General features: G+C 58.9%; 35 protein-coding genes and 2 pseudogenes. 19 read left to right on the top strand and 18 right to left on the bottom strand.

Going from position 1 to position 57671, the window contains the following annotated elements:
- Positions 1 to 71 precede the first annotated feature (71 nt).
- The 4 genes from BMY54_RS06780 to BMY54_RS06765 form a co-directional block, all read right to left on the bottom strand.
- Positions 72 to 2708 carry an RHS repeat-associated core domain-containing protein gene (locus tag BMY54_RS06780; protein WP_093430523.1) on the bottom strand — a complete coding sequence of 879 codons (2637 nt, stop codon included), beginning with the start codon at positions 2706 to 2708 and terminating at the stop codon, positions 72 to 74.
- 4 nt (positions 2709 to 2712) lie between these two features.
- Positions 2713 to 5502, bottom strand: a complete 2790-nt coding sequence (locus BMY54_RS06775; protein WP_175559561.1) for an RHS repeat-associated core domain-containing protein — start codon at positions 5500 to 5502, stop codon at positions 2713 to 2715.
- Positions 5499 to 10016, bottom strand: a complete 4518-nt coding sequence (locus tag BMY54_RS06770; protein WP_093430522.1) for a SpvB/TcaC N-terminal domain-containing protein — start codon at positions 10014 to 10016, stop codon at positions 5499 to 5501. Before BMY54_RS06770 ends, BMY54_RS06775 begins: the two co-directional genes overlap by 4 nt.
- 202 nt (positions 10017 to 10218) lie before the next feature.
- Positions 10219 to 11742 (bottom strand): fumarate hydratase, encoded by a 1524-nt coding sequence (locus tag BMY54_RS06765; protein WP_007916251.1) that lies wholly within the window; start codon positions 11740 to 11742, stop codon positions 10219 to 10221.
- Positions 11743 to 12366: 624 nt separating this feature from the next.
- Here BMY54_RS06765 and BMY54_RS06755 point away from each other — a divergent pair.
- The 3 genes from BMY54_RS06755 to BMY54_RS06745 are packed head-to-tail and all read left to right on the top strand — an operon-like array spanning position 12367 to position 15180.
- Positions 12367 to 13473 carry a GGDEF domain-containing protein gene (locus BMY54_RS06755; RefSeq protein ID WP_093430520.1) on the top strand — a complete coding sequence of 369 codons (1107 nt, stop codon included), beginning with the start codon at positions 12367 to 12369 and terminating at the stop codon, positions 13471 to 13473.
- Positions 13466 to 14401 carry an iron-sulfur-binding ferredoxin reductase gene (locus BMY54_RS06750; RefSeq protein ID WP_093430519.1) on the top strand — a complete coding sequence of 312 codons (936 nt, stop codon included), beginning with the start codon at positions 13466 to 13468 and terminating at the stop codon, positions 14399 to 14401. Before BMY54_RS06755 ends, BMY54_RS06750 begins: the two co-directional genes overlap by 8 nt.
- Before the next feature lie 29 nt (positions 14402 to 14430).
- A complete protein-coding gene (locus BMY54_RS06745) occupies positions 14431 to 15180 on the top strand; it encodes an enoyl-CoA hydratase-related protein (protein ID WP_093430518.1) in 750 nt (249 codons plus the stop codon).
- A 177-nt stretch (positions 15181 to 15357) separates the two neighbouring features.
- Here the strand turns inward: BMY54_RS06745 and pyk are convergent, their stop codons facing one another.
- Complete coding sequence (gene pyk / locus BMY54_RS06740; RefSeq protein WP_093430517.1) at positions 15358 to 16809, bottom strand: pyruvate kinase; 1452 nt, start codon at positions 16807 to 16809, stop codon at positions 15358 to 15360.
- 90 nt (positions 16810 to 16899) lie between these two features.
- On the opposite strand from pyk, the gene BMY54_RS29870 reads away from it, so the two are divergent.
- The 7 genes from BMY54_RS29870 to BMY54_RS06710 all read left to right on the top strand — a co-directional run bounded on the left by BMY54_RS29870 (position 16900) and on the right by BMY54_RS06710 (position 33877).
- Complete coding sequence (locus tag BMY54_RS29870; protein WP_139213384.1) at positions 16900 to 17379, top strand: hypothetical protein; 480 nt, start codon at positions 16900 to 16902, stop codon at positions 17377 to 17379.
- A gap of 84 nt (positions 17380 to 17463) precedes the next feature.
- Positions 17464 to 17850: a tetratricopeptide repeat protein gene (locus tag BMY54_RS06735; protein ID WP_093430516.1), complete on the top strand. Its 387-nt coding sequence runs from the start codon at positions 17464 to 17466 to the stop codon at positions 17848 to 17850.
- Between the two features lie 228 nt (positions 17851 to 18078).
- On the top strand, positions 18079 to 18435 hold the full coding sequence (locus BMY54_RS06730; RefSeq protein WP_093430706.1) for a PilZ domain-containing protein: 357 nt from the start codon (positions 18079 to 18081) through the stop codon (positions 18433 to 18435).
- 394 nt (positions 18436 to 18829) lie between these two features.
- Complete coding sequence (locus BMY54_RS06725) at positions 18830 to 21853, top strand: hypothetical protein (protein WP_256573822.1); 3024 nt, start codon at positions 18830 to 18832, stop codon at positions 21851 to 21853.
- 144 nt (positions 21854 to 21997) lie between these two features.
- On the top strand, positions 21998 to 25738 hold the full coding sequence (locus BMY54_RS06720) for a Tc toxin subunit A (protein ID WP_093430515.1): 3741 nt from the start codon (positions 21998 to 22000) through the stop codon (positions 25736 to 25738).
- Positions 25735 to 29841, top strand: coding sequence for a Tc toxin subunit A-related protein (locus tag BMY54_RS06715; protein ID WP_093430514.1), 4107 nt, complete (start codon positions 25735 to 25737; stop codon positions 29839 to 29841). Before BMY54_RS06720 ends, BMY54_RS06715 begins: the two co-directional genes overlap by 4 nt.
- On the top strand, positions 29834 to 33877 hold the full coding sequence (locus BMY54_RS06710) for a hypothetical protein (RefSeq protein ID WP_256573821.1): 4044 nt from the start codon (positions 29834 to 29836) through the stop codon (positions 33875 to 33877). Before BMY54_RS06715 ends, BMY54_RS06710 begins: the two co-directional genes overlap by 8 nt.
- Here BMY54_RS06710 and BMY54_RS06705 read toward each other — a convergent pair whose 3' ends face one another.
- The 6 genes from BMY54_RS06705 to BMY54_RS06680 are packed head-to-tail and all read right to left on the bottom strand — an operon-like array spanning position 33878 to position 40597.
- Positions 33878 to 35209, bottom strand: coding sequence for a DUF58 domain-containing protein (locus BMY54_RS06705; protein ID WP_093430512.1), 1332 nt, complete (start codon positions 35207 to 35209; stop codon positions 33878 to 33880).
- Positions 35206 to 36207, bottom strand: coding sequence for an AAA family ATPase (locus BMY54_RS06700; protein WP_093430511.1), 1002 nt, complete (start codon positions 36205 to 36207; stop codon positions 35206 to 35208). The genes BMY54_RS06705 and BMY54_RS06700 overlap by 4 nt, the downstream gene beginning before the upstream one ends.
- Positions 36204 to 37367: a DUF4350 domain-containing protein gene (locus tag BMY54_RS06695; protein WP_093430510.1), complete on the bottom strand. Its 1164-nt coding sequence runs from the start codon at positions 37365 to 37367 to the stop codon at positions 36204 to 36206. The genes BMY54_RS06700 and BMY54_RS06695 overlap by 4 nt, the downstream gene beginning before the upstream one ends.
- Positions 37364 to 38911 carry a DUF4129 domain-containing protein gene (locus BMY54_RS06690; RefSeq protein WP_093430509.1) on the bottom strand — a complete coding sequence of 516 codons (1548 nt, stop codon included), beginning with the start codon at positions 38909 to 38911 and terminating at the stop codon, positions 37364 to 37366. The genes BMY54_RS06695 and BMY54_RS06690 overlap by 4 nt, the downstream gene beginning before the upstream one ends.
- A complete protein-coding gene (locus BMY54_RS06685) occupies positions 38898 to 39875 on the bottom strand; it encodes a stage II sporulation protein M (RefSeq protein WP_093430705.1) in 978 nt (325 codons plus the stop codon). Before BMY54_RS06685 ends, BMY54_RS06690 begins: the two co-directional genes overlap by 14 nt.
- On the bottom strand, positions 39872 to 40597 hold the full coding sequence (locus BMY54_RS06680; RefSeq protein ID WP_093430508.1) for an RDD family protein: 726 nt from the start codon (positions 40595 to 40597) through the stop codon (positions 39872 to 39874). The genes BMY54_RS06685 and BMY54_RS06680 overlap by 4 nt, the downstream gene beginning before the upstream one ends.
- A 181-nt stretch (positions 40598 to 40778) precedes the next feature.
- On the opposite strand from BMY54_RS06680, the gene sbcB reads away from it, so the two are divergent.
- The gene (sbcB, locus tag BMY54_RS06675; RefSeq protein WP_093430507.1) at positions 40779 to 42209 is read left to right on the top strand and encodes an exodeoxyribonuclease I; all 1431 of its coding nucleotides are present in this window, start codon (positions 40779 to 40781) and stop codon (positions 42207 to 42209) included.
- Between the two features lie 96 nt (positions 42210 to 42305).
- Here sbcB and mvaT read toward each other — a convergent pair whose 3' ends face one another.
- A complete protein-coding gene (gene mvaT, locus BMY54_RS06670; RefSeq protein WP_007912775.1) occupies positions 42306 to 42683 on the bottom strand; it encodes a histone-like nucleoid-structuring protein MvaT in 378 nt (125 codons plus the stop codon).
- Between the two features lie 336 nt (positions 42684 to 43019).
- On the opposite strand from mvaT, the gene purU reads away from it, so the two are divergent.
- Both purU and BMY54_RS30555 read left to right on the top strand, forming a co-directional pair.
- Positions 43020 to 43868, top strand: coding sequence for a formyltetrahydrofolate deformylase (gene purU / locus BMY54_RS06665; RefSeq protein WP_007912774.1), 849 nt, complete (start codon positions 43020 to 43022; stop codon positions 43866 to 43868).
- Between the two features lie 84 nt (positions 43869 to 43952).
- Positions 43953 to 44129 (top strand): hypothetical protein, encoded by a 177-nt coding sequence (locus BMY54_RS30555; RefSeq protein WP_175559560.1) that lies wholly within the window; start codon positions 43953 to 43955, stop codon positions 44127 to 44129.
- 48 nt (positions 44130 to 44177) lie between these two features.
- Here the strand turns inward: BMY54_RS30555 and BMY54_RS06660 are convergent, their stop codons facing one another.
- The 5 genes and pseudogenes from BMY54_RS06660 to BMY54_RS31260 all read right to left on the bottom strand — a co-directional run.
- A complete protein-coding gene (locus tag BMY54_RS06660) occupies positions 44178 to 45173 on the bottom strand; it encodes a glucosaminyl phosphatidylglycerol flippase (RefSeq protein WP_093430506.1) in 996 nt (331 codons plus the stop codon).
- Positions 45170 to 45946, bottom strand: coding sequence for an N-acetylglucosaminyl phosphatidylglycerol deacetylase (locus tag BMY54_RS06655; RefSeq protein WP_093430505.1), 777 nt, complete (start codon positions 45944 to 45946; stop codon positions 45170 to 45172). Before BMY54_RS06655 ends, BMY54_RS06660 begins: the two co-directional genes overlap by 4 nt.
- Complete coding sequence (locus tag BMY54_RS06650) at positions 45939 to 47051, bottom strand: N-acetylglucosaminyl phosphatidylglycerol synthase (RefSeq protein WP_093430704.1); 1113 nt, start codon at positions 47049 to 47051, stop codon at positions 45939 to 45941. Before BMY54_RS06650 ends, BMY54_RS06655 begins: the two co-directional genes overlap by 8 nt.
- Positions 47052 to 47317: 266 nt before the next feature.
- Positions 47318 to 48082, bottom strand: coding sequence for a methyl-accepting chemotaxis protein (locus BMY54_RS31265; RefSeq protein ID WP_371043227.1), 765 nt, complete (start codon positions 48080 to 48082; stop codon positions 47318 to 47320).
- A 93-nt stretch (positions 48083 to 48175) separates the two neighbouring features.
- Positions 48176 to 49207 (bottom strand): annotated as a pseudogene (locus BMY54_RS31260) (cache domain-containing protein); the annotation flags it as partial.
- A 189-nt stretch (positions 49208 to 49396) separates the two neighbouring features.
- Between BMY54_RS31260 and BMY54_RS06640 the strand changes: the two are divergent.
- Together BMY54_RS06640 and BMY54_RS30830 are read left to right on the top strand one after the other, a co-directional pair.
- Positions 49397 to 50875, top strand: a complete 1479-nt coding sequence (locus BMY54_RS06640) for a helicase HerA-like domain-containing protein (RefSeq protein WP_093430703.1) — start codon at positions 49397 to 49399, stop codon at positions 50873 to 50875.
- A pseudogene (locus tag BMY54_RS30830) lies at positions 50872 to 50970 on the top strand (metal ABC transporter ATP-binding protein); the annotation flags it as partial. The gene BMY54_RS06640 and the pseudogene BMY54_RS30830, both read left to right, overlap by 4 nt.
- Positions 50971 to 50978: 8 nt before the next feature.
- On the opposite strand, the gene BMY54_RS06630 reads toward BMY54_RS30830, so the two are convergent.
- Positions 50979 to 51434, bottom strand: coding sequence for a DUF721 domain-containing protein (locus BMY54_RS06630; RefSeq protein ID WP_038366691.1), 456 nt, complete (start codon positions 51432 to 51434; stop codon positions 50979 to 50981).
- 308 nt (positions 51435 to 51742) lie between these two features.
- Here BMY54_RS06630 and secA point away from each other — a divergent pair, with 308 nt between their 5' ends.
- From secA to BMY54_RS06610, 4 genes are all read left to right on the top strand, one after another.
- Complete coding sequence (gene secA, locus BMY54_RS06625; RefSeq protein WP_093430502.1) at positions 51743 to 54478, top strand: preprotein translocase subunit SecA; 2736 nt, start codon at positions 51743 to 51745, stop codon at positions 54476 to 54478.
- Between the two features lie 122 nt (positions 54479 to 54600).
- A complete protein-coding gene (argJ, locus tag BMY54_RS06620; RefSeq protein ID WP_093430501.1) occupies positions 54601 to 55818 on the top strand; it encodes a bifunctional glutamate N-acetyltransferase/amino-acid acetyltransferase ArgJ in 1218 nt (405 codons plus the stop codon).
- A 179-nt stretch (positions 55819 to 55997) separates the two neighbouring features.
- Entirely contained in the window at positions 55998 to 56630 is a 633-nt protein-coding gene (locus BMY54_RS06615) for a glutathione S-transferase family protein (protein WP_093430500.1), read from the top strand.
- A complete protein-coding gene (locus BMY54_RS06610; RefSeq protein WP_093430499.1) occupies positions 56627 to 57574 on the top strand; it encodes a Nudix family hydrolase in 948 nt (315 codons plus the stop codon). Before BMY54_RS06615 ends, BMY54_RS06610 begins: the two co-directional genes overlap by 4 nt.
- Positions 57575 to 57671 lie beyond the last annotated feature (97 nt).

The following is a 57671-nucleotide window of genomic DNA, read 5'->3' as shown; positions in this document are numbered from 1 at the left end:
TCGACAGGACGGGCGGGCACGATAGCATGCGCCCACGTGGCGAAGCGCGATGTTCGCGCGAACCACGTCGCTCAGACAGCGGTTTCTCGCGCCTGGCGTCGAAGCTGGAGATTCAACCTCGGTTTGGCAACGGGTCTGGGTCTCGGTTCTTCAGCGATTGATTGTTCCAGTTGCTGCAGACGTTCGGTAACCTCTTCGGCTTCGCTACGCGCGTCGAGTACTGTCTGAGCTGTTTCCTTTATCCTGTCGATGGCATCGAACGGGTCGACTCCGGTCCTCGCCAGCTTCATGACTTGACGTTGTTTTTCGTCATCCAGTGAGTCCAGCTGTTTGTAGAACCTTTGCTGAATATCCTCAGAGTAGGCGTTGAGGTTATTGGTGAAGGTTTTGATGCCGTCGATCAGGGCGGCGCCGCCATTGACCAGATCCTTTACTGTTTCGACCCCGTTTGAAACAGTCTCGCCGAGTGTATTAAGGCCATCCTTGAGTTCTTGAGTGTGTAGCGTTTGCGCCAACTTCAGACCTTTCTTGAAGAAGTGGTAGCGTAACAAAGGCATCGCCACGGCTCCGACAACCGCACCGACTGCCAGGCCGATGGCATTCCCGGCACCCGGTACGACGCTGCCCAGGAGCCCGACTACCGTACCTCCCGCAGCTACCCCCTTGAGGACCGATTTTATGCCGTGTTTTGACTTGAGGAAGGTGCCGAAAGTCATGCTTGCACGCAGTTCGTTGATGTCGGCGTTTTCCGGAACAAGCCCGTCGAATTCAGTCGCCAGATTATGTATCTGGTTCGCCGCTGTCTGAGCCTTGTCCAGCATCCCGAGAAAGTCGCCAAGCAATTCGAATACGGCTTTTTTACCGCCGGTCCTGTCGACGTAAAGGAGTGGATTGTTGCCAACCATGGCGTACAGGTTCAGGCCATCGACATCGCCATTCGGGTCGGCGCTTATCCAGCGCTGTAACCACGGCGAGTAGTAGCGCTCGCCGTAGTAGTACAAGCCACTGACATCCATTTCCTTTCCTGAGTAACGGGTGAATTTATAGCCCACTTCGACGGCGTGGCGTGCGGCCATCCACGCTGTGGCACCGAACGGGTAGTAACCCTCCTGGCTGATCAGGTCGCCCTGTTGATCAAGCTCCATCACGCAGGAGCCGAGATGATCTTCGAGGTTGTAACGTACTTGGTCATTGGCGATTTCATCGGGTGGTTTTTTCGCCCAATGCAGGCAACGCGCACTGCCTACCGAGATGATGTGCAGTTCTTCGCAGTTGTCCTTGTTGCGGATTTCCAGGCCCGGCAGGTAGCGCACCTGATGAAAGTGCACAGTCCTGTCGGTGTACGTTTCATGGCGTTTGAACACCCGCACGCCCTGGCTGTAACGGTAGTGTTCGGCGTCGTCATCAGTGCCGTCTCGGGCAATCAGCGTCACGCGTTGCAGTTCATCCCGTGCATTCCATTGCATGGCCTGTCCCGGTTGCAGGTTCTGCTGGTTGCCATGGCGGTCGAACAGTGTCTCGAAGTCAGGCTCCGGATCATCCGGTTTCCAGCGCACGCCGCGATTGCTGACTGAATCAATGCGCATCTGCACGGTGCGGTTGGCGCCGGCCCGTACATGCACCAGTTTCACCAGATTGCCGCCGGTGTCGTAAGTGTAGGTCTGGGTGTAGTTGAGGCGGTTGTTAGGGTCGGTGGGCGTTGGCAGGCCGGGAATGTCCGAGAGCGGGCCGTCGTCGTAACCGCTGGCGCTGACCAGTCGGTACAACGAGTCGTAGCTGAAATCACGGTGACCGTCGACCAGTTGGTTGGCGAAATAGACCGGCTGGAAGGCGTGGTCTTCGATGCGGGTAATGTTGCCGACGGGGTCGTAGAAATATTCGAGGTCTTGCAGCACTGCGCCGGTGTCTTTGCGACTGGACTGAGTGTGCAGACGACTGTCTGCAGGGTCGTACGTCCAGCGACTGAGGACAAGATTACCGGCCTGCTGCTCGATGATCTGGTCGGCGGCGTTGTACTGCGCATCAAGCAACACGGGCTGCCATTGGCTCTGGCCGCTGATCAACAGTTGTACCTGCCGAAGGTGCCCGGCCAGGCCGTAGCGCGATCGTCGCCGATGGCCGCCGGCGTCGGTCTGCTCGAGCAGCGCGCCGAGCGGGCTGAACGCATGGTGAGTGGTGAACGGCTCGCCGTCGTGGAACGTGCGGGTTTCGCTCAGCGGCTGGCCGGTCAGGGAAAAACTGTCCGTGAGCAGCGAACCGGAACGGTCTTTCTGTTCCTGCAATTGGCCGCGACGGTTGTATCCGGCTTCGGCCGAGGCGTCGGAATAGGTGAACACATCGACATCGACCTCGCCATTTTCCTCGACGGCCACGAGCCGCAGTTGTTCATCGAAGCACGTGCGCCAATGGCTGCCGCGCTGATCCCACCTGCGCAAAGGTTCACCGGCCAGCCCTGGCAGCACCACACGCCAGCCGCTATCCACGCTGTCGATAAGCACCGCATTGCCATTCAACGAATAAACAGTTGCCGTGTTCGCCATGGACAAGCGCGGGTCGCGTTGCGTGATCAGACGCCCGGCTAAATCGTGTTCCTGGCAGATCACCAGGGTGCTTGACGTGTTGCCTGCCATGCTTCGCAGGTAGGCGACCTTGCGAACTGGCAGGCCTCGTCCGTCAATCACTGTCAGGGAGGGCGTGCGTGAATGCATGGTTTCAGTGACCGTTTTTAAACTTGGTGAGCAAGTTGTTCCCCGGCTTTTTTGATGCCAGATGCCGTTGTCTTGCTATGTACAGATTGTCAGTGGTCCCCATCTCTTTGTATCGCGCAAGTCCGGCCTGAGCCTGTGCGATGTTGGCGAGTACGGCTCGGTTTTTCTGTTGCAAGCCAGAACGCGTAATGACGGCCAGCGTTTCGCTGGAAGTATTGCCATTGACATTCGGGAGCACATTGGCAGGCGAAACACTGTTAACGCCCAATGCGTCAAAAGCGTTTTCCGCCCATGCAGACCGTTGTTCGATGGCCGCTTTCCAGTCGCTGAGCATTTTTTCGATCTTTTCAATTTTTACCGGGTCAAGCCGGTTCTTGATGTCTTGTGCTTCCTGCGCCCGACTTCCCATATTAAGCGCGCCGGGAATAATCCCCACCACTGACCCGAATACTCTGTTCATTATAAATAATGGGTTGACTAACGAATTGAGTGCCGGATGCAGCACTTCGCTCTTGAAGTCGTTCCATGAGTTGATTTCCTTGACGGGGGCCTCGATCCCCAGGCTTTGATCAATCGCGCTGACGGACATTTGCGAGGTCTGCGGGATCAAAGGCCCGACTTGCAGTCTGACATGGTTTGCCACTGGCTCAAGAATGGCCCCGGCGACATCACCCCCGATGTTGCCACCGACCAACGATGAAGGTTTCAACACGTTCGGTTGCACCTCGAGCGCTGGAAACATGGTGTCAAATTGGGCGCCGCCCAAAGATCCACCTTCATAACCGATAATACCTCTGACGGTTTCTCCCACCAGATTCACCGCCATGTTTAGTGCGACATTTTGATTAATGATGTTGTGTAGTTGCCATAGTAATTCCTCGGAGTGCCCCTCTACGGCAGAAGCAAACGCCGAATCCAGCATGATCACGCTTTCTGCCCGCGTGTTACCGTCCGGATCGATAAAACGGATCGGGTTATTCCCCACGAATGCATATAAATTCAGACCATCCGCCTGTTCTGCGTCGGTGCTGATCCAGCGTTGCAGCCACGGCGCGTAATACCGCGCGCCGTAGTAATACAAGCCACTGACGTCCATTTCCTTGCCCGAATAGCGGATGAAGCGGTACGTGGTTTCCGAGTTCGGTGCCATCCACGCGGTTTCGCCAAAGGGGTAATAGCCTTCCTGGCTGATCATGACGGCGTCTTGATCCAGTTCCATCACGCTGGAACCGAGATGATCTTCGAGGTTGTAACGCATTTGGTCATTGGCGATTTCATCGATTTTTTTCGCTGCCCAATGCAGGCAGCGGGCGTTGCCGAGCGTGATGACGTGCAGTTCTTCACCGTTGTCGCGGGTGCGGATTTCAAGCCCGGGCAGATAGCGCACCTGGTGGAAATGTTCGGCGTTGGCAGCGAAGGTTTCGTGACGTTTGAACACGCGCATACCCTGGCTGTAACGGTAGTACTCGGCATCATTGGAACCGCCATCGCGCTGGACCAGGATCACGCTTTCCAGCTCATCGCGGGCATTCCAGAGCAGCGGTTGGCCCGGTTGCACGGTCAGTTGATTGCCATGGCGATCGAACAAAGTGTCGAAATCCGGCGGCTCGTCGCCGGTTTTCCAGCGTACCCCGCGATTGCTCTCCAGATCGATGAACATTTGCCGGGTCGAGTTGTTGCCGGCGCGTACGTGACACAGTTCGATCAGGTTGCCACCGTTGTCGTACCGATAGGTCTGGGTGTAGTTGAGGCGATTGTTCGGGTCGCCCGGTTGCGGCAGGCCGGGAATGTCCGGCGGCGGGGCGTCGTCGTAGCCGGTGGCGCTTGTCAACCGATAGAGCGAGTCGTAGGTAAAGTCGCGGTGGCCATCGATCAACTGATTGGCGAAGTAACGTGGTTGAAAGGCGTGGTCTTCGATGCGGGTGATATTGCCGACGGGATCGTAGAAATATTCGAGGTTCTGTAGCACAGCTCCGGTGTCTTTGCGACTGGACTGAGTGTGCAGACGACTGTCTGCAGGGTCGTACGTCCAGCGACAGAGGACAAGATTACCGGCCTGCTGCTCGATGATCTGGTCGGCGGCGTTGTACTGCGCATCAAGCAACACGGGCTGCCATTGGCTCTGGCCGCTGATCAACAGTTGTACCTGCCGAAGGTGCCCGGCCAGGCCGTAGCGCGAGCGTCGCCGATGGCCGCCGGCGTCGGTCTGCTCGAGCAGCGCGCCGAGCGGGCTGAACTCATGGTGAGTGGTGAACGGCTCGCCGTCGTGGAACGTGCGGGTTTCGCTCAGCGGCTGGCTGGTCAGGGAAAAGCTGTCCGTGAGCAACGAACCGGAACGGTCTTTCTGTTCCTGCAACTGGCCGCGACGGTTGTACCCGGCTTCGGCCGAGGCATCGGCGTAAATGAAAACATCGACATCGGGTTGGCCATTTTCCTCGACCGCGACCACCCGCAGCTGCTCATCGAAGCTCGTGCGCCAATGGTTGTCGCGCTGATCCCAGCGTTGCAATGGCTCGCCGGCCAGACCCGGCAGAGTCAGGCGCCAGCCGGCGTCGACGCTGTCGGATTTCAATACCGTGCCGTCCAGCCTGTAAACCGTGGTCAGGCAGGGTGCCGACAAGCGCGAATCCCATTGCTCGTTCAGACGGCCGGCGTAGTCATGCTGCTGACGGGTTACCAGCGCTACGGGGCTGTCGGCCGTCACACTGCGCAAGTACCCGACCTGCCGCACTGGCAAACCACGCGCATCGCTTACCGCCAGCGCAGGTGTACGGCGATGCACGTTGGCAATCATGGCTGCGATGCCTTGGTTGGCGATGACGGCTCGGCGGTGTCGTTGAAGTCTTCGCTGGTGTGATACCAAGGGTGGTACGTCTCTCGGGAAAAGTCGCCCTTGGCATTGACCATTCCGACCTGCCGGCTCTTGACGTCATAGCTAAGCTGATCGTGATGACTCAGTGTGCGCAGGGACTGATCGTTGACGTAGGTATAGGTGTTGGCGAAAAACGCGCGGTACTGACGAACGGGCAAGCCTTTGTTGTTGTATTCGACCCGCTCGCTGATGCGCCAGCGCGGGTTGGCATCGACCACTTTGATCTGACCATCCTCGATAATCAGCGAGCCGTCGTCGTCCACGGCATACGCCTTGCCCGGGTCGACCAATTGCTGAGTTTGCAGAGCCCGGCCAAAACCGTCGACGCAGGCTTTGGTGATCTGGATCTGCGCCAGCGGATCGTCGGGGTAACGGTCGGCACTGAGGATCACGCTGTGCACCGGTTCGCGATGCACTGTTGCGATGGCGTCTTGCAGCGCCTGTTCATCAGGCGTCAAGGCACCGCTGCGCCGGGTCAGTTGGCGGCGTGTACTGGCCCTGATGTGGCCGCTGGGCAGCAGATAACCCTGAGCGATCCATGCCAGGGCGGCGCGGGTGTCGTTGGCCATCTGCCCCATCCAGCTGAACAGATCCTTGCGCAGGGTACTCGCGGCTTTTTGCACGGCATCGGTCGGGTTGGCAATTGCCGTAGCCGGGCTCCGGTCCTCCGGAAGTCTGTATTCGCTCAGTGGCCTGAAACCCGCTTCCCTGTTGTTCTCGGAGCCAAAAAAACTGGTGGCCAAGGGCTGATTGGAGGGTTCATACAACGCCTGATGAGTGTTCAGGTTGGCATCGATAATTTTCAGCGGTTGCAGCGCGTGGTAGTCGTAGTCGATGCTGGTGGTACAGCCATCCGGCAGTTCCACGAGGGTGACAGCCAGCGCATACGCGTCGTATACGGCGTGAGTGAAGCCATGGCTGAGGGTTTCGCGATAGCGGCGCACCTTGTAGAAACCGTCGAGGCCGGCGTATTCGGCGCAGTTGTAATTTGCCGACCACAGATTGTGCTCGGCGCTGCCCGAGGAGTCCTCCCAGAACAGAAAAGGCATCGGCAGGTAACCGATCTTTTCCAGTTCGCCGCGTACGTCAAAATCCGCTAAAACGCTGTAAGCGTCCAGCGCGGTCTTGTCCAGTTGGGCCACTTCCATGGGGCCGGTCAATGCCTCGAATCCGGCAATGCCATCGTCCAGCAGCTTGCCATCGGTACTCACGTAACGCTGCACGGACTGTGTGGTCAGCACCCGTTCGGTATTCCAGTACGCCGAATCCTCATGTTCCATCAGGCATTCATAGGACACCTGCGCAGGTGTAAGCCCGGTGGGAAGTGTGCCATTGGACGACAAGACCAATGCATTGCCACGCTGTTGATAGGGCAAACCAAGACGCCAATGCTGCGGATCCTTGTCCAGATCGATGAACACAGAACGGCTTTCATTGAGGTAGAACGACCGTTGTGCCGGGTCATGGGCGTCGCACCACCACTGCCGTTGATCAAGATCGTCGAACGGTGGCGTATCGGTTTCGGTGAGCCGCCGGGCGTAGCTCACTGAGATTGAATGCGTCGGTTGGCCGTAAGTGTTGTAGCGCAGGACCACATCGTTGCGACACATGGGGTCATCGACGAAACCGTCGTACTGGTAGCTGATCCTTTCCACCACCAGCGGCAGCAAGACTGCGGCGGCATAGGCGCCTTGCTCGCGCACTAGACGCACCCGATAACGCATTTCTTCGACCGTATAAGGCGTGGTGATCCGCGGAACATCCTCACCAGTATCGGCATAGGTCTCGATGCGCGTGACCGAGCCGACCAGTGCTCGGCAGATCTGGTAGCGAGTGTCGGCGTCAGAAGAATCCAGCTGTTCCTCGCAATCGTCCGCCTCGTGATATCGACTGAACAGCGTATCGCCCAGTGGCACCGAATGTGCGTCGTGATTGAAATAGTCGTCACGCGACCGGTCCATCGATTGCCCGGTATGAAACCAGGTGAAGACCCGCATCGGCTCGCTGAAGCCTTCTCCCTCATCGTTGCTGGCGCTCTCACTGTCGGTTTGCTGCAGCAAGCCGAAACCGCGGAACTCGCGCTCAACGCGGTCGTAAAAACCCTCGCACCAGGTGAAGCGCTGCGTCAGGCAGTTGCCGGTGATTTCATCCAGTTGCTGCTGTTTTTTGACCACCGCCACCGGGAACGGCAGATGGCAAGCCGGAAAGCGTCTAAGGCTTGGCAAGCGGCGTTTTTCATCCAGCCATTCCTGCGCCGAGCTGCGGTAGACCACGCTGGCACTGCAACCCATGTTGTTGTTACTGCTGGTCAACAGATACGGCTTGGCCGAAACGAAATCGTAGCGCCAATGCTGCGGCTGCATGTGCGTCACCGTCAGGATCAGACTGGCGCAGCCCAGGCCTTGCAGATCGGCGAAACTCACCTGACAGAGGCGATCGTAGCGCACGCCTTCGGGCCACGGCACGCTGATCGGTATTTGCTCCAGACCATTGCCGCCGCGATTCAGGTAGATCTCGAAGGACTCTGACATCAGATAAATCAGCGATGCGGCACCGGAACCGTCGAGATCGGCCAGACGTACGCGGGATGAATCGAATTGCTCGTAGCTGAAAGGCAACTCGCTGATCTTGCGACCCTTGCCAAACCGGCCGTGGCCCAGGTTCGGCCAGCAGCGGATTTCGTCATGGCGTATCCGGCACAACTCGGGCATATCGCTGCCCAGCAGGTTGCCCAACAGCACCAGTTCTGTGCGCGAATTGCTGAACAGTGGCAAGCGGTCGTCGTCGGGTTGGTGAAGCACCTCTTCAGGCGCGGCGAAGCCTTGTTCGCGCTCGTTGGCATACAACCGCACGGAGCTGGGCCCGATCAACGCCAGGCTACTCAAGCCGTCACCGCTCAAGTCGCCAAGTGTCGAGAGAGTGTTGAAAAACTCTGGTGGGAATTTGCCGAAGGGGACGAAGTCGGCAAACTCGCGTTGTTCTGTCAGGGTGCGAAAACCACTGATACCCGGTTGCGCGGTGACCCAGTCGAGCCGACCGTCACCGGTCAGATCGGTCAGCAGTTGCTGTACCGGACGGTTGCGATCGGCGAGCGGAATCTTTTCCAGTGCGGTCCATGGCCCATAGCCGATTTCATCGGTGCCCTTGGTCGCACGCAATGGTTCGCGGTAGTACCAGGCCTGGTCATAACGGCAGAGGAAACCCGGCACACCTTCGCCATAAAGATCCACACACTGGTAAAAACCACCGTCCTCGATATTCGGCTGGACATCGGGTTCGAAGAAGCGCGCCGGGGTTTTATTGATGTCGAAGGGGGCATAGTCGAACTCGACCGGCGGCGTGTTTTCGACAATGCCGCTCGCATCGAATGCCTGATAGTGCGCCGCGCTGATCTGGCTGTAGGCCCACTGCGCGATATTTTGCGGTTGGTGATATTCCAACAGCAGGCGGCGTACCAGTTTCGGTTGGTCAGTCGATTGCTCGGGAAAATGATGAAACAGCAATGCCTGCTGGCAGAGTCTGCGAGTGCCCAGTTCAAAACCCTGACCGTGGGTTGAAAAGCTGTCTGGGCGAACGGTCCAGGGTTTGAGGGAGGCACCGTCATATGCCGGAATATCGGTCAGTGACGTGCTGCGTTCGCCGTAATCGAACAGCAGATGAAAGTGCCAGTCCAGTTCGGTCGGATTGTCCGTGGTCCAGCTGTACAGGTTGCTGCTGGCCGTGAAGTTGCCGTAGCACACGCGGCGCAGATAGCGCTGGGCGCGGTAGTCATGCAGCGGGTCGGGATCCTGATCATCGGCCTTATATTCGAAACAGATGTGTTCGCCGCGCGCGTTCATGCTTTCGCACAGCAGCCAGGTGGCGATGCGTCCGGGAGCCTCGGGATCGGCGACGCGTGTCGCTTCGGTCTTGCCGTAAAGATGCAGCGAACCGTCGGCGCCATGGATCAGCCAGAACACCGCTGGATTGGCTTCCCGGGTCTGCCGCTGCCAGCACTCGCGCAAGGCAAAGTCGCTTTCGATATGCGGCCAGTAACGCACCACTCTGTGCGGGCCGATGGCGACGCCGTTGTAGGTGTTTTCTTCACGGAATTTGATTTCACCGTTTTCATCCAGTTCCGGCATCCACACTTCGCCATCGGCGCCGACGATCTCGTCGTGATCGGCATAACGTGGCACGCCTTTGTTGGTTCTGCGATTGATCTGACCCACGCCGGCCAGGTGCCAGGAAAGGCCGAATGGACCGTTGCCACTCTGACTGCTGTAACTCAGCGAGAACTGAGGATCCCAGCCCCGCCCGGCAGACGTCGGAATCGGCAACTCGAACGAGGCGGCTCCGGTCGGGCCCACAGCGCCCCAACTTTTGCCGATGGTGGCGATCGATGCGCTTTTGGCGATGGAGGGGGTGGTGATGCTCAATTCTTGCTGATCAGGCATGGTCGAATCCATTGCGCACGGGGAGGGCGTGAATGGGCTGACGCTAACAAGAAAGGCATTGAAATGAACCTGTCAGATCTGACAGGTGCGCAAGATCATTTTGTATGTATTGACGGAGTTTTTATCGCGTTCGGTTTGCACAAACAAAAAACGGCCGGTTCATCCATGGGATGAACCGGCCGTTTTCATGGAGGCGAAGCGCTTACTGCACTTCTACCGCCAGGCTTTCGCTGATCTTCTGTTGCCAGATCGCAGGGCCGGTGATGTGCACCGACTCACCTTTGCTGTCCACCGCAACGGTGACCGGCATGTCCTTGACCTCGAACTCGTAGATCGCTTCCATGCCCAGTTCGGCAAACGCCAGCACTTTCGACTTCTTGATCGCCTGAGCCACCAGGTAAGCAGCGCCGCCAACGGCCATCAGGTACACGGCTTTGTTGTCCTTGATCGCTTCGATGGCGGTCGGGCCGCGCTCGGATTTACCGATCATGCCCAACAGGCCGGTCTGCTCGAGGATCTGCCGGGTGAACTTGTCCATCCGCGTCGCGGTGGTCGGACCCGCCGGACCAACCACTTCGTCACCGACCGGATCAACCGGGCCGACGTAGTAGATGAAGCGACCTTTCAGATCGACCGGCAGGGTTTCACCCTTGTTGAGCATCTCGACCATGCGCTTGTGCGCGGCGTCGCGACCGGTAAGCATTTTGCCGTTGAGCAGGACGGTTTCGCCCGGCTTCCAGCTCTGCACGTCTTCCGGGGTCAGGGTGTCGAGGTTGACACGGCGAGCCGACGGGCCGGCTTCCCAGACGATTTCCGGGTAGGCGTCCAGCGGTGGCGCTTCCAGCGATGCCGGGCCGGAGCCGTCGAGCACGAAGTGTGCGTGACGGGTGGCGGCGCAGTTGGGGATCATGCACACCGGCAGCGAGGCGGCGTGGGTCGGGTAGTCCATGATCTTCACGTCGAGCACGGTGGTCAGGCCACCGAGGCCCTGGGCGCCGATGCCCAACTGGTTAACCTTCTCGAACAGCTCCAGGCGCATTTCTTCAATGCGGTTCTGCGGGCCACGGGCCTTCAGTTCGTGGATGTCGATGGATTCCATCAACACTTCCTTGGCCATGACCGCAGCTTTCTCGGCGGTGCCGCCGATGCCGATGCCGAGCATGCCCGGTGGGCACCAGCCGGCGCCCATGGTCGGAACGGTCTTCAATACCCAGTCAACGATCGAGTCGGACGGGTTGAGCATGGCCATTTTCGACTTGTTCTCGGAACCGCCGCCCTTGGCCGCCACGTCCACTTCCACGGTGTTGCCCGGGACGATGGAGTAGTGAATCACGGCCGGGGTGTTGTCCTTGGTGTTTTTCCGAGCGCCCGCCGGGTCGGCGAGGATCGAGGCACGCAGGACGTTTTCCGGCAGGTTGTAGGCGCGACGTACGCCTTCGTTGATCATGTCGTCCAGGCCCATGGTGGCGCCATCCCAACGTACGTCCATGCCGACGCGCACGAACACGGTGACGATACCGGTGTCCTGGCAGATCGGGCGATGGCCGGTGGCGCACATGCGCGAGTTGATCAGGATCTGCGCCATCGAGTCACGGGCCGCTGGCGATTCTTCGCGCAGGTAGGCTTCGTGCATCGCCTGGATGAAATCCACGGGGTGGTAATAGGAAATGAACTGCAGGGCGTCGGCAACGCTCTGAATCAGGTCGTCTTGCTTGATCACGGTCATGAGTCGCGCTCCTCTAAAAGACGGGAACATTCAATAAGGTGCCTGCGGCTTGGGTGCATCGGTCGGTCGCAAGCACCTTTCAAGGCACGCCGGGGCTGCTGGCGCGACGCTAAAAAGGCGCGGCAGTATAACGCGCCTCGGTGGGGCGTACACGCGCCGGCAGTCATTCGTTGGTCGCATGGGTGGGCGAATATCGGACAGCGGGTTTGCACTTCAAGAGCTACCCCCTCACCCCAGCCCTCTCCCCCAGGGGGGCGAGGGGGAAAGGGAGCCGATCTTCATGCTGTTCAAACCTGTGCTCGACTCAAGAAAGGGAGCTGATCTTCATGCTGTTTAAACCTGAGTTCGACTCGGGAAAGGGGGGGCGATGTTAATGCTGTTCAAATCTGAGTCCGGCTCGGTATTTCAGGTCGGCGTATCGCCAACAATCGACTTGGTCAGTCCCCTCTCCCTCTGGGAGAGGGCTAGGGTGAGGGGCTTTTGGCGGTATACGCAGGCCACACTTTTGACGTCAAATTTCGAGCCCGAAAATCGGTGGTCATTTATCGACTACGCCTCTAAAGTGGCAGCCGGTCTGTAGAGTAGGACACTCGGTCAGCCTCTTATCGCACGGTGAGTCAACGATTGACCCATAACGCCATTCAACGCCTTTTACTCAAACGCTTTGCCCTCGCTGCGGCCACCTATGGATTGGCTTTGCTGCTGCTGTGGCTGGCGTTTTTCACGGGGCATTACGAGCAATCCCTGACTTCTGTGGCCGTCGGCAGTGCGCTGGTGGTGATCAGCCAGTCGGTGCTGTTCGCACTGTTCTGGAGTGGGCGCAACCTGCGCTTTGCCGATCCCAGCCTGACCGAAGCGCAGGTGTTGATCGGTCTCGGCTGGCAGACCTGGCTGATCGCCCATCTGGATGAAGCCCGCGGCGCCTTTCTGGTGTTCTACGTGCTGATCCTGCTGTTCGGCCTGTTCCATCTCAGTCGACGGGCGTTCATCCGCTGCGCATTGCTGGTGTTCTTCAGTTTCTGTGCCATCACGCTGTGGGACGGTTACAACTTCCGCTTGCGCGAGCCGGCGCTTGCCGCTTTGCAGGTGTGCATTCTGGCAATGGTGCTGGCGTGGCTGGTGCTTTACGCGCGCTTCGTCCAGGTTTCGCGGCAACGCCAGCGCCAGCGCCGGTTTGCCTTGCAGGCGCATCAGGACACTCTGCGCGGGATGATGCGCCAACTGGAAGATCTGGTCGCCACTGATGAATTGACCGGGTTGTTCAATCGTCGACATTTCCTGCGTCTGGCCACGCGAGAGCTGAATGAAATGGACGACGATGTCGTGCACGGTCTGGCGCTGATCGACCTCGATCATTTCAAACGCATCAACGACCTGCACGGCCATGCCGCCGGCGATCAGGTGTTGCAGGCCTTCGCCGGCGTTGCCCAGGCGTGTCTGCGCGACGGCGATGTGCTGGCGCGTTATGGTGGTGAGGAATTCGTTGTGTTGTTGCCCGATTGCGACGCCGAACGGCTGACTGCTTGCTGTGAACGTCTGCGTATTGCCTTTACTGACGTTGAACTGGTCGGCCTGAATGTGCGCAACCTCAGCCTGTCGGCCGGCATGACGCTGTTGGCGTTGGGCGATGATCTGGACGACGCCTTGCAGCGCGCCGATCAGGCCTTGTATCGGGCCAAGCGTGATGGGCGCAATCGTTGTGCGGCCGCGTGGGAGAACGTCGATGCCTGAACTTCGCGTCGGTGAACGACAATGGTCAGTGGCCGCGGGCTGCAATCTGCTCGATGCCCTCAATCAGAATGGCGTCGCCGTGCCTTACAGCTGCCGCGCCGGCAGTTGCCATGCCTGTCTGGTGCAATGCGTGCAAGGCCTGCCCGCCGACAATCGGCCGGACGCCTTGAGCGCCGAACAGCGTCAGCAAGGCTGGCGCCTGGCGTGTCAGTGTCAGGTCGTCGAAGACTTGCAGGTGCACACCTTCGACCCGATCACCGATGGTCGCCCGGCAGTGGTCGAAGCGCTGGACTGGCTCAGCGACAGCGTCCTGCGCTTGCGTCTGACCCCGCAACGGCCGTTGCGCTACAGCGCCGGGCAACATCTGGTGTTGTGGATCGGGCACATTGCGCGGCCGTATTCGCTGGCGAGTCTGCCGGAAGAAGACCGCTTTCTCGAATTCCATCTCGATTGCCGCCAGCCTGGTGAATTCAGCGATGCCGCACGAAAATTGCAGATCGGCGATCCGATCCGTCTCGGCGAACTGCGCGGCGGTGCTTTGCATTACGATCCCGACTGGCACAGTCGCCCCGTGTGGCTGCTGGCCGCTGGCACCGGTCTGGGCCCTTTGTTCGGCGTGCTGCGCGAAGCCTTGCGCCAGGATCACCAAGGCCTGATCCGCGTCATTCACGTGGCTCATGACGATCGCGAGCACTATCTGGCCAAACCCCTGGCGGCATTGGCTGCGCAGCGGGAAAACCTCAGTGTCGAGCTGTGGACGGCGGCCGAGTCAGCCGCCGCTTTGGCGCAACTGCGCCTTGTCTCCCGGCAAACCCTGGCCTTAGTCTGCGGTTCGACGGCCAGCGTCGACGCCTTCGCGCGGCGTCTGTACCTGGCCGGATTGCCGCGCAATCAACTGCTGGCCGACGTGTTCCTGTCCCGTGGTTGAGCGCTGATATTTCAGACGCGAGACACATCATGACCGAAGCCATCCTGCTGGAACGCGAACGCGGTTTGCTGACCCTGCGCTTGAACCGCCCGGACAAGAAAAACGCCCTGACCCGCGCCATGTACAGTCGCCTCGCCGAGGCGCTGAAACAGGCCGATGGCGACCCGGCGATCAACGCCGTGCTGATTACCGGCAGCGCCGAATGCTTCACGGCCGGCAACGACATCGCTGACTTCATCCAGCAACCACCGAGTGACCTCGACAGCCCGGTGTTTCATTTCATGCTCAACCTGCTTGAGTGCCGCAAACCGGTGATTGCCGCTGTAGCCGGCGCGGCGGTGGGCATTGGCACCACATTGTTGCTGCACTGCGATCTGGTTTATGTGGCCCGCGATGCGCGGTTGCGTATGCCATTCGTCAACCTGGGTTTGTGCCCGGAGTTCGGCTCCAGCCTGATCCTTCCACGTCTGCTTGGGCAGGCCAAAGCGGCAGAGTTGTTGTTACTGGGCGAAGGCTTCAGCGGTGAACAGGCGGCGCAGTGGGGGATTGCGACCGAAGCATTGGGTAGCGGCGCTGCGGCGCTAAGCAAGGCGCGGGAAATGGCGCTGCGTTTCGATGAACTGCCGGCCGAAGCGGTGCGTATCAGCAAGCAATTGATGCGAGCGCCGGATCGCGAGTTGATTCGTAAGGTGATCGAGGAGGAGGGCGCATTGTTCACCCAGCGCCTTCGTTCGCCAGAAGCAATGGTGGCGTTGACCGGATTTATCAAACGACATTGAGATTGTCGCTGACTGTGCCGGCCTCTTCGCGAGCAAGCTCGCTCCCACATTGGAATGCGTTCCCTGTGGGAGCGAGCTTGCTCGCGAAGAGGCCGGATCAATCGGCACATTTTCCAGAGCAGAAAACAAAAAGCCCCGGCACTCACATGCCGGGGCTCTTGTTTTTCAGCGCGTCACTCAGACCTGCGGGTCGCCCACGTGCAGGATCTTCATGCCGTTGGTGCCGCCGGTGGTGTGGTAGCTGTCGCCCTTGGTCAGGATGACCCAGTCGCCTTTTTCCACAACGCCGCGTTTGGTCAGCTCGTCGATGGCCTTCTGGCTGACTTCGTGCGGTTCCAGCGAAGCCGGATCGAACGGAATGGTGTACACGCCACGGAACATTGCCGCGCGGGCCTGGGCTTCGCGGTGCGGGGTGAAGGCGTAGATCGGCACCGAGGAGCGGATACGCGACATGATCAGCGGAGTGAAGCCACTTTCGGTCAGAGCGATGATCGCTTTGACGCCCGGGAAGTGGTTGGCGGTGTACATGGTCGCCAGCGCGATGCTTTCGTCGCAACGGCTGAATTCCTTGCCGATACGGTGGCTGGAGGTCTTGCCGGTCGGGTGCTTCTCGGCGCCGACGCAGATGCGCGCCATTGCCTGCACGGCTTCCAGCGGGTACAGACCAGCGGCGGATTCGGCGGACAGCATCACGGCGTCGGTGTAGTCGAGTACGGCGTTGGCTACGTCGGACACTTCGGCGCGGGTCGGCATCGGATTCTGGATCATCGACTCCATCATCTGGGTCGCGACGATCACTGCCTTGTTGTGTCGGCGTGCGTGCAGAATGATTTTCTTCTGAATGCCGACCAGTTCGGCGTCGCCGATTTCCACACCGAGGTCACCACGGGCAACCATCACCGCGTCGGATGCCTTGATCAGGCCGTCGAGGGTTTCGTCGTCCGCTACGGCTTCAGCGCGTTCGATCTTCGCCACCAGCCAGGCAGTGCCGCCGGCTTCGTCGCGCAGTTGACGGGCGTATTCCATGTCGGCAGCGTCACGCGGGAAGGACACCGCGAGGTAGTCGACTTCCATTTCTGCAGCGAGCTTGATGTCGGCCTTGTCTTTTTCAGTCAGGGCCGGCGCGGTCAGACCGCCACCGCGACGGTTGATGCCTTTGTGGTCGGACAGCGGGCCGCCGATGGTCACGGTGCAATGCAATTCTGTTGCGGTGGCGGTATCCACGCGCATTACCACGCGGCCGTCGTCGAGCAGCAGCTCGTCGCCCACGCCGCAGTCCTTGACCAGATCCGGGTAGTCGATGCCGACCACTTGCTGGTTGCCTTCGGTCAACGGATGGCTGGTGGAGAAGGTGAACTTGTCACCGATCTTCAGCTCGATCTTCTTGTTGGCGAATTTGGCGATACGGATTTTCGGGCCTTGCAGGTCGCCGAGCAGGGCGACAAAACGGCCGTGCTTGGCGGCGAGGTCACGCACCAGCTTCGCGCGAGCCTTGTGCTCGTCGGGGGTGCCGTGGGAGAAGTTCAGACGGGCAACGTCCAGACCAGCCAGAATCAGCTGTTCGAGAACTTCCGGCGAGTTACTGGCCGGGCCAAGGGTAGCGACGATTTTGGTACGACGGACGGACATGCAAAGACTCCTGAGTTCAAGCGCTAGCGAAGGCTACTATGCTCGAAGGGTGTAGTCATTGTTCGTTTGCACTACTTATCGTTTTCTTTATTGAACGCAGCGTTTTTCAATTCGACGTTCCAGGCAATACACCGTTCATCGGAACTGGTATTTCTTACAGGTGTCACCCGGTTTTCCTGTCGGTATAAAAAATCGCATCTCGCCAATGGTTGGCGAGGTGAAGAGGCTGCCGACATGACCGTAAAAAAAGACGCATCTGAAGCACTCGAGCCACCAGTGATTACTTCACCGCAAAATGGGGATAGACCAGGTGCAAGGTTTGTCGTGAAGGGGACCGCTACTCCTGGCAGTACCGTGCGCGCTTACAGCACCAAGGATTCTTTGAGTCCGCTTTTCAGTCAAGATGTTGGCCCTGGTAACAACTGGTCGAGTTTGATAGACCTGCGGCAGTTCGGATTCTACGTTGTCGAGGTTGCACCCGACGGCGAAGTCTCGCCACGTTCACCCGTCGTCACAATCCATCTCGCGTCCGAGCTGTCCGCGCCGCACAACGATGCCGTTGACTCCTGACGACTCGATTCGCTGCAGCGTGCAAGGCGGCATTGAAGATTTCCAGTCGCGGGTCGATAAAGAGCACAAGACAGGAGAACCCCCATGCGATTGTTGCCCATTGCCGCCCTTGCCCTCAGCGTCCTCGCCGTTTCGGGCTGCACCCGTTGGTCGATGAACCACCATTTGAACAACGCCTACAGCGCCTACGATCGTGGCAACTGCGAGCAGGTCATGCTCGAACTGTCCAAGGTCGAACGCGCCAGCCGTGCCCGCCCGTACGTGTGGCCGGAAGTGTCGATGATGCGCGGCCAGTGCCTGGAACGGCAGAAAATGTTTGTCGACGCGGCACAGACCTATCAGTTCATCATCGCCTCGTACCCGAACAGCGAATACGCCTATCGCGCCCGTGCCCGTCTGGAAACCTTGCAGAGCCTGGGCCATTACCCGACGCGCAGTGCCGCTGCCGTGGTGCGCCCGACCCGTTTCTGATGACAGTTGTCATACAAAATCTGGCCGTGTGTACAAGCTGAGCTATAGTCGAATAACCCGGATTCGGCACCGCGTTCTGAATCCGGAGCAACACCTGCGACTGGCAGTTGTAAGGTGACGGCGACGTAGCGACCGTCACACCGGAAGCGGGGAGAGCGAGCCTGCGATGCAGGCACGTTCCGAAGCAAGGTGCGGCTCTGTGACGGAGCCTTGCATGGCGAACTGCGCATGTTTACCGAACGGATTGAACGGCATCAGTTGCCGTATTTCCTCAGAGTGTTCAACAGCGTCACCGACAAGCCCATCGGTTTTCTCGGCAACCTCTCCGAAGACGGGCTGATGCTCATCAGCCAATTGCCCATGATGGTCGGCGTGGACTTTCAGTTACGCCTGAAAATCCCCGCCAGCGATGGCTGCCAACAGGTGATCGACTTCACCGCGTGCTGCGTGTGGTGCCATGAGGACGCCACGCCGCTGCACTACGACGCCGGCTTCGTCCTGCAACGCGCCCCGCCGGAATTTGGGCAGCTGGTGCAGGCCTTGCAGCGTTATTTCAGTTTTCAGCCGTTGCCGGCTTCGGCCTGATTCAAACCCGCTAAAAGCTTCGCGAGCAGGTCGCGCCTACCTTCGATTTGTGGTGTGTAACAGATCTTGTGGGAGCGGGCTTGCCCGCGAAAGCGTCTCCTCTGGAACACGAGTTGCTCGGTCAAGCTGGGTCATACACCCGTTCGTTATTCAGCCTTTTCGGCTAGCCACATGCCCACCTCACTCAACTGGCAATCGCCATCCCCAGATGCTGTGTTTTGCTTTTTTTCGGCCATCTCGCGCCTTGCAGCCATTACCAAGCCCGACGCCTCTAAGCGCCTTGTCGACTAGGGTTACCGTTGGTCGGGACTGTCAGGTTTGACAGGTGACAGGTATTTGCAGGAGCGCTGATTCTGGAGTCGGTTTTTAATTCGCGAATGCGGGAGAAAGAACAGTGACGGATGATTCAGAACTTCCCCTTGGCTGGGCAGCGCCTACTTTTTCTCCCAATGTTAGCGGAACTCTTCAACAGTTCCCCCTGACTATTCGGGTCAACACAATACCGAACAACCTGACAAAGCGTGAAGTCCACTTCAAGCTTAATGGCAACCATTGGTACGAAATGGATCCAGGCTCAAACTGGAACGAGCAATGGTACGACGTCATTATTCCTGAAATAAAACATAGTGACCGTCTGGAAATACATACGCGTTACGTAGGGGGAATGGTGGGATCGGACTGGGGCTTCTCAGGGCAGTTCCGCATCATCAAGCCTTTGGTAATTATCTGGCCGCCTCAAAATAGTTTTGTTTCTTCATCAATAATTATCTCTGGCACCGGAGCCTGGGATAATCCCGTAATTGAGGTGACGACAGGCGACAAGTCTTTCAAAGGCACGCCAAACCTTGACGGGACCTGGTCTGCCGAAGTGGAGAACCTTCCCCTCGGCAGACACAGTTTGCATGCGACACAGACTTTCGGTGGTAAAACTTCCAAATCCACGGAATGGAATTTAACGGTAATCGAGGAGCCGCGAATAATATCTCCAGTAAGCGGTGCAGTGATCGGTGAGGCAAAACCGATTGTTTCCGGCACTGGTAAAGTCTATGCAAGTATCAACCTCTACCGGCGAGGAACCCCCCTGGATAGCTATGGTTCAGGAATTGTAGAGTTTGACGGTCACTGGAAAATAGAGCTGACCAAAGCGCTCTCATGGGGAAGTTTCATACTGGTCGCAGAACAAACGTTCGACAAATCGACATTGCTTTCTAACCCTGTCGATCTCACGGTTAACCTTTCGCCCGTTATTTTAGATCCGGCGGCGGGTACGCTACAGTCTCAATCGTTTGACCTTTCAGGTGATTTGGCCATCCAGGGTGCCACCCTGGCTGTTTACATGGATTTGGGATCAGAGCACGTGGGGGAGGCCGCGGTTTCGGCTGGGACCTGGAGAGTGCCGGTAAATGTCCAGCCTGGACCCGCTTCACTCGTAGCGATACAAACTCTGGACAATGTCCCTTCACCTCGCAGCGCGCCTCGAGATTTCCGGATCCGGCCTCCCAAACTGGCAGAGCCTGATGTCACCTTTCTTCCTGATACAAGCTTGAAGTTCTCCGGTATCGGTCATTACGACAAGAACCTGCGTACCGAAATCCAGTTCTCTGCCAGCAACGGCTCGCTGCCTTTGCCTCCCAACGTCCGCGTCAATGCCCAAGGCCAGTGGGAAACAGCCCCCGTTGTCTGGCCTCTGGGCAGCTATGATGTGACGGTGATTCAAAAGATCGCCGACAACGCCAATGGCTGGATCGAATCGCAGCCTCTCGAGTTCAAAGTCCACAACGACATGCCGGATATCACCGAGGCGAGCTACACCGAGGAGTATCTACCCGTCTTCAGCGGCAAAGGTTACACAGGCGCCACCGTCTCGCTCAGGTTTCCCGATACAACCGAGGCTGCACGAAGTGTAGTGGTCGAGAACGGAAAATGGTCCACCCAGGCATTGGTGAAGTGGGGGCCAACCAACAAGCGGGAAGTGCGCATTACACAGCATCTGGGAGACCATTCCTCGCAACGTCCTTTCAGCTTGCACGTCACGATTCCACCGCTGGCGCCAGGCCTGGATGATCCTTCCGGGGAAGGGCTGGAGCCGATATTCAGTGGCACTTGTTGGTCTGGAGCGGTGGTAAAGCTCCGGTTCAGCGACGACGGCTTGGAGTACGAAGCGGATGTGGAGGGTGAGCGCTGGGCATTTCAGCGAACCAAAGCATTTGAACCTGGAGTCCTCCACCGCGTCACCGTTACCCAGATCGTTGTCGATCTCCCTTCAGTGCCGGCATCGAAAACCTTCACTGTCCACAGAGTCATGTTGCAACCGCTCATCGTCGCGCCGGTATCCGGCACAGAAGTGGGGTACGACGTCACCATTGAAGGTGATAACGGCATGCAGGGCGCGATGATGCAATTGCATGACAGCCAGATGGGAAGAACGCTGGGTGCTCCGCTCGAATTGCTTGAGGAGGGCAAATGGTCGATCGAACTACGCGATCTGGAGCTGAGGCCTTACTTCCTCCATGCGCAACAGATACTTAACGGGCAAGAGTCGACCAACAGCGCTGTGCACGAACTCAAGGTGGTGGTGCCGCCGCCTCGATTCACGACGCCGATCCCTGGCGGGAAAGCGCCGCGCACCTCGAAGATTGCTGGCACTGGCCGACCTGGCGCGCGGGTGGAGGTCTGGCTGGAAGGCGCTACTGAGCCATTGCTGACGGATATTGAGGTGAACGCATCAGACAACTGGGAAGCCGAAGTGAGTTTGCCGGTGGGAATCACAACCATCTGGGCTTTTCAAACCTTCGTCCACAATGGCACTCCACAAAGCTCTCAGCCCAATGAGCGTTTGCGTTACAAGGTCGTGCCGGCGACTCCGTTTATCGAAACCCCGACTGCCGATGACCATGTCGGCCGACGGGTCGTGGTGTCGGGTTTCGCGACGCCCGGCGACACCGTGACCGTGACGCTGGGTAGCGACCAGGCAAGCGCCGAGGTGCGGGAAAACCGGACGTGGTCGGTAACGCTGAAGCCTGGGCAAAACGAAGGCAATCATGAGCTGGAAGTTGTGGTGGCTTACGAAGGGTTTGAATCCGATAGCGCGAAACGCACGGTTCAGCTGGCAACTTATCTGCCCACCATTGAGATACCCGCGCCGGGACGCTGGGTCAGCAACCCGGTGCTGTTTGCCGGCACGGGCCGTCAAGGTGTCGGTGTTCTGGTCGACCCGTTCAACCCGGACAAGACATGGGCAGCGTCGATTCAGGTCGACCCTGACTGGCAAGGCCTGTCTGACCAAGCGCTACCGTTGGGTGGCAACTGGTGCCGTTTCAAGCTGCAACCAAGCGATAGCGATCCGCTGGGTTCCGACTGGGTCGCCAGTGAGCGGTTTGAAATCGAATCAGCACCGACGGATAAATCGCGCTTGTAAATTTCCGATGAACGGGCATTAAACCTGTCATTTCTGACAGTTGGCGACTGCTGCATTCAAGCGCTAAATCCTTATGGAAAGCTAGGTCCGCCTGACACGACCGTCAGGCGGACCGGGCCCGTTATCGACTCAAGGAATGTGACCATGGCTGATTCACTCCGTCCCGCTGCGCAGTTGTTCATTCAGCTGTTTGGTCAGCAAACGTCCACTGCGCAAAACCGGCTTTCGAAACTCTGGAGTTACGTTGAGGAGGGGGGATCGTTTTTCCCACTGGTCGAAAAGGGTATTCCGTTGCTGGTCGGCGAGTACGGACTTGATCAGGAAGAGGCGCGACGCTTTTTGCGCCGGGCCAATAGCTTGGCGAGCTATGTGCGGCGTCGGTTTATTGAACATCACGTGAAGAGGGACAAAGCCGGGTCGACAGGACCGTCCAGTGGTTTGATGTCGCTCGTTGACGGGCCGCAACTGGAGCGAATATTCGATCTGCAATTGAGATCCAAGTGCCCCTCGGATTCTCTGGAGTCCATGTTCGGGCCTTCGGCGTATCTGGTCTTCTTGTATCGCTTGATTCGCGACTTGATCGAATCCGTTGGTGACGACAGCAAGCTGCCGTTGCATGAGCGTCGCACGGATTTGATGACGTTGACGGTCGACAGTAAAGCGGTGAACGCGCCGGAGTCATCAGTCGACGTGATCGTACGCGTGCTACAGGCGTTCATCGCTGCGAACACGGAGGTTCCAATTGAACAGGCATTGATCACAGCACGCTATCCCAACGGTCTGCCGTATTACCAGCATTGGGTCACGGTTGATGGGGTGGCGGGTTTCAGCGGACGATCAGTGGGGGATTTTACCAACATCGTTGACGGCAAATTCCCCAACTTCTTGCATTCCGCGTCCCTGACGAGGCTTGCCGCTGCTGCTCTGGCGCATGCCTCTCGGCTGGGCCCTTACCAGCAGCGGCTGCTTACTGAGGAATACACATATCCCGAAGATATGTATCAGTTCTATCTGGAGAACTTTGGCACCGAAGACACTGAGTATCTGAATCTCAATCAGATATTTTATTTGGCTCAACGTACGAATCTTGTGGCCGAGGAGGTTACAAGTCTTTTTTCGGTTGGGGACTATGCGCCGCGGCGCTCGGACAATGTCGAATACCCTGAAAAGCCCGATGTCCCGGAAGGTGGTCGATCCGGCTCGGTTTACATCAATGATAATGCTCACCCCGCTATCGGTATCACCACGCAGTCAGGGAATAATTTTCATCGGATAATCGTTAATCCCAATACCCCAAGAGGCTTGAATACATTTGATCGACTCAACCGCAAGTTGCGCCTCGACAAATGGCTGAATCTGTCCCCTGAGCAGACTGACGCCCTGTTGGTGGCAGCAATCAGGGCGCAAGCGCGTGGAGCCGAAAAGCCTGAGGTGTGGGCGATTTCGGTCAACGTGATCCATGCATTGGGTCTGTTTCAGCGACTGCGTGAACGCTACAACTGCACGGCGGCGGATTTCGCCGTGTTTCTCGATGAACTGTCACTGTACGGTCGCGGTGATGCCCTGTCGCAGTTCGATCAGGTCTTCAACAATCAGGACAATTATCGCGAGCCGCTGAGACTCGACGGCACACCGTTTGCGCTGATACCGACATCAGACCAAGACAATCTGACGGTCAGCCAGCTATGCAGTGGTTTGGGGATCGATCTTCAGACTTACCACTACCTGGCGCTGGCCATAGCCCAGGCTCATGATCTTACCGATAATCTGGTGCGCAGTTCGGCGGTCATCTCCAGTTTTTACCGTCTGGTAAAACTGTCCCGGCTGTTGAATATCACGCCGGTCGAAGGCGTGTTGATGCTCAGTGTGCTGGGGGGAGAAACCTGGCTCAAAGGGCTGGCTGGCAAGCCGCGTATTGTCGACGTGGCGGTTGATGACAGCCGCATTGACGTCACGTCTGGCGATCCGGGTGTGCTGAGCCTGATCGAAGCCATGCAGGCCTGCGTGCAATGGTGCGAGCAAAGCAACATGTCGGTGCTGTGGATGTTGCAGCACGTGAGTGCACCACTGCGTCTGAGCGATTTCTCCCAGCAGGACCAGCAGTTCTTCGACAAGATCGGCACCCTCCTGCCCAGCGCGCGGTTATCCAATAATTCTTTTCTCGTAGCCGGTATTCCGCCGGCCGGAGAAAGCGACTGGCTGGATTTACTGTCGATTGACAGTGAGGGGCTGGCGCCGGTTGTCGATGTCAATGGGCTGATACTGGCCACTGCCATGACGCCGGAGGATTATTCGGCCTTTGCCCGCGAGAAGCTCGAATGGGCCGTCAGGAACGGCCTGGACATTGAGGAAGCCCAGGTCAGCGTCTTGGCCGAGATCATGCTCACCGTTCTTCTGCAGGCCAGAGACGCTCAAGTGTCGCTGGTCAGGGAGTCGCTGGCAGTCTACGCCGGCATCGAGGGCGAATTGGCCGTTCTGGTGCTGAACTGGGTCGATGCCTCGGTGTACCAACTGTTGCGCCAGGTGTATGACCGCACTGACCTCGAACCGCCAGCGACGCAGCGCAGGCGCGACGAACCTTCAGATCCTTTACTCGAATTGCTGGCTGTTGTGCGCCAGCGCGCCGAAGTCGTTTCAATGCTGGGTTTGAGTGCGGCCCTGCTCCAGGATTATCTGGATTATGGATATGAGGCGTGGGTCGACCAAATCATCATCATCGATCCCTCTCAAAAATATGTGTTCTCGGTGCGCATACTTTACGCGATGACCACGCTGACCCGCGCGTTCAGCATGAGTGCACAGCCGGAACAGAAATTGCTGGACTATCTGCGTCAGGTCCATTCGCTTCCTGCCCGACCCAGCGAGGATGCATTGCGGGTGGTGCAGCAGGCAGCAGCCATCAAACTGGCTGAATTCTTTGCCTGGAGCGCGCAGGAAGTCAGCGAATGTGTTCGCCATATCGATCCTGAAACCCAAGTGTTGAAAACCCTGGAACAACTGGATCTGCTGATACGCGTTTACCAGTTGTCGATGCAGACCGGTATGGATGCCCGGACCATTTTGCGGATCGGTACCTTGCCGGAGACAACCGATGCCAGCGAGGCCTATGCCCAGGCAGCTGAACTGGCTTTGCTCAGTCAGACCCAGACGCGTGTGCCTGTCGTGCAAGCACCGGGCGAACTGAAGCAGTTGGTCAGGATGACTTGCGCAGTAGAACCGACGGAAGTCTTCGCTAGTAAAAAAGATGAGAAAGCGTTCATTACGATGACGCTCACCGACGCCCGAGGTGCAGCGTTGAAAGGCATCGCTGTTGATTGGCACTCCGAGCTAGGGACCATCAGATCAGGCATCACCGATCCCGACGGAGTCCTCACGGCTGAGTATTTTCCGGGCACAGTCCTGGGCACGGACAGCCTTTATTTTTCCCTGAGCCTGCTCGAGCCTGAGTGGGCAGTGAGCATCGACGTCATCGCCCACGCCGAGAGCATGAATTTCCCGACCGGGCTTATGTCTCCGGTGCCAACGGAGGTCGTGCCGCTTGGTCAGGAAATCACACTCTACGCCACGATGGTGGACCAGTACGGAAACCTTGGGGCCAACATGCTGGTGGACTGGGCCTGGGAGGTAGAAACAGATCCCGAAGAAAGGCCAACGATCCGTCCGGCACAGGGTTTCACCAATCAGCAAGGTCAAACCACGGTTTATATCACCAGCGATTTCAGCGGTGAATTCGAAGTCGGTATACGCAGCCTGGCAAGCGGCTTGGGGACACTCTTCGAACCCATCAGGTTTGGGGTGACGCAAGGCCGCAGCCACTCGCTTGAACAAGCGTCAACGCCTTCCGCCAGTGACTCGGGAACCTCTTCCACGGAGCAAGGATCATGACATCGAACAACATTGGCCTGTTGCAGGAAAAACGTCGTACCGCGTTGCTTGAGTATTGCATCGGGCAAGTAAAGGCGGAGCGTTACCCGCCTTTGCGGACCCCGGAGGACGTGTTCGAATTGCTGCGCATCGACCCGTTGGACAGTGCTCGTGTGCAGACGTCGGGGGTTGCCGAAGCGATCAGTTGTGCGCAGCAATATATCAGTGCGGTGTACAACAAAATGGAGCCCGGTTTCGAAAACCACGAGTTTCCCTCTGAGCAGCTGGAAAACTGGGCGCTGTACAACAACTACTCGGACTGGGCCGCAGTGCAGATGATCGCGCTCTACCCGGAAAACTACATCAATCCGTTCGTCCGTCAGCGTAAGACGGATCTGTTCAAGGCCCTTGAAAACAACCTCAACCAGGCCCGTTTGAACAGCGATTCGGTTCAAGCCGCGCTACAGGATTACTTGCAAGCCTTCGAACAGATCTGCGATCTGGATGTTGTCAGTGGCTACATGGACGGCACGACCCCGGAGCGCGCCGATTATTACTTTGTCGGGCGTCAGCGGGTGCCGCCGTTCCAGTACTTCTGGCGCAAGGCGCAAATCGAGATCACGCCCACGTGTGTGGCCGTCAACCCGGCGGCGTGGAGTGAATGGAAAGCGGTGGATATTCAACCTGCCGGGCGGGTGCTGGACATGCGTCCGGTGGTCTGGAATGGCCGACTGTGTCTGGTCTGGGCGGAGTGGCGGGACAAGGTCGGCGAGATCATCAAAGCCGTCCCCGCGGATCCCTCAAAGGACGACAGATCCCGATTCGTGCCCCATCAGCTGGATATCAATGTGGCCTTCATGAGGCAGAACGGCCAGTGGTCGGCGCCTTTGAATTTACACCATGGCGAGTTTGATGAGGATCTTTCTGCGGGTGCCTGGCTGATTGCAACCGTGTGGGTCGACTCTCAGAATCCCAAAGGCAAGCTCGGGGTATTGCTGGACAATGATAAAACCGGCACAGCTGCCTTGAACGAGACCGCGATCATCGATGTGCTGATGCGCCCCGTTGTTGAAGACGGTGGTACCTGGCTGGAGATGGCCAAGAATGATCGATTTGTTTCTGCCTTGACGGTTCAGCACCCCTTGGGTCTTGAGGTTACTGTGGTCCCAAGTGAGTCACCGTCAGGCTCCATGGCAGCTTTTCTGGGGCTGAACGTCTTCGCCATGCGAGTGGGTGACAAAGACGAGCTGACGGTTGAGGGCTTTTGCAGGCCCACAGGTTTGTCAGAGAAGAATACAAACTTCACCTTGCAGTTGGAGAATTCCGCCGGTGGTGACCCGGTGCCGGTGATGCGTTCGGTGCCTACAGCCGGCGGTTGGACAATGAATTTTTTGGGTACCTTCACTCGACCAAAGGGGACCTGGAACAACGTCAAGTTCACTCTAAGGAATGATACTGAAGGCTTTGGCGGTAAACAGTTTGCTCTGACGATTGTCGATCTCCCGTATTTCCGCGCGCCAACGCTGCTTAAAAACACCACGGATGCCGCCCAGTTCCTCGACTTTCAACTCGGTGATGACTGGGCGTTGCGCTACGTTCGGCTCAATTCGCTGTTCGGTCCCGAGTTGGTCACACGCTCCACTGTCTCTCCTGCGACGCTGATTAATTGGGACTCCCAGCATCTGTCAGAGCCGCCGCCTACCGATGTTGATTTCACGGAACGCAATGGCGCTTTCGACGGTGCCAACGGTCTGTTTTTCTGGGAGCTGTTTTTCCATCTGCCGCATTTGATCGCGACACGCTTGCGTGATGAAGAGCGGTTTGCCGAAGCACAGACGTGGTTGCATTTCATTTTCGATCCCCGGGCCCCTGTCGATAGCAACTCGGTACCCGAGAAACCACGTTTCTGGCGCTGCCGCCCCTTGATCAACGATCTGGGGCATGCCGGTTGTGAAGCCGCGGCGCCCGCCGACCCGGATGCGATTGGATATTCGGCGCCTGTGCATTTGAGGCTGCTGATGTTCATCGAATATGTGAAGAACCTCATGGCCTGGGGGGACTGGCATTACCGCCAACTGACCCGCGAAAGCCTGGTGGCGGCAAAGCTGTGCTATGTACAAGCGGGATCATTGATGGGCAAACCGCCTCTGACTCAAACGGTGAACTTGTGGCAGACCGCGACGCTGGAGAACCTTCTGGCCCAAAGTTGCACGCGTACGGCTCTGGAAGCTTTCGAGCAGACATTGAATTACAGCCTGGCAGATGTTCCGGGCGGCTCCGATACGGCTCCCATGCTGGGCATGTTGGGGTGTCCGCCGTTCAGGGCACCCATAAATGATGAGTTGCTCGCGCGGTTCAACGAGCCGCAGTACCGCATGAACAACTTGCGCAACAACTTGACCATTGATGGCAAGCCCATGCTCCTGCCGTTGTTCAACCCACCGACTGACCCGAACCAATTGCTGCGCGCTCTGGCCGCAGGTGGTGTCGGTGGCGCCAGACCGATGGGCGGACGGCTGGTGGTGATTGCGTTTCGCTGGCGCACGATCTTCGAGGTTGCCTTGCGTGCGGTGCAGGCTCTGCAGGATTACGGCAGCCAGGTACTCAATCTGCTTGAGCGGCGTGATCGTGCCGAGCAGGAAGAGCTGCAGCAAAACCATCTGGTGGAGTTGGGTAACTACGCCAAAACCATGCAGGAGCAATCCATCGCTCAGTTGGAAGCGAGCATGACGGCGCTTGAGCAGAGCCGGACAGTGGCTCGGGAACGGGCTGCTGCTTACGCAGCTCGCTATGACGAAAACGTGTCGGCTGTCGAATATCAGGTCATGGCAAACCTGGACCAGTCCAAAGAGCTGGCGCTGACTGCCAAAATCCTCAAACCGGTAGGCGCGGCCTTGGCGGCCGCGCCCAATATCTTCGGTATGGCGATGGGAGGGTTTCGTATCGACAAAGTTACCGATGCCATCTGCTTTGGCCTGGAGATAGCTTCGTCGATGCTGCAAATCGATGCCGACAAGCAAGCTACCACCGAAGGCTATCGCCGTCGCCGCAATGAATGGGGGCTGCAACGCGATCAGGCGCTGGCAGAAATCGCGGCCATCGATGCGCAAATCGTCGCGCAGAACCATGCGATTGATGCGGCCAGAACCAACCTCGCGCAAACGCTACGAGCTAACGCTCAGGCGTTGACGATGTACAACTATCTGAAAAAGCGCGCAACCAATGCCGAGTTGTTCGGCTGGATGCTGGGCCAGCTCAAGGCCTTGCACTATCAGGCTTACGACGCGGTAGTCAGTCTGTGCCTTAGCGCGCAAGCTGCGATGAGCGCCGAAACCGGCGATTACGATTCACATATTCCCTTGCCGCAGGTCTGGCAGGATCAACGCCACGGTTTGACTGCTGGCGAGCATCTGCGCGCGTACCTGCTGCGTATGGAACGTGAGTACTTGCAACGCACCGAGCGGCGTCTGGAACTGGTGAAAACCATCTCGTTGCGTCGCCTGTTCAATGACGCAACTGACCCTCAGGGCGTTGGTAGTTGGGAGGCTGCATTGGCGCAATTGCAGACGAACGGCTCGCTGGAATTCAAACTCACCCAACTGCTGTTCGATCGGGACTATCCGGGACATTTCTGCCGGCAGATCAGTTCGGTGGAAGTCGACTTGCCAGTGCTGACGGGGCCTTTCGAGGACGTGCGCGCGACCTTGCTGCAGGTCGGCAGCATGACCGCCAGCCGGGCTTCGGTGCAGTCAGTGCAGTACTTGCACAATCCTGGTCCTGGGGTAGTGGCCCCTTCTGATGTGCTGTTCAACTTGCGTCCGGGCCAGCAGATCGCCCTGTCGGTGGGTATTGCCGACAACGGCATGGCGGCGGCGAAGCCAGACGAAGGTTTGCTCTATCCATTTGAAAATACCGGTGTGGTGTCCGCCTGGGAGCTGAAATGGCCATGGCATAAAGAACCGCCGCAGGAGGCCACGCTGCGCTCGATGAACGATGTCATTTTGCGCATTCGCTACACGTGCAAGAGCGGAGATCAGTCGTTTACCGATTCGGTGAAGGAGTTGGTCAATGCAGCACAAGAGGGCCTGGCCGGCAAGGGCAAGGGAGTGCGCAGTCATGAATAATCCTATCGTTCAGGTGAATGAAAACCTGGTGTGCAACGGTGATTTCGAAGAAAGGTTCGATTGTTGGGCAAAAACGGGGGCGGTTGCCATAGGCCTGGCGTATTACGACAACACGCCTGTCAAGCACATCAAAGCGCCGAAGGGCGCGGGTGTCACGCAGGACGTCACACTTCCCAGAGATCCTGATAGCAATGGTGCTTATTGGCTGAGTTTTCTGTGGGAAAGCAGTTTCAGCCAATCAGGCTGGGTGAGGATTTCTCAGGGAGAAATCGAGCATTACCGCATCGAACTCAAACCCGTGGGTAAACCTGATCAGGCACAACAGCGCGAGGGTTTCGGATCAGCGCCAGAGAGGCGTTTCAGTCCGACCCTGCATGAAGTGGAACTGACATCGGACATCTCAAGCTCAAAGCCGCTGCGCATCGAAATATACAGCTCGACAGAGTCTTCGAGTACAAATGGCGAACTCTGGGTTACGCGCGTCAAAGTCGAGTTGAAACTCGCGCCACTTGAGTTGCAGGAAGTTGAGCTGGACGGCATGTCGTTCCTGCCCTTGCGCAAAATATACCTGTGTCAGGGCGCCAGCAGGGGCGGAGCTTTTGGCAGCGACGCATTGATCACACCCCACGTACTCGGTTTTGTACCTGTGCCGGATAACCCTTGGGACGGCACCCCGGTTGCATTGAGCATCGACAATAACCCGCAGGGCGCGATTGTCGCGACGCCTGCTTGGGACACCCCGCAATCGCTGGACGTGCCATGGACGCTCGATTGCCCGTTAATCGATGATCAGGACTACGAATTCACCCTGAGCTTGCGCAACCGTTACACCGCGCAGGCCTACGAGATCCCCGTATCGCTGGGGCATCATCGACTGATTTTTCGTGAGGTGGTCGAGGCCGCTTACTACCCGTTGATTGAGCAAAGTGTCCGTTTGGGTGTGCAAGTAGCGTCGTATTACACCGGCCAGCCATTTGCCGGGCTTACGGTGAACTGGGCGACCGCCGAGCACGGGGTGTTGGCGGCCACCGTTACTGATGAACAAGGTTGGGCTTACTTCGATTATGAGGCGAAGGCAGCAGGGGACTTCGTTATTGAAGCCTCTGTGGTCAGCCTTTATTACGAGCAGGGTGTGTGGACTCAGACGTTTGACGTACTGGTACTGGGCGAGGATCCGTGGGCACGGTTGACTGTCCGTGAAAACAACGAAATCAGGGACTGGATTGATAACAGTTATCCGAACCGGGGTTCTACCCATTTCATTGATGTAATGCTGGCGGCCAACAGTCGTCTGCGAGGCAGCGACTTCTATCTGCATTGGCACGGTGACAAGCCTGGGCAACTGGGTGTCGTGGTCAGTCCGCCACTGGAAACATCGGTTCTCATGCCGATCGATGGAGGGGGCACTGCATCCTGGACGCTGAACTGCGAAGACCGGCGCGACGGGATATTCGAGTTGTCACTGGTCTGCTCGAAGCTGTTGTTGCCGTCGCCCAGAAAACGTATGTCGCTGGCGCGCAACAGGATCAGGATCAAAGAGGTGCGTCAGGCCGAGAATAGTCCGGTGGTGGAGGAACACGAAAGTGCGTACCTGCGCTTGCAAGTGGTGCATGTTACTGATCAGGGCGACGGCGAACCGGTGATCGGTGCGCTGGTCGAGTGGCAAATGGCCGAAAGCGTCGTGCAGAGCCAAACGGGAAGCGGTGGTTGGGGGAGCCTGAAGTTTTACACCAGAGAACACGGGATTCATGCGATCACCGCGGCGGTCCGAGCGCATGAATCGGCCGAGTCGCATGAGTGCGAATTTAGCGTGACCGCGATTGCCAGGAGTTCATGGAAGGACAAGGTCAACATCACATTTGATCGTGGTCTGATCAACCAGGATCTAGGGGTTGTCTGCAAACGAGGCCTGACCCATTCCCTGGTGGTTACTGCTCTCGCCGACAGTCCTCTTATCGGCCAGGAAATCACGTTGGCATGGGGCATTGACGACCCAGGCATCGGGCTGGTGGTGAGTGAACTTGGCGAGCCCAGGGTATTGCGGGCAGATGAACCGCTGATCTGGACTCTGAGTTCTGAATTCGCCAAGAGCCGCAGCAGCATGTTCGGACTGCGGTTGTTGACCGATTCACTGGAAGATCGAGAGTTGCTCGGCCGCTTGGTTTCACCGGATATTTACGATGAGTTCACTCTGGAACTGGATCATATGAGCACCGACCGAGGTCAGTTGCTGTATCCCTGCCTGGGTGCCGTACACCGGTATATTTTCAGAACCAACGCACTGAGTGCCCTGGTGGGGCTTGCCATGGATTTGCAATGGTCCGGAACTCCAGCGTCAGAGATGGACATCGTTCTCGACCCGCCTCCACATAGCCACAATGTTATTGATGAAAGTGGCATGACCTGGACACTGGATTGTTCCGATAGTCAGGGGGGCGGGGCGTTCGGTCTGAAATTCTTGACGGGGGGGGCTGGCTCGACGGATGTCACCAGAATGCACTTGGGCCACAACAAACTCAGCATTGAAACCGTACGTGAGTCTGCCGTTTTCCCGATCGTGGGTCAGGACCCAGCATGGATGTGGGCGAAAGTACGTTCGGATTTCTCGGAAGCTGCCATGGTTCAAGTGCCAACGCAGTGGAAGGTGGATGGTCATTCTGAAGAACATGTGACTGCTGACGATGGCTGGGCAGGCTTTGCGTATGGGGCAACCACAGGCGGATCGGCAATGGTTGAGGTGTCTGTCAGCAGTCCGTATGACAATGCTACAGATACACGTTCGATGGAGGTCTGTTCGCTGGCCGACGATCCGTGGGCTCGATTGCAGTTCAGTATGGACAACGGACCTGCACAGCCTTTCGGCCAGGACACTGGTTTTGCGCGTCGCAAACTGACCCATAGAATCGATGTAACTGCCCCACAAGACACCTTCTTGTCCGGTCGAAAGTTGACGTTGGGCATGGTCGGCACCGGACCTGAGGCACTCGGCATTCGTTTTACTCAGCCCGTACTCGGTTTGCCAAGAGTTTTCAGCCGCGAGGCGGGATTCACCGATTCCTTCATGGTCGATGACAAGCGTAACGGCAGTTTCGGCTTGTTTCTGGCCTGCGAAAGCCTGGCTCGATGGTCACCTGTCAATGCAATGTCGGTGGGCGAAGGCACCCAAGTGGTGAAAATCGCCGAGCGTTCGCGGGTTAGCAAGACGCTGTACTGGGGCGAGGCTGTGTCCGAGCAGATCACCATTGTTTCGGCCATCAGTGGCAGGCCGATGGCGGGGATGAACGTTGTCTGGCGCAGTGCGGATCTTGGCGAGGTGACGACGACCACCAACTTCTACGGCGTGGCGCGGATCCGCTTTGTGCCCAAGACGCCCGGAGCGGCGCAACTGACCGCGACGGTGGGGGACACGCAGTATTCGGAATCGATTTCGTTGCCGTATTTCCTGCATGAACCTCGACAGATCAAGGAAATGTTCAGCGATGATCTGACCGGTTATCCGGGGCAAGAAATTTCAGCTCAGGCTTTGGTGGTTTCAGCCAATACCGGCGAGCCTTTGGCTAATGTCGAAGTGATGTGGGAATACAACAACACATCTTTACCGGCAACACTGACGGGTACCGATGGGATGGCAACGGTGCGCTTTGTCTTGGGCACTGCAGGTGAGGCAGCGTTGTGGGCGTCGGTAAAGGGCGGCTTGGCTGGCTGGGATGTGGAAACGCTGCGGTTGACTGTCACTGAACGTCCTGCAGTTGTGAAGTCCGTCGTCGCTGCGCCGAATCCGGCTTTCGTGAACGACTGGGTAACCATGACTGCGTTGATCGTAGACAAGGCTTCTGGAGAACCGATGCCGAAAAGGAAAATTCTTGTCTCCATTAACGGCAGGCCATTCATTGATTACAGTACAAATGGCAACGGTAAATACGAAACCTCTTGGAGGGTGATGGATCTGTCGGAAACCGTTTCCCTTGATGTCAAAGTCGAGAATCCTGACGGTACCTCGAGCAGCGGATCTGTGCACGTGCGGATCGAGAGATGATCAAAGCGCCGCACTTCTTTTCCAACTGAGATACCGCGTCACCAGTTCGGCCCCCAGTTCTGCGGGCCGGACATCCATCACCGGAACGCCATGAGCGCTCAACCGCTCATGGAGTTCTGCCCGCTCATTCAGGTAACTCACCGTGCCGCAGTAAGCCAGCGCTTCGGGCAGCGTTTGCACCGTGGTCTGGCGTAACGTGTCCAGCGCTTCTTCGCGCAGACTGGCCACCAACACCCGATGTTGTGCGCCCAGGCGTTTGACCGCGCTTAGCAGTTCCTCATCGTCCTCATCGCGCAGGTTGGTTACCAGCACCACCAAGGCCCGGCGCTTCTGTCGGGTCAGCAGTTGATTGGCGGCGGCCTGATAATCGGCAGGGCGCTGCGTGCTGTCGAGGTCATAAACCGTGTTGAGCAGCACGTTCAATTGGCCGCTGCCTTTGACCGGCGCGAGATGGTGTGGGTGTTCGCTAGCGAAGGTACTCAAACCCACCGCATCGCCCTGACGCAAGGCTACATAACTGAGCAACAGGCAGGCATTGAGCGCGTGGTCGAAGTGCGACAGTTCATCGTCCTGGCTGCGCATGCGTCGGCCACAGTCGAGCAGGAATATGATCTGCTGATCGCGCTCGTCCTGATATTCACGGGCAATCGGTGAGCGCTGGCGCGCGGTGGCTTTCCAGTCGATCTGGCGCAGGCTGTCGCCTTCTCGAAACTCGCGCAATTGATGGAATTCCAGGCCCTGACCGCGCCGTTGCCGTTGGCGCACGCCGAGCTGGCTGAGCCAATTGTCCACCGCCAGCAACTCACCGCCGTAGAGCCGGGCGAAGTCGGGGTAGACGCGGGTCTGGTCGCTGACCCTGAGCAAGCGTTTGCCTGACCATAATCCCAAGGGGCTGGGCAGGTTGACTTCGCAGTGGGTGAAGTTGAAATGACCGCGTTTGAGCGGGCGCAGACGGTAGCCGAGCAGGCTGCGCTGGCCGGGTTGCAACTCAATCGACAGCGGCAGGTTTTCGAAGCTCAGGCCTTCTGGCGGGTGGTCGAAGAGTTGAATGTGCATCGGCTCGCTGAAGTCGTGTTCGACTTCCAGACGCACCTCACTCCATCGGCCGAGCGCCAGACTGCCGGGCATCTGCCGGGTGATGCGCGGTGTTGGCAAACGGTGCAGACGCAACGCATCCAGCGCCGCCAGAGCCAGCAGCGCGAGCAGCAATCCCCAGTTGATCGATATCAGGCTCGCCGGAGTGTCGATCTGCAGTGTGCGCAACGTGCCCGGCACAATGCCGATGAGCAGCAGCAAGGCCAGCCAGATCAACAGCAGGCGCGAGGGTTTCACAGGCGCGGCGCCGGAACTTGGTCGAGTAATTGTGCGAGCACTTGATCGACCTGCAGGCCTTCGATGTCCAGCTCCGGCGCGATGTGTACGCGATGGCGCAGCACGGCCAGCGCGCAGCCCTTGATGTCGTCGGGAATCACGAACTCGCCGCCACGCAACAAGGCGCGGGCACGGGCGCAACGCACCAGAGCAATCGAGGCGCGCGGCCCGGCGCCGAGGGTCAGCCCCGGCCAGGTGCGCGTGGCGCGCGCCAAGCGCACGGCGTAATCGAGAACCTGATCGTCCAGTGGCAAATCACTGGCAATCCGTTGCAGGGCTTGCACATCCTTGGCCTGCAACACGGTGCGCAGCGGTTGCACATCGAGCATGTCGGCGCGGGTCGAGCGGCAGACCTGGCGCACCATGTTCAGCTCCTGATCGGCGTCGGGGTAGTCCATGCGCACCTTGAGCATGAACCGGTCGAGCTCGGCTTCCGGCAGGGGATAAGTGCCTTCCTGTTCGATCGGGTTCTGCGTGGCGAGGACCATGAACGGTTGCGCGATCGGCAGGGCGCGACCCTCGAGCGTGACCTGGCGCTCCTGCATCGCTTCGAGCAAGGCGGCCTGGGTTTTCGCCGGGGCGCGGTTGATCTCGTCGGCCAGCAGCAGATTGGTGAACAGCGGGCCTTTGCGCAGCTTGAACTGCTCGGTTTGCAGGTCGTACACGGCATGGCCGGTGACGTCGCTGGGCATCAGGTCCGGGGTGAATTGAATCCGCGCAAACTCGCCGCCGAAACAACGGGCCAATGCGCGCACCAGCAGGGTTTTGCCCAGTCCCGGCACGCCTTCGAGCAGCACGTGACCGCCGGCGATAAGCGCCGTCAGCACGTCATCGATCACCTGGTTCTGGCCGATCAACGCTTTTTGCAATTCGCCACGTACTGCTTGCGCCAACTGGCTGGCACGCTGGCGTTGCTGGGCGGCGTGGCTGGCGCTGCCGGGCTCGATCTGTTCAGTCATAGCGTGTTCCTCAAAGTTTGCAGGTGGGCGACCTGGCGGCAGAAATCGGCGCTGGACAGGCGCCGATCCGGCACCGGGCTCAGGGCCTGGCTGATGGCGCGGGTGGGTTGTCGGGTCAGACGCGACAACGCCAGCCATTGTTCGGCAACGTTCAATTGGTCAAAGCCTGGGTGACGGCGACGGGCACGGCGCAGAACGTCCTGTTGCAGTGCTTGCAGCAACGCCTGCTGGCCGTTGTGGCGCAACAGGAAATCGGCGCTGGCGCGCAGGTGTTCCTGCAATTGTCGGCGTCCACTCGGGGCGGGTAATTGCAGTGGGCCGTGACGTACGCCGACGTGCCAGAGCCACAGGCCGATCAACGCGAGCAAAGCGACGATGGCTTGCGGGAAGTAGCGCCAGAGCAAGGTCAGCAGGCCATCGTGCTCGGTGTTGTAGATCAACGTGACGTCGGTGTCGGCGCTCAAATACCAGAGCAGCCAGGCGTTGTCGTATTGGCTGATGGTCTTGTTCTTCCACAGCTCGGCGTCGGTGACCACGGTGATCGTGCCCAGGCTGTAGGGCAACTGCATCATGTGCGTGGCCTTGGCGCTGTTGGCCCACGCTTGCGCCAGATTCTTCGGGTCGTCGAGGTGAAAGTCGGTGTCGAAACCGGCGTAGGCGGGAGCGTCCTCGTCTTCCAGATAGAGTTTGGTCAGTTGCGGGAAGCGCTCTGGTTCAGTGTCTGCGGGTAAGTCTTTCAGATCCTTGCTCAGGGATTGATGCAGTTGCACGCGATCGAGCAACAGATCGTTGCTTTGTTTGCTCTGCTCATCCCACAGCGACTCGGCGACGAACACCAGCCGCCCGCCTGCGCGGGTCCAGTTCAACACTTGGTCAACCTGACGCGGGGTCATGCGTGAGCGGTCGTTGAACAACAGCAACGTGTGGCTGCGTGGGTCAATGTCCGGGAGTACCGCGAGGCTTTCGGCATGGCTGACGTTGAGCCCGCGTTCACGTAAAAACAGCTCGGCGGCCAGATACGGATTGGCTTGCGCGGCGGGCGAGGGGCCGTGATCGACTTCTTCCTGATAAGGCGTGGCGTTGAGGTAGAGGAACACGCTCAGCGTGCCGATTAACAGGGCTATCAACGCAGCCACCCACCACAGTGTCCGGCGACTCAACGGGCGGCTCCGGGACCAAACAAGGCGCGCCAGCCATCGCACAGCTCCTGCTTCAGGGAAGCTGCCGGGACGCGATGCCCATAGGCCATGTTCTGCCAATGGGTGGTCAGGCTGCGGCTGAAGGCGAGTAGTTCCGGGCGTTGCAATTGTTCAACGTGCGCGAGTACCTGAAGTTCGGTATCGGCGGGTTTCAGGGTCATGTCGAAGTCGTCGAGCAGATGGCTGAGCAGCCCTCGATACAGCAGGCCCAGCGCTGCACGAGGTTGGCTTTGCCAGAGGTGTTCGGCGCTGCCTGCAATGTCGTCAGGCAAGGTGTCGCGGTTCAAGTCCAGACCGAAGGCTTGTTGCGGCAGCGCGCGTTTCGGTTTGGCAGGCAGTCTCGGACGGCGGCTGACGAACGCTTGGAGATAGTCGCGATAACGCCAGATCAGCCAGCCGAACGCGCCAATCACCGTGCCCCACAACAGCATTTCAATAATCTTCGCCAGTCCATTCAAGTGTTGCCCGTCGAGCCAGTCCAGCAGGGTTTTCAGCCACTGTGGCGCTTCACCCGGCTTCTGCGCTTCGGCAGGTTTCGCCGGGTCGTCGCCAAAGCGATAGCGGGTGACGACTTCCTTGTTCTTGAACGGCGGCTGTTCAAGCAATGCCTTGATGCTGTCCCGTGAGGCCTGGCTGGTGAGTGGTTGATTCAACAAGCGCGGTGCCTGCGGACTGTCATCAGGCTCGGCCGCCCACGCCGAAGGCACATTCGGCAGCACCAGAAAGACCGCCAGCAGCACTCCCAATACACCGTTGTTCAGGCGCTGTCGCAAGCGGCGAAACACCAGTTCGATATCCCATGCTTCCAGTTGTGTGCGCCGGTTCAGATAAAGGCTGAACCCGCAGGCGACATAGATCGGCTCCCACACCACCAGCACCAGCGCGTAGAAAGCATTGGTCAGGTGTTCGAGCCAGTGCCAGTCTTGATCCGCCGCGAGAATCAGTGACTGCCAGCTCCAATCCGTTTCGATTTGCTCCGGAAGCAACATATAGAACAGCACCATCAAGCCGATCCACAGCGCGGATTCCAGGTGCACGCCAATGATGGTCAGCCACTGCGCGGCGCCAGCGTTGCGTTGCAGGAGCACGTGCAAGCGTTGTTGCCTGGCGCTGCCATCGAGGCCTTCGAGTTGCACCACCGGCAGCAGAAAACTGCGGCTGAAACTCAGGCGGCGCCAAGTCAGGCTGGCCAGCAGTTGCGGTTTGAGCAGGCGCGGCCATTCGCGCAGAGCTTGCTTGAGTGTCGGCGTTTCGCCAAACAGCGCTTTCGACAGGATGTACAGCGGCAGACGTTCGTACGCCGGTTTCAGCCACCAGAAGATAAACACCGCCAGCGACGGCGAGTCCCATAGCAACAGGCTGAGCAAAGCGAACAGCGGCAGGGTGACGATCGCCCAACTGGTCATCAGCAGACGCCGATGTTGCTGGCTCATCAGCACGCCGAGGTCCATGGCTTCCCAGGTCGTGCGCGGACGGATCACCACGGTGGCGTCACTCAGGCGCATGGTGGGTCCTTCCAGCGAACAACAGATAGACCGCGACCAACGTCCAAAGCGCGGCGCCGACCAGATATTTGGTCAAAGGTGTGACACTGGTTTTCGACGACCAATAGGCTTCGATAAACGCGGCAATCAACAGGAACAACATCACCCCGCAGACCAGCAACACGCTTTTGCGTGCGGCGCGTTTCAGCGCTTCGCTGCGGGTCAGCCGCCCGGGTGCGATCAACGCCCAGCCGAGTTCCAGGCCGGCGGCCCCGGCGAGGGCGATGGCGCTGAGTTCAAAGGCGCCGTGGGCGATGACGAATGACCAGAAAGTCTGGCCGAAACCGATCTCGCTGAGATGCCCGGCGACCGCGCCGATGACCATGCCGTTGTAGAACAGAAAGAACGCACTGCCGACGCCTAGCAACAAGCCACTGGCGAAAGTCTGAAAGGCAATGCCGATGTTGTGCATCACGTAGTAACCGAACATTACCCAGTCTTCGCTGGCCGCACGTTCGGCGGTGCGTCCGAGGTGGCCGGCGACCGGGTCGTACATGCCTTGCATCTCGCGCACCTGATCGGCGGGGATCAGGTTGTAGACCAGTTCGGGAAATACATACACCAACACGCCGACGCCGATCAGACTGCCGAAGAACAGCAGGCTGGCGACCAGCACAAAGGGCCATTCGGCACGGACCAGGCGGGGGAAGTCGGCGAGGATGAAACTCAGCAGATTGGCGCCGAGTCGACTGCGGTGACGGTAAAGCTGTTGATGTCCGCGCAGCACTTGTTGTTGCAGCGAATCAATGAGGAAACTGCTGTAGCCGCGATCCTGCGCCAACGCCAGATGCTGGCAAAGCCGGCGGTAGGCTTTGGGGAAACCGGCGACTTGCGAGGTCTCCTTGCCGCGCTCAAGGCGTTCAAGGGCTAGCGCAAAACGCTCCCATTCGGCCTTGTGCCGCGTTTCGAAAAGACTTTGCTTCATGTCGGGCCCAACAAGCCGCGAGCGATGCCATTGAGTTCAGCCACAGCCTTGGGCGCAGAAATGTGCAATGGCTGGGCGAGCAGGGCTGCCAGTTCATTGACCCGCGCTGACGATAATTCACCTTGGCGCTCGGCAAAACCCAGCACGGCGCGTTGTTCGGCGAGTGTCAGGGGCACTGGTGAGCGTCGAGGTTCGGCATCAGGCAGTTGCGGACGACTGAGCGGGCGCTCGCTGTAGACCACCAATGTGCCGGCGGCGATGTCGCCAAGGCGTTTGAAGGTCGGGTGTTGCAGGCAACTGAGGGTGCCGAGGAAGTAGCCGAAGGGCAGCAGATCGACAAAGCGCAGCAGGTTGCGCAGCAACGAGGCCGACCAGCCAACCGGGGTGCCGTCATCGTGCACCACGCGCAACCCCATCCATTGTTTACCCGGCGAGCGGCCCTGACGCAGCACTTCGAACAGCACCATGTACCACCAACTGATTGCAAACAGCAGCAGCGAACCGAGGCCGATGCCGAGCTTGCCGAGAAACGCCAGGGCGATGAACAGCACCCCCATGATCACGCCGCGCAGGGCCAGATCGATCGCAAAGGCTACGGCACGCACCATTAACCCGGCGGGACGCAGCGGCAGGTCGATGCCTTCCGGCGTTTCGACCTGATGCCGCGTATCCAGCGGCGGGGCCAGCGGTGCTTTCCTTGGCGGTGCTGTGGTCTCGAGCATGGGCTACCTGGTGTTCGCCTGTTCGGGGTGCAAGTGAGGTCGATGCTAGCAGCCTCTCGGGGGAAAACGACATAACTATGTATTGCACATCGTGAAGTACGAAGTGTTTGAATGACGCGAGGCTGGCCGCGAGCGCGGTCGAGCGCCTAGACTTTGCCGATCTTCAGTTCAGGAACCGCCCGTGACTTCAATCTTCTGGTACGACTACGAAACCACTGGCATCAATCCGCGTAACGACCGCCCGTTGCAGGTGGCCGGGATCCGCACCGACCATGCGCTCAACGAAATCGACGAGCCGGTCAATCTTTATTGCCAGCCCAGCGAAGACATCCTGCCGCATCCGGCGGCCTGCGCGATTACCGGCATCACCCCGAGCCAGCTCGCCGAAAAGGGCTTGAGCGAGGCTGATTTCATGACGCGGGTGCATGCCCAGCTGGCGGCCCCCGGCACCTGTGGCGCCGGTTACAACACCCTGCGTTTCGACGACGAGATGACCCGTTACAGCCTGTATCGCAATTTTTTCGACCCGTACGCCCGGGAGTGGCAGGGCGGCAACAGCCGTTGGGATCTGATTGATGTGGTGCGCGCTGCTTATGCGCTGCGTCCCGACGGACTGGTCTGGCCGAGCGATGACGAAGGTCGGGTGACGCTCAAGCTAGAACGCCTGACCGCCGCGAACAATATCGATCACGGGCATGCCCACGAAGCGTTGTCGGATGTGCGCGCGACCATTGCACTGGCACGGTTGATCCGCGAGAAACAACCAAAACTCTATGACTGGCTGTTCCAGTTGCGCAGCAAGCAAAAGGTCATGGATCAGATTCGTCTGCTGCAGCCACTGGTGCATATTTCCGGGCGTTTCTCGGCCGCGCGCAGTTATGTCGGTGTGGTGCTGCCATTAGCCTGGCATCCAAAAAACCGTAACGCCTTGATCGTCTGCGATCTGCACCTCGACCCGCAGGGGTTGCTCGATCTGGACGCGCAAACCCTGCGCCAGCGTTTGTACACGCGTCGTGATGATTTGCTGGAAGGCGAATTGCCGGTGCCGCTCAAGCTGATTCACATCAACCGTTGTCCGGTGGTGGCGCCGCTTGCGGTTTTGCGTGCGCAGGATCAGCAACGTCTGGGGCTGGACATGGCGCTTTATCAACAGCGAGCACTGCGGCTAACTGACGCACAGCAAGTTTGGAAAGATAAAGTTGCAGAGATTTATGTCAGCGAAGATTTCATTCCGAGCGAGGATCCGGAACAACAGTTGTACGACGGATTTATCGGTGACCGTGACCGACGTCTATGTGAGCAAGTGAGGAGCGCTGACCCGGCACAACTAGCGCAAGAGCAATGGCCTTTCGATGACGAACGTTTGCCTGAATTACTCTTTCGATATCGCGCACGCAACTTTCCCGAGACGTTGAATTTCGAAGAGCAAGAACGCTGGAGGATATTTTGTCAGCAGCGTTTGTCCACGCCTGAGTGCGGCGCACCGAATACCTTGAAATCTTTTACCGAGGCGGCCGAGCAATGGTCGATTAATGCCACGCCGATGCAGAGTGAGGTGCTCAATGAATGGCAGAATTATGTCCAGGCATTGCGCAAACGTTTGAATCTTTGAAATCGAACATGACCGGGCTTAAATCCCGGGCATAAAAAAACGCCAGCATTCGCTGGCGTTTGTTTTTCGCGGATCGCTCTGCGAAGACGTTGCGGCTTAGCCCAGCAGGGTAGCCCAGCCTTCAACCACGTCACCGCCCCACTTGGCTTTCCACTCTTTCAGAGTTTTGTGGTTGCCACCTTTGGTTTCGATGACTTCGCCGTTGTGCGGGTTTTTGTATTGTTTAACTTTGCGAGCACGCTTGGTGCCGGTAGTTTTTACTGCGCCGCCGCGTACTGCTTTGGTTTTAGCTTCCGGATCCAGCAGCGCGATGATGTCACGCAGGGATTTGGAGTATTCGCCCATCAGGGTGCGCAGTTTGCCTTCGAATTCCAGCTCGGCTTGCAGTTTGTCGTCTTGGGACAGGTTCTTCAAACGGGCTTGCAGCTCTTTGATGGCTTCTTCGGTGGCGCGATATTCGTTGATCAAGGACATGATTACTACCTTAGTAGAGTGCGGGATGGCAGGGGGACAGTGCCGCAATAATAGTCAGGCTGTTTCATCAAGTAAACATTTAACCGGGGTTTTTATTTAAATTAGTTACGAGAAACTGCTCTCTATTGAATATTCAGTTAAATAGTGTGATCGAGTCATCACAGATATTCACAGTTGTCTGATCAAGCGATCCCGCAGGATCAGCACCAGTCTGTCGGTTACTCATCAAGAATCCGTAGCACTGAGCCTGGCGCCTCCCGTTGCTGATCAATACTGCAGTTTTCCTGCGCAGCCGCTAGAATGGCGGCCTTTGCGAAGTTCTGGAGTTTCCCCCTCATGCGCACTTTTCGGCTGGTGATATCTTGCCCGGACCGCGTTGGCATTGTTGCCAAAGTCAGTAATTTTCTGGCAGCCCACAACGGCTGGATCACCGAAGCGAGCCACCACTCGGACAACCAGGTGGGCTGGTTCTTCATGCGTCACGAAATTCGTGCCGATTCGCTGCCTTTCGGTATTGAAGTGCTGCGCGAGAAGTTTGCGCCGATCGCCGAAGAGTTCTCGATGGACTGGCGCATCACCGACACCGAGCAGAAAAAACGCGTTGTGCTGATGGCCAGCCGCGAATCGCACTGTCTCGCGGACTTGCTGCACCGCTGGCACAGCGATGAACTGGACTGCGAAATCTCCTGCGTGATTTCCAATCACGATGACCTGCGCAGCATGGTCGAATGGCACGGCATTCCTTATTACCACGTCCCGGTCAATCCGCAGGACAAGCAACCGGCCTTCGACGAAGTGTCGCGTCTGGTCAAACAGCACGATGCCGAAGTGGTGGTGCTGGCGCGTTACATGCAGATCCTGCCGCCAGACATGTGCCGTGAATACGCACACAAGGTCATCAACATTCACCACAGCTTCCTGCCGTCGTTCGTTGGTGCCAAGCCGTATCACCAGGCGTCGCTGCGTGGCGTGAAGCTGATCGGCGCGACCTGTCACTACGTGACCGAAGAGCTGGACGCCGGCCCGATCATCGAGCAGGACGTGGTGCGTGTCAGCCACAGTGACAGTATCGAAGACATGGTGCGGTTCGGTCGTGATGTCGAGAAGATGGTCCTGGCTCGTGGCCTGCGTTATCACCTCGAAGACCGCGTGCTGGTGCACGGCAACAAGACTGTGGTGTTCTGATCTCAATCCCACGGGCTTGAAAAACCAAGGGTCTGGGCGTTCAATCGTCCAGACCCTTTTTCATTTCAGCTGTGAGGAAAAGCCATGACCGATCCACTGGACAAAGCCACTTCCAAAGCGCCGGCGACGTTGGGCGAAGGGTGTTTGAGTCGATATGATCCCGAGGACATGAGCCCGGAGGATGGCACCGAGTTTCCCGGCGCTGCCGAGTTGTGGGAACAATTGCAAGAGAAGTCCGACGACAACAAAGACGATGCCTGAGGCGCGATCATTTAGGCGCAGCCAAAGGCACGGGGCGCGACCGGACGATCAAGCCTGCCCCAACTTCATCAGTTTCCTCAACAGCGGTCGGCCCAGCATCAACAAAAACACCGGCCCCCCGACCAGCAGATAAAAGTAATACGTCACCACCCGCCAAATCAGAATCGCCGCCGCTGCAGTGGATTTCCCCACCATCGGCGCCAGCAACGCTGCCGACGTCAACTCCGCCGCCCCCGCGCCGCCCGGCAGCAGGCTGAATTGCCCGGCGCCCAGCGAAAGCATCTGCACCAGAAAACTCCACGCCCACTGCAAGTCCGCGCCCAGGCCGCGTAGCGCCAGATACAGCACGCTGTAGCGCAGCAACCAATGCACACACGTCAGGGCGAATACTTTGATCAATGTTTGCCAGGGCAACTTCAATGTATCGGTAAACGCCGCGAGAAAATGCAGCAACTTGCGCGCCCAGCGACGGCGGGTAATGGCCTTGACGTTCATCCTTGCCAGCAGGCGACCGCTCAGGCGAATCAGGGTGCGGTGATAGCGCGCGACCAGCACACAACTGAATAAACCGCCGAACAGCGAAATCGCACTGACGGTCAGCAACCACTCGAGGCGATCGCTGAGGTGCTGGAACAGCGCATAAATCAAAATGCCGCTGAGGGCGCAGAGAAAGAACAGCAAATCGCTGAGCTGATCCATGGCAAACACCGCGCTGCCCCGCGCCGGCCGCACGCCGGAGCGGGCCAACAGGGCCATGATCGTCAACGGCCCGCCGCTGCCACCGGGAGTCGCGCAGTAGGCGAATTCGGCGGCCATCACTACACCAAGGCTTTGCAGCGGCGTGACGCGCTCGCGCTGATCACCGAGTAGCAGGCGCAGACGCAAGGTATTGATGCCCCAGCAAAGCAGGATCATGCCGAACATGATCAACAGCCAGTGCAGCGGGAAACTCTGCAGCCGCGCCCAGGTGTCGCCGCCACCCAGCACAACCGGAATCAGCACCGCCGCGAGCAGGCCGATCAGCAAGAGAATGCCGCGACTCATGCGGCGCTTCCCAGTTGACCGCGCTGTTGGGCGAGCCAGTGGATTTTGGTCATCGGTACGCGTCCTTCGCTCAGCAGTCGTTCGAGGGTGTGCAGCCAGTAGTCACGGGAAAAGCCGTGGCGCATGTCCACGGGATGCAAGCCTAGACGAATCACCGACGCCCGACGCCAACGCTGTTGACGCTGCTCGCTGACAATCTTCGACAGGCCCCTTCGCCAGGCGCTGCGAGCGCTCCAGACCAGACCCGGCGCATCGATCGCGGTGAAATCCGGCAACCGATACAGATGCTGCGGATCGCTGGTGTAGCACAGGGGCAGATCGCGCAGGGCCTGGCGGGTGCCGTCGCTCATCAACCACGCCGGGGCAACGAAACCGTGCAGCGGCCAGTCGTGGCGCTGGAAGACTTCGATGCCGGTGCGCAGGCGGGCGAGGGCGGTTTCACGGGACAAACGGTAAAACTCGCCTTCATGGGTGTAAACGCGGCGCATGAACCAGTCGTGCGGCGTCGTCGGGCCGGGCGCCTGGTCATCGTGGAAATAACCATGCAACGCCAACTCATCGCCACGGGCGACGCGCTCATCGAGCCGTCGGCAAAATGCCGGGTGATCGTCGAGGGCGTTGTGCCGGTGGAAATTCGGAACGACCAACCACGTCATCGGTACGTTGCCCAAGGTGTCGACGGCCTCGACAAACGGCTGGTAATCCGCCCACGTCGACGGAGCGACGTCGTGCAGCACCAGCAAGACGGCGCGGTTGTTCATCGATTCAACCATTGGCCACCTTGGGCAGCGTATGTCCGAGTACGGCGTGATAGTGGCCCAACAAACTGTCGACCACCGTATCCCACGCATAGTGGGTTTCGACATGCTGGCGCGCCTGTGTGCCAAGTTTGCTACAGCCGCGACTGAACAGTTCGCGCACGGCATTGGCCATCGCTTGCGGGTTGTTCGGTGCGCACAGGAGGCCGCAGGAATCAGTGACGATCTCTTCGAAAGCCCCGGCAGCCACGGCCACCACGGGAATGCCGCAGGCCATGGCTTCGAGGATCACCAGGCCGAAGGTTTCCTGGTCGCCGGCATGCAGCAAGGCATCGGCACTGGCCATCAACTGCGCGACGCGTGGCGCGGGGCAGAATTCATCGATCACGCTGACATTGTCCGGCACGGCGGTGGGCATCGACGAACCGACCAGCAGCAGGTGATAGCGCGGGCCGAGGCGTTGCATGCATTTGAGCAATACCGGCAGGTTTTTCTCTTTCGAGCCGCGCCCGGCAAAAATCAGCAGCCGGGTGTCTTCGGCGATGCCCAGTTCTGCACGCAGTTGCGAGTCGCGGGCTTTGGGGTGAAAGGTTTGCAGGTCGACGCCCAGCGGTTGCACGAACACATTGCGTACACCGAGGCCGGTGAGCTTGTCGGCCATGATCTGACTGGGTGCCAAAACCCGATCGAAGTTGCCGTAAAGCCTGGTGACATACGCCTCGATATTCGGTGTGACCCAATGGCCCATGCGATTGCCGATCAGCAAGGGCAGATCCGAGTGATAGAAACCGATTACCGGCACATCCAGCTGTCGTCGCGCATCAAGGGCGGCCCAGGCGGTCAGATAAGGGTCGCCGACTTCGATCAGATCGGGCTGTAAATCCTGCAGGACGTTTCGCCATGGCGCGAGGCGAAGGGGGAATCGATAGCCTTTGCCGAAGGGCAGGGCGGGGGCGGGAACCGTGTAAACGCCGTCGTGTTCGCCGAAATGGGCACCGGGAATCAGCAGGCTGTGGCGGGTGCCGGATTTGACTCCGAGCCGGCGGTGTTTGGCATCCAGATAAGTACGCACGCCGCCGCTGGCCGGGGCGTAGAACATGGTGATGTCGGCGATATGCACGGTGATCAACCCTCCGCTGCGTGGTTCTCCCTTGGTTGACCTTTATCAAGAATAGATGTTCGGTCGGGATTGCGCGGTGGAGCTGAAGAGCGCCCTCACCCTAACCCTCTCCCGGAGGGAGAGGGGACTGACCGAGGTGGATGTTGGAGTTACACCGACTTGAGAGACCTGAGTCGAACTCAGGTCTGGAAAATCCCCCGATCGGCTTCCTTTCCCCCTCGCCCCTCTGGGGGAGAGGGCTGGGGTGAGGGGGTAGGCTTTTGATCTCAGATGCGGAAACTGCCAACCAGTTGTTTCAGACGCGAAGCCTGCTGCTCCAGGTCCGAACACGCGCGCAACGTCGCCTGCAAGTTCTCCACGCCTTCCTGGTTCAGCGTGTTGATCTCGGTGATATCGACGTTGATCGACTCCACCACTGCCGTCTGCTCTTCGGTCGCGGTGGCCACCGACTGGTTCATCCCGTCGATCTCGCCAATGCGCTGGGTCACGCTGTTCAAGCGCTCCCCGGCAAGGTTGGCAATCTCGACGCTGTCCTGGCTGTGACGCTGACTGTCGCTCATGGTGCTCACCGACTCACGGGCGCCGACTTGCAGCTCCTCGATCATGGTCTGCACCTGTTGCGCCGATTCCTGGGTGCGGTGCGCCAGATTGCGCACTTCATCCGCCACCACGGCAAAACCCCGGCCGGCTTCACCGGCACGTGCCGCTTCAATGGCCGCGTTGAGCGCCAACAGGTTGGTCTGTTGGGAAATGCTGGTGATCACTTCGAGAATCTGGCCGATGTTCACGGTTTTGCTATTCAGCGACTCGATGTTGCTGCTCGACGCGCTGAGCATGCTCGACAGTTGATTCATCGCCTTGATGCTGCGATCCACCACTTGCTGGCCGTCTTCAGCCAGACCGCGCGCGTCGCTGGCCTGATTCGAAGCCTGGGCGGCGTTGCGGGCGATTTCCTGCGCCGCGGCGCCGAGCTGGTTGATCGCTGCGGCGACACTGCTGGTGCGTGAGGCTTGCTGATCAGAGTTGTACATCGACGAGTTCGATGCCGCGACCACGCGCAGGGCGACTTCGTTAACCTGGCCGGTGGCCGACGACACTTCGCGGATCGAGCCGTGAATACGCTCGACGAAACGGTTGAATGCGGTACCGAGCACGCCAAATTCATCGTTATTGACGATGGTCAGGCGTTTGGTCAGGTCGCCTTCGCCATCGGCGATGTCCTCCATGGCGCGGGTCATCACGTGCAGCGGCTGGATCAGAATACGGATCAGCATGCCAAGCAGGGCGATGATGATCGCCACCGCGATGACGGTGGCAATCACCGCCGAGGTGCGGAACTGGCTGAGCATGGCGAATGCCTGGTCTTTATCCACCGACAGGCCGATGTACCAGTTCACCGACGGCAGGCCTTTGATCGGCGCGAAGGTGACGATGCGGGTTTTGCCGTCGACGGTAACTTCACTGAAGTCGCTGCTGATGCGCGGCGTGTCCTGCGGATAGGCTTCCTTCAGTGATTTCATCACCAAGGCCTTGTCCGGGTGCACGAGGATCTTGCCGTCGGCGCTGACCAGGAACACATAACCCATGCCGTCGAAATCCCGGGCGGCGAGGGTGTCGACCAGCGATTGCAGGCTCAGGTCGCCGCCAACCACACCCACACTCTGGCCGGCCTTTTTCGAGGCAGTGGCGATGGAAATGATCAACTGGCCGGTAGCGGCGTCGATGTACGGTTCGGTCAGGGTTGAGGTGCTGCTGCCCTCGGCACCTTTATACCAAGGGCGCACGCGCGGATCGAAACCGTCGGGCATCTTGGTGTCCGGACGGATGGTGAAGTGCCCGGTGGCATCGCCCAGGTAGGTCGCCATGAACGTCGAGGTCAGGCTTTTCTGTTCCAGCAGACTGGCGACGTTGGCGGGCTCGGGGTTGATGGCGATGTTTTGGGCGGCGTTCTCGATCAGTAGAATGCGGCCGCTGAGCCAGGTCTGGATATTGCCGGCAGTGACCTCGCCCATCTCGTTGAGATAGTTGTTCAGGTCATCGCGGATCGCGTTGCGCTGCAACCAGTCGTTGTACAAGGTAAACGAGGCGAAGGCGGCGATGACGATGAGGGCGGCGGCAAGCAAAATTTTATGGCTGAAGCGCAGATTTTTGTTCATGGCTTGGGGTTCCGCTAAGGTCTTAATGTCCAGGGCGTGCTTTTATAGAGGCGCGCAAAATGGGCAAGGGTGAAAACAAGCTGATATTTACGTCTCTCCTTAGGGAAATGTCCGGCCTGACTTGTGGTCGGGTCTCTCACTCTTCTTTATCGGCCATGCAGAATCAAAGATTAACCATTGGGTGACAAAATGCCTGACTCCTCGCAACTCGTAATCGGCGCCGACCTCGCAGGCCAACAGATCGCTCAGGCCATGCGCCTGGCCAACCGCCACGGACTGGTCGCCGGCGCCACCGGTACCGGTAAAACCGTCACCTTGCAGCGTTTGGCCGAGGCGTTCAGCGACGCCGGGGTCGCGGTATTTGCCGCTGACATAAAGGGTGATCTGTGTGGCCTCGGTGCGGCGGGCAATCCGCAGGGCAAGGTGGCCGAGCGCATTGCCGGGATGCCGTGGCTCAACCACAAGCCGCAGGCCTATCCGGTGACCTTGTGGGACATCCACGGCGAGTCCGGTCATCCGTTGCGCACCACGTTGAGCGAAATGGGCCCGTTGCTGATCGGCAGCTTGCTGGAACTGACCGACAGTCAGCAGTCGGCGCTATATGCCGCCTTCAAGGTCGCCGATCGCGAAGGCCTGTTGCTGCTGGACTTGAAGGATCTGAAAGCGCTGCTCAATCACCTCAAGGAAAACCCGCAGCTGTTGGGCGAAGACGCGGCGCTGATGACCACCGGTTCCAGTCAGGCGCTGTTGCGCCGTCTGGCGATCCTTGAGCAGCAGGGTGCCGAAGCCTTGTTCGGCGAACCGGCACTGCAACTTGAAGACATTCTGCAACCGACCGCCGATGGTCGCGGGCGCATTCATTTGCTCGATGCCAGCCGTCTGGTGCACGAGGCGCCGAAGGTCTACGCGACATTCCTGTTGTGGCTGCTGGCTGAACTGTTCGAGCAATTGCCCGAGCGCGGCGATGCCGACAAACCGTTGCTGGCGCTGTTTTTTGATGAGGCGCATTTGTTGTTCGGCGATACACCGAAGGCCTTGCAGGAGCGACTTGAGCAAGTGGTACGGCTGATCCGTTCCAAAGGCGTTGGCGTGTACTTCGTTACGCAATCGCCGGCGGACTTGCCCGATGACGTGCTGGCGCAACTTGGCTTACGCATTCAACACGGTTTGCGCGCCTTTACCGCCAAAGAGCAGAAATCCCTGCGCGCGGTGGCGGACGGCTTCCGACCGAATCCGGCGTTTGACAGCCTTTCGGTGCTGACCGAGTTGGGGATTGGTGAGGCGCTGGTCGGCACGCTGACCGAGAAAGGCACGCCGGAGATGGTTCAGCGCGTGCTGGTCGCGCCACCGCAGTCGCGAATCGGGCCGCTGACCGAGACCGAACGAACCGTGCTGATTGCCGGTTCGCCGTTCAAGGGCCGCTATGACAAGCCGATCGATCGTGAGTCGGCGTATGAAATTCTGATGGGGCGTAAAGGGCTGGCGCCGGAGGCTGAAGCGCCAGCGGCTTCACAAGAGCCGAGTCTGGCGGACAGGGCTGGAGAGTTCCTGGGTACGGCAGCAGGGCAGGCCTTGAAGTCAGCCATGCGTCAGGCTGCCAATAACCTCGGCAAACAACTGGTACGCGGCTTGATGGGCTCTTTACTCGGTGGCAGCAAACGCCGCTGAAACCTGTGGGAGCGAGCTTGCTCGCGAAGGCGCCGTGTCAGGCAACACATAGGTTGAATGACAGTCCGCATTCGCGAGCAAGCTCGCTCCCACAGGGAATTTGTCAGGTCTTGGCTTTGGCGTGCGCCGCCAAGCGTTCCAGTGCCGCGCGCAAACCCGGATCAGTGATCCCGTCCGCCGTGGCCTGAATCGTCGCCGCTGCATCCGTCGACAAATCCATCGTGTGTCCGGCCGCTCCGCGTTGAACGGTCGGCGGCTGCACCTTGAACAGAATCCGCGTCAAACTGGCGAACTCATCAAACATCTGCAGTTGCCTCTGCAAGCGTTTTTGCTGATAGCGCAGACGTGTGGCCCAATGGCCATCGGTGACAATCAGCAACAGACTGCCCTCACGCCACGACGCTACATGGCAATGTTCACGGGCGGCGGGTTGCAGTTGGCTTTCGAGCAGACGCTGCAAATGCCCCAGTCGTTGGGCATGGCCGAGGATGGCTTTGAGCGGCTTGGCTTCGCGCAGGAGAACGGCGGGTGCTCTGGCCGTAAGAGGGCGAAATGCCATGATCGAACACCTGAAGTAACAGAAACGCCATGGTAGCAGAAAGGCCGAAATCACTCGCCCATTGCTTTTGCCCTCGCTTTGCCCATTAAATCAACGACTAACTTCTGCCTTGTATGACTTGAAGTTGAGCAAAACGCCCCTATTTTAAGTGAGCCCCGTCAAAGCGCAGTGCCAGCATCGTGGAACATCGCCACTTTCCTCACTTCCGTTTCCGGGTAGAATGCTCGTTCGCATGCGGCCATGAGGGCTGCACGGGCGACGCTCACGGGGCCGCCCTCCATCCCTTTAGTGTGGAAGATCCTGCCGATATGTTTGCGCCTTTGTTAAAGAAACTTTTTGGAAGCAAGAACGAGCGTGAAGTCAAACGCATGCTCAAGACGGTGCAGCTCGTCAATGCCTTCGAAGAGCAAATGGTGGCCCTTTCGGACGATCAATTGCGCGCCAAGACCGCTGAGTTCAAGGCCCGCATCGCCAAAGGGGAAACCCTCGACAAGCTGTTGCCAGAAGCCTTTGCGGTCGCCCGCGAAGCCGGCAAGCGCATCATGGGTATGCGCCACTTCGACGTACAGCTCGTCGGTGGCATGACCTTGCACGAAGGCAAGATCGCCGAAATGCGCACCGGTGAGGGTAAAACCCTCGTAGCGACCCTGGGTGTTTACCTCAACGCATTGTCCGGCAAGGGCGTGCACGTTGTGACGGTGAACGACTACCTGGCGCGTCGTGACGCCAACTGGATGCGCCCGCTGTATGAATTCCTCGGCCTGACCGTCGGCGTCGTGACGCCGTTCCAGCCGCCGGAAGAGAAGCGTCTGGCCTACGCCGCCGACATCACCTACGGCACCAACAACGAATTCGGTTTCGACTACCTGCGCGACAACATGGCGTTCAGCATGGAAGAAAAATTCCAGCGCGAACTCAACTTTGCCGTGATCGACGAAGTCGACTCCATCCTCATCGACGAAGCGCGTACCCCGCTGATCATTTCCGGTCAGGCCGAGGACAGCTCCAAGCTGTACATGGAGATCAATAAACTGATCCCGCAGCTGGAACTGCACGTTGAAGAAGTCGAAGGCGAAGTCACCAAGGCTGGCCACTACACCGTTGACGAGAAGACCCGTCAGGTTGAACTCAACGAAGCCGGTCACCAGTTCATCGAAGACATGCTCACCCGCGTCGGCCTGCTGGCTGAAGGCGAGAGCCTGTACTCGGCACACAATTTGGGCCTGCTGACCCACGTGTATGCCGGTCTGCGTGCGCACAAGCTGTTCAATCGCAACATTGAATACATCGTGCAGGATGGTCAGGTCGTACTGGTCGACGAACACACCGGTCGTACCATGCCGGGTCGTCGTTTGTCCGAAGGCCTGCACCAGGCCATCGAAGCCAAGGAAGGCCTGAACATTCAGGCCGAGAGCCAGACCCTGGCCTCGACCACCTTCCAGAACTACTTCCGTCTGTACACCAAGCTGTCCGGCATGACCGGTACCGCCGACACCGAAGCGTTCGAATTCCACCAGATCTATGGTCTGGAAGTCATGGTCATTCCGCCGAACAAACCGTTGGCGCGTAAAGACTTCAATGACCTGGTGTTCCTGACCGCCGAAGAGAAGTACGCGGCCATTGTTGCGGACATCAAGGAAAGCATGGCGGCCGGCCGTCCGGTGCTGGTGGGTACTGCCACCATCGAAACCTCCGAGCACATGTCCGCATTGCTCGTGAAGGAAGGCATCGAACACAAGGTTCTTAACGCCAAGTTCCACGAAAAAGAAGCCGAGATCATCGCGCAGGCCGGTCGTCCGGGCGCCCTGACTATCGCCACCAACATGGCCGGTCGTGGTACCGACATCCTGTTGGGCGGTAACTGGGAAGTGGAAGTCGCGTCGCTGGAAGACCCGACCCCTGAGCAGATTGCCCAGATCAAGGCCGACTGGCAGAAGCGCCACCAGCAAGTGCTGGAATCCGGCGGTTTGCAGGTGATTGCCTCCGAGCGTCACGAATCCCGTCGTATCGACAACCAGCTGCGTGGCCGTGCCGGCCGTCAGGGTGACGCCGGTTCCAGCCGCTTCTACCTGTCGCTGGAAGACAGCCTGATGCGTATCTTCGCTTCTGATCGAGTGAAGAACTTCATGAAAGCCCTGGGCATGCAGCCGGGCGAAGCGATCGAACACCGCATGGTGACCAACGCGATCGAGAAGGCGCAGCGCAAGGTTGAAGGCCGCAACTTCGATATCCGTAAGCAACTGCTCGAGTTCGATGACGTCAACAACGAACAGCGTAAAGTGATCTATCACATGCGTAACACGTTGCTGGCCGCCGACAACATCGGTGAAACCATCGCCGATTTCCGTCAGGACGTGCTCAACGCCACCGTCAGCGCGCACATTCCGCCGCAATCGCTGCCAGAGCAGTGGGACGTGGCGGGTCTGGAAGCCTCGATTGCCAGCGACTTCGGCGTGACACTGCCGATCCAGCAGTGGCTCGACGAAGACGATCACCTGTACGAAGAAACCCTGCGCGAGAAGCTCATGACCGAGCTGATGGCGGCGTACAACGAGAAAGAAGACCAGGCCGGTGCCGACGCACTGCGCTCGTTCGAGAAGCAAATCGTACTGCGCGTGCTGGACGACCTGTGGAAAGACCACCTGTCGACCATGGATCACCTGCGTCACGGTATCCACCTGCGTGGTTACGCTCAGAAGAACCCGAAGCAGGAATACAAGCGCGAGTCGTTCACGCTGTTCTCCGAACTGCTCGACTCGATCAAGCGCGACTCGATCCGTGTGCTGTCGCACGTTCAGGTGCGCCGCGAAGATCCGGAAGCCGAAGAGCAACGTCTGCGTCAGGAAGCCGAAGCACTGGCCGCCCGCATGCAGTTCGAACACGCCGAGGCCCCTGGTCTGGAGCAACCGGAAGTACTGGGTGAAGAGGTCGATGTGGCCCTCGCTACCGCGCCGGTTCGCAACGAGCAGAAGCTGGGCCGCAACGAGCTGTGCTACTGCGGTTCGGGCAAGAAATTCAAGCATTGCCACGGGCAGATCCAGTAAACCCCGTTTCAACTGCTGAAATACCCGCGCCGCGACCGGCTCCTGCCGTCGCGGCGTTTTGCCATTTAAACCACCGTCGCTGCGAGTGACGGTGCTGACATCATTGAGTAAGGAGCGCATTCATGGCTGTTGGTCTTGGTCCTTTGCCAACGTTGCACCCGGTTGCCGGTTTTGAACTCGGTATCGCCTCGGCCGGCATCAAGCGCCCCGGGCGCAAAGATGTCGTTGTGATGCGTTGCGCCGAAGGCTCGACCGTGGCGGGCGTGTTCACCTTGAACGCCTTTTGTGCCGCGCCAGTGATCCTGGCGAAGAAGCGCGTACAGAATGACGTGCGTTATCTGCTGACCAACACTGGCAACGCCAACGCTGGCACCGGTGAGCCGGGCCTGGCCGCCGCTGAACGTACCACTGCCAAATTGGCCGAGTTGACTGGCGTTGATGCCAGCCAGATTCTGCCGTACTCCACCGGTGTGATCGGCGAGCCGCTGCCGGTCGAGAAGATCGAAGGCGCGCTGCAAGCCGCACTGGATGATCTGTCGGAAAACAACTGGGAAGCCGCTGCCACCGGGATCATGACCACCGACACCCTGCCGAAGGGCGCCAGCCGCCAGTTCGAGCATGACGGCGTGACCATCACCGTGACCGGCATCAGCAAAGGCGCGGGCATGATCCGTCCGAACATGGCGACCATGCTCGGTTACATCGCCACTGACGCCAAAGTCTCCCGCGACGTCCTGCACAGCTTGATGCTCGATGGTGCGAACAAGTCGTTCAACCGCATCACCATCGACGGCGACACTTCGACCAACGACTGCTGCATGCTGATTGCCACCGGCAAGGCTGCACTGCCGGAAATCACCCGTGCCGAAGGCGAGCTGTTTGCCAAACTCAAGCTAGCGGTGTTCGAAGTGTGCATGGACGTGGCCCAGGCCATCGTGCGTGACGGCGAAGGCGCGACCAAGTTTGTCACCGTGGAAGTGAATGGCGGCAACAACCATCAGGAGTGCCTGGACGTTGGCTACACCGTGGCGCACTCGCCGCTGATCAAGACCGCGCTGTTTGCCTCCGACCCGAACTGGGGCCGTATCCTCGCCGCCGTCGGCCGCGCCGGCGTGCCGGATCTGGATGTAAGCAAGATCGACGTGTTCCTCGGCGACGTGTGCATTGCCAGCCGTGGTGCCCGTGCGGCGACCTACACTGAAGCGCAAGGCTCGGCGGTGATGCAGCAGGAAGAAATCACCATCCGTATCGAGCTGGGTCGCGGCAATTGCAGCGAAACCATCTGGACCACTGACCTGTCGCATGAATACGTGAAGATCAACGCTGAATACCGCACTTGATCTAAAAGGTGGGGGCGGGCTGTCGGCCTCTTCGCGAGCAAGCTCGCTCCCACAGTGGTTTCGGCCGTTCACACATGCTGTGTACACCCAAGAACCTGTGGGAGCGAGCTTGCTCGCGAAAGCGATGGTTCAGACTCGACAAGTTTAGAAGCTTCCTCTGACGAAAAGGCGCCACACCCATGTCCCTGCACCTGATCATCGGCGACAAACTGCTTTCCTCCTGGTCCCTACGCGCCGCCCTGGCCGTTGAGCTGACCGGCGCACCCTACAGCGAAGAACTGATCAAACTCGGCAAGCCCGACACCCGCGCGCTGCTGCTCAAGCACTCGCCGACTGCCAAGGTCCCGCTGCTGCAAACCTCGCGCGGCACTATCGCTGACTCATTAGCCATCGCCGAGTACCTCGCCGAGCAGTTTCCGTCCGAGCAACTCTGGCCGACAGATATATTCGCCCGTGCCCAGGCGCGATCCGCCTGTGCCCAAATGCACAGCGGCTTTTTCGCCATGCGCAATCATATGCCGTTCAATCTCAACCATGACGCGCCGCTGAACCCGGTGCCGCCAGAAGTGAAGGTCGACATCGAACGCATGCTCGCACTGTGGGCCGAATGCCGCGCCGCCGCGACCGAGAGCGGGCCGTACCTGTTTGGTCGGGTGAGTCTGGCCGATGCCTTCTTCGCACCGATTGCGGTGCGTTTGCGCACCTATCAGGTGACGCTGCCGGCCGCCGACGAAGCCTATGTTGAAACCGTCTACCAATGGCCCGCCTTCAAGGCATGGCAGAAGGCTGGACTGGAGGAGTTGCATCCGTGAAACGCGTACACGTCGCCGCTGCGGTCATTCGTGACAACAATGGCAAAATCCTCATCGCCCGCCGCGCCGACACGCAACATCAGGGTGGTCTGTGGGAGTTTCCCGGCGGTAAAGTCGAGGCTGACGAAACAGTTGAAACCGCGCTGACTCGTGAGTTGCATGAGGAGTTGGGCATCGTCGTTGGCGCCGCTCGACCGCTGATCAAAGTGCGTCACGATTACCCGGACAAGCAGGTTTTGCTGGATGTCTGGGAAGTGTCGGACTTCAGCGGCGAACCTCACGGTGCCGAAGGCCAGCCGTTGGCCTGGGTCACTGCGAAAGAACTGGCGAACTACGAGTTTCCGGCTGCCAACCAGCCGATCGTTGCCGCCGCGCGTTTGCCTGCGGAGTACTTGATTACGCCGGAGGACCTGGAAACGCCGGCGTTGCTGCGCGGTATCCAGAAGGCGATTGCCGGCGGGATCAAACTGATCCAGCTGCGCGCACCGAACGGCTATGACCCCAAGTATCGCGATCTGGCGGTCGATGCGGCCGGGCTGTGCGCGGGCAAGGCGCAGTTGATGATCAAAGGTCCGTTCGAGTGGCTCGGCGATTTCCCGTCTGCCGGATGGCACATCACTTCTGCACAATTGCGCAAATACGCAGCGGCGGGGCGGCCGTTGCCGGCGGAGCGCTGGTTGGCGGCGTCGTGCCACAACGCTGAAGAACTGGCGCTGGCGGAACAGATGGGTGTGGACTTTGTGACCTTGTCGCCGGTGCAGCCGACACTGACCCATCCGGATGCTCAGCCGCTGGGCTGGGAGCAGGCTGGAGCGTTGATCGAAGGTTTCAGCAAGCCGGTGTTTCTGTTGGGTGGGGTTGGCCCGGCCGAGCGCGAAAAAGCCTGGGGCGTTGGTGCACAAGGCGTGGCGGGGATTCGCGCGTTCTGGCCTGATTCTCTGTAAAGGCTGCTGGCCTCTTCGCGAGCAAGCTCGCTCCCACAGTTGATCGAATTTCGTCAGTTGGAATGCAATCAAATGTGGGAGCGAGCTTGCTCGCGAA

The sequence above is a fragment of the Pseudomonas sp. ok266 genome, assembly GCF_900110195.1.
Taxonomy (GTDB): Bacteria; Pseudomonadota; Gammaproteobacteria; order Pseudomonadales; family Pseudomonadaceae; genus Aquipseudomonas; species Aquipseudomonas neuropathica.
The sequence above is the reverse complement of the archived record's forward strand: the minus strand, read 5'-3'. Positions and strand labels throughout refer to the sequence as shown.

Excerpts from the sequence above, each read along its gene's own strand:
- purU (WP_007912774.1), top strand. The coding sequence starts at position 43,020 with ATGCGCACTTTTCGGCTGGTGATATCTTGCCCGGACCGCGTTGGCATT.
- BMY54_RS31265 (WP_371043227.1), bottom strand. The coding sequence starts at position 48,082 with ATGTACAACTCTGATCAGCAAGCCTCACGCACCAGCAGTGTCGCCGCA.
- BMY54_RS30555 (WP_175559560.1), top strand. The coding sequence starts at position 43,953 with ATGACCGATCCACTGGACAAAGCCACTTCCAAAGCGCCGGCGACGTTG.
- BMY54_RS06745 (WP_093430518.1), top strand. The coding sequence starts at position 14,431 with ATGACCGAAGCCATCCTGCTGGAACGCGAACGCGGTTTGCTGACCCTG.
- mvaT (WP_007912775.1), bottom strand. The coding sequence starts at position 42,683 with ATGTCCTTGATCAACGAATATCGCGCCACCGAAGAAGCCATCAAAGAG.
- BMY54_RS06685 (WP_093430705.1), bottom strand. The coding sequence starts at position 39,875 with ATGAAGCAAAGTCTTTTCGAAACGCGGCACAAGGCCGAATGGGAGCGT.
- BMY54_RS06700 (WP_093430511.1), bottom strand. The coding sequence starts at position 36,207 with ATGACTGAACAGATCGAGCCCGGCAGCGCCAGCCACGCCGCCCAGCAA.
- BMY54_RS06690 (WP_093430509.1), bottom strand. The coding sequence starts at position 38,911 with ATGCGCCTGAGTGACGCCACCGTGGTGATCCGTCCGCGCACGACCTGG.
- BMY54_RS06615 (WP_093430500.1), top strand. The coding sequence starts at position 55,998 with ATGTCCCTGCACCTGATCATCGGCGACAAACTGCTTTCCTCCTGGTCC.
- BMY54_RS06710 (WP_256573821.1), top strand. The coding sequence starts at position 29,834 with ATGAATAATCCTATCGTTCAGGTGAATGAAAACCTGGTGTGCAACGGT.
- BMY54_RS06660 (WP_093430506.1), bottom strand. The coding sequence starts at position 45,173 with ATGAGTCGCGGCATTCTCTTGCTGATCGGCCTGCTCGCGGCGGTGCTG.
- BMY54_RS06680 (WP_093430508.1), bottom strand. The coding sequence starts at position 40,597 with ATGCTCGAGACCACAGCACCGCCAAGGAAAGCACCGCTGGCCCCGCCG.
- BMY54_RS06720 (WP_093430515.1), top strand. The coding sequence starts at position 21,998 with ATGGCTGATTCACTCCGTCCCGCTGCGCAGTTGTTCATTCAGCTGTTT.
- BMY54_RS06775 (WP_175559561.1), bottom strand. The coding sequence starts at position 5,502 with ATGATTGCCAACGTGCATCGCCGTACACCTGCGCTGGCGGTAAGCGAT.
- BMY54_RS06770 (WP_093430522.1), bottom strand. The coding sequence starts at position 10,016 with ATGCCTGATCAGCAAGAATTGAGCATCACCACCCCCTCCATCGCCAAA.
- BMY54_RS06730 (WP_093430706.1), top strand. The coding sequence starts at position 18,079 with ATGTTTACCGAACGGATTGAACGGCATCAGTTGCCGTATTTCCTCAGA.
- argJ (WP_093430501.1), top strand. The coding sequence starts at position 54,601 with ATGGCTGTTGGTCTTGGTCCTTTGCCAACGTTGCACCCGGTTGCCGGT.
- BMY54_RS06750 (WP_093430519.1), top strand. The coding sequence starts at position 13,466 with ATGCCTGAACTTCGCGTCGGTGAACGACAATGGTCAGTGGCCGCGGGC.
- BMY54_RS06655 (WP_093430505.1), bottom strand. The coding sequence starts at position 45,946 with ATGGTTGAATCGATGAACAACCGCGCCGTCTTGCTGGTGCTGCACGAC.
- BMY54_RS06640 (WP_093430703.1), top strand. The coding sequence starts at position 49,397 with ATGCCTGACTCCTCGCAACTCGTAATCGGCGCCGACCTCGCAGGCCAA.
- BMY54_RS06780 (WP_093430523.1), bottom strand. The coding sequence starts at position 2,708 with ATGCATTCACGCACGCCCTCCCTGACAGTGATTGACGGACGAGGCCTG.
- pyk (WP_093430517.1), bottom strand. The coding sequence starts at position 16,809 with ATGTCCGTCCGTCGTACCAAAATCGTCGCTACCCTTGGCCCGGCCAGT.
- BMY54_RS06715 (WP_093430514.1), top strand. The coding sequence starts at position 25,735 with ATGACATCGAACAACATTGGCCTGTTGCAGGAAAAACGTCGTACCGCG.
- secA (WP_093430502.1), top strand. The coding sequence starts at position 51,743 with ATGTTTGCGCCTTTGTTAAAGAAACTTTTTGGAAGCAAGAACGAGCGT.
- BMY54_RS06630 (WP_038366691.1), bottom strand. The coding sequence starts at position 51,434 with ATGGCATTTCGCCCTCTTACGGCCAGAGCACCCGCCGTTCTCCTGCGC.
- BMY54_RS06765 (WP_007916251.1), bottom strand. The coding sequence starts at position 11,742 with ATGACCGTGATCAAGCAAGACGACCTGATTCAGAGCGTTGCCGACGCC.
- BMY54_RS06735 (WP_093430516.1), top strand. The coding sequence starts at position 17,464 with ATGCGATTGTTGCCCATTGCCGCCCTTGCCCTCAGCGTCCTCGCCGTT.